The organism is Acetobacter tropicalis, assembly GCF_001580915.1.
In the GTDB taxonomy this organism is placed as follows: domain Bacteria; phylum Pseudomonadota; class Alphaproteobacteria; order Acetobacterales; family Acetobacteraceae; genus Acetobacter; species Acetobacter tropicalis.
Window position 1 is genome coordinate 1 of sequence record NZ_LHZQ01000208.1, and the last position, 56,178, is coordinate 56,178.

60 protein-coding genes (1 of these 60 only partly in view) are annotated in these 56,178 nt (G+C 58.5%); 48 read left to right on the forward strand and 12 right to left on the reverse strand.

What is annotated here, in order from left to right:
- From AD944_RS09255 to AD944_RS16765, 3 genes are all read right to left on the reverse strand, one after another.
- On the reverse strand, window positions 1-525 hold a 525-nt coding region (locus AD944_RS09255; RefSeq protein ID WP_248845816.1), incomplete at its 3' end, for a c-type cytochrome.
- The gene (locus AD944_RS09260; protein ID WP_045542712.1) at window positions 525-1,769 is read right to left on the reverse strand and encodes an FAD-dependent oxidoreductase; all 1,245 of its coding nucleotides are present in this window, start codon (window positions 1,767-1,769) and stop codon (window positions 525-527) included. The genes AD944_RS09260 and AD944_RS09255, both read right to left, overlap by 1 nt.
- A gap of 222 nt (window positions 1,770-1,991) precedes the next feature.
- Window positions 1,992-2,294 carry a hypothetical protein gene (locus AD944_RS16765; RefSeq protein ID WP_145912858.1) on the reverse strand — a complete coding sequence of 101 codons (303 nt, stop codon included), beginning with the start codon at window positions 2,292-2,294 and terminating at the stop codon, window positions 1,992-1,994.
- A gap of 492 nt (window positions 2,295-2,786) precedes the next feature.
- Between AD944_RS16765 and AD944_RS09270 the strand changes: the two genes are divergently transcribed.
- Together AD944_RS09270 and AD944_RS09275 are read left to right on the forward strand one after the other, a co-directional pair.
- Window positions 2,787-2,966 carry a hypothetical protein gene (locus AD944_RS09270; RefSeq protein ID WP_045542710.1) on the forward strand — a complete coding sequence of 60 codons (180 nt, stop codon included), beginning with the start codon at window positions 2,787-2,789 and terminating at the stop codon, window positions 2,964-2,966.
- A 122-nt stretch (window positions 2,967-3,088) separates the two neighbouring features.
- Window positions 3,089-3,814 (forward strand): LysE family translocator, encoded by a 726-nt coding sequence (locus AD944_RS09275; RefSeq protein WP_035378355.1) that lies wholly within the window; start codon window positions 3,089-3,091, stop codon window positions 3,812-3,814.
- Between the two features lie 39 nt (window positions 3,815-3,853).
- On the opposite strand, the gene AD944_RS09280 is transcribed toward AD944_RS09275, so the two are convergent.
- Window positions 3,854-5,593, reverse strand: a complete 1,740-nt coding sequence (locus AD944_RS09280) for a Hint domain-containing protein (RefSeq protein ID WP_045542734.1) — start codon at window positions 5,591-5,593, stop codon at window positions 3,854-3,856.
- Between the two features lie 392 nt (window positions 5,594-5,985).
- Here AD944_RS09280 and AD944_RS09285 point away from each other — a divergent pair, with 392 nt between their 5' ends.
- On the forward strand, window positions 5,986-8,694 hold the full coding sequence (locus AD944_RS09285; protein ID WP_045542709.1) for a M16 family metallopeptidase: 2,709 nt from the start codon (window positions 5,986-5,988) through the stop codon (window positions 8,692-8,694).
- On the opposite strand, the gene AD944_RS09290 is transcribed toward AD944_RS09285, so the two are convergent.
- Window positions 8,657-9,370, reverse strand: a complete 714-nt coding sequence (locus tag AD944_RS09290; RefSeq protein WP_045542708.1) for a LexA family transcriptional regulator — start codon at window positions 9,368-9,370, stop codon at window positions 8,657-8,659. The genes AD944_RS09285 and AD944_RS09290 overlap by 38 nt on opposite strands.
- Before the next feature lie 408 nt (window positions 9,371-9,778).
- On the opposite strand from AD944_RS09290, the gene AD944_RS16770 reads away from it, so the two are divergent.
- The 6 genes from AD944_RS16770 to AD944_RS09320 all read left to right on the forward strand — a co-directional run bounded on the left by AD944_RS16770 (window position 9,779) and on the right by AD944_RS09320 (window position 13,296).
- Entirely contained in the window at window positions 9,779-10,222 is a 444-nt protein-coding gene (locus AD944_RS16770) for a hypothetical protein (RefSeq protein WP_145912857.1), read from the forward strand.
- A complete protein-coding gene (locus tag AD944_RS09300; protein ID WP_045542707.1) occupies window positions 10,219-11,016 on the forward strand; it encodes a hypothetical protein in 798 nt (265 codons plus the stop codon). Before AD944_RS16770 ends, AD944_RS09300 begins: the two co-directional genes overlap by 4 nt.
- A 2-nt stretch (window positions 11,017-11,018) precedes the next feature.
- Window positions 11,019-11,699 carry a hypothetical protein gene (locus AD944_RS09305; RefSeq protein ID WP_179946487.1) on the forward strand — a complete coding sequence of 227 codons (681 nt, stop codon included), beginning with the start codon at window positions 11,019-11,021 and terminating at the stop codon, window positions 11,697-11,699.
- A 162-nt stretch (window positions 11,700-11,861) separates the two neighbouring features.
- Window positions 11,862-12,389, forward strand: a complete 528-nt coding sequence (locus AD944_RS09310) for a hypothetical protein (protein WP_236709244.1) — start codon at window positions 11,862-11,864, stop codon at window positions 12,387-12,389.
- Window positions 12,390-12,444: 55 nt separating this feature from the next.
- Window positions 12,445-12,924 (forward strand): lysozyme inhibitor LprI family protein, encoded by a 480-nt coding sequence (locus AD944_RS09315; RefSeq protein WP_045542706.1) that lies wholly within the window; start codon window positions 12,445-12,447, stop codon window positions 12,922-12,924.
- A 192-nt stretch (window positions 12,925-13,116) separates the two neighbouring features.
- Window positions 13,117-13,296 carry a hypothetical protein gene (locus tag AD944_RS09320; protein ID WP_045542705.1) on the forward strand — a complete coding sequence of 60 codons (180 nt, stop codon included), beginning with the start codon at window positions 13,117-13,119 and terminating at the stop codon, window positions 13,294-13,296.
- Here the strand turns inward: AD944_RS09320 and AD944_RS09325 are convergent.
- Window positions 13,293-14,684, reverse strand: a complete 1,392-nt coding sequence (locus AD944_RS09325; protein ID WP_045542704.1) for a PQQ-dependent sugar dehydrogenase — start codon at window positions 14,682-14,684, stop codon at window positions 13,293-13,295. The two genes, AD944_RS09320 and AD944_RS09325, sit on opposite strands and share 4 nt — an antisense overlap.
- 722 nt (window positions 14,685-15,406) lie before the next feature.
- Between AD944_RS09325 and AD944_RS09335 the strand changes: the two genes are divergently transcribed.
- The 7 genes from AD944_RS09335 (at window position 15,407) to AD944_RS09370 (ending at window position 20,191) form a co-directional block, all read left to right on the forward strand.
- Complete coding sequence (locus AD944_RS09335; protein ID WP_061474828.1) at window positions 15,407-15,814, forward strand: hypothetical protein; 408 nt, start codon at window positions 15,407-15,409, stop codon at window positions 15,812-15,814.
- A gap of 6 nt (window positions 15,815-15,820) precedes the next feature.
- Window positions 15,821-16,675 carry a hypothetical protein gene (locus tag AD944_RS17430; protein WP_236709243.1) on the forward strand — a complete coding sequence of 285 codons (855 nt, stop codon included), beginning with the start codon at window positions 15,821-15,823 and terminating at the stop codon, window positions 16,673-16,675.
- Window positions 16,623-18,143 carry a phage terminase large subunit gene (terL, locus tag AD944_RS09350; RefSeq protein ID WP_045542701.1) on the forward strand — a complete coding sequence of 507 codons (1,521 nt, stop codon included), beginning with the start codon at window positions 16,623-16,625 and terminating at the stop codon, window positions 18,141-18,143. Before AD944_RS17430 ends, terL begins: the two co-directional genes overlap by 53 nt.
- 112 nt (window positions 18,144-18,255) lie before the next feature.
- Window positions 18,256-18,873, forward strand: a complete 618-nt coding sequence (locus AD944_RS09355) for a hypothetical protein (RefSeq protein ID WP_145912855.1) — start codon at window positions 18,256-18,258, stop codon at window positions 18,871-18,873.
- Window positions 18,874-19,057: 184 nt separating this feature from the next.
- On the forward strand, window positions 19,058-19,264 hold the full coding sequence (locus AD944_RS09360; protein ID WP_035378370.1) for a cold-shock protein: 207 nt from the start codon (window positions 19,058-19,060) through the stop codon (window positions 19,262-19,264).
- 334 nt (window positions 19,265-19,598) lie between these two features.
- Window positions 19,599-19,991: a hypothetical protein gene (locus AD944_RS09365; protein WP_061474833.1), complete on the forward strand. Its 393-nt coding sequence runs from the start codon at window positions 19,599-19,601 to the stop codon at window positions 19,989-19,991.
- Entirely contained in the window at window positions 19,988-20,191 is a 204-nt protein-coding gene (locus AD944_RS09370; protein ID WP_035378372.1) for a helix-turn-helix transcriptional regulator, read from the forward strand. Before AD944_RS09365 ends, AD944_RS09370 begins: the two co-directional genes overlap by 4 nt.
- Window positions 20,192-20,300: 109 nt before the next feature.
- Here the strand turns inward: AD944_RS09370 and trhO are convergent, their stop codons facing one another.
- The gene (gene trhO, locus AD944_RS09375; RefSeq protein WP_045542727.1) at window positions 20,301-21,317 is read right to left on the reverse strand and encodes an oxygen-dependent tRNA uridine(34) hydroxylase TrhO; all 1,017 of its coding nucleotides are present in this window, start codon (window positions 21,315-21,317) and stop codon (window positions 20,301-20,303) included.
- A gap of 493 nt (window positions 21,318-21,810) precedes the next feature.
- Between trhO and AD944_RS09380 the strand changes: the two genes are divergently transcribed.
- Window positions 21,811-22,083, forward strand: a complete 273-nt coding sequence (locus tag AD944_RS09380; RefSeq protein ID WP_035378501.1) for a hypothetical protein — start codon at window positions 21,811-21,813, stop codon at window positions 22,081-22,083.
- Window positions 22,084-22,157: 74 nt separating this feature from the next.
- Here AD944_RS09380 and AD944_RS09385 read toward each other — a convergent pair whose 3' ends face one another.
- The 4 genes from AD944_RS09385 to AD944_RS09395 all read right to left on the reverse strand — a co-directional run bounded on the left by AD944_RS09385 (window position 22,158) and on the right by AD944_RS09395 (window position 25,583).
- Window positions 22,158-23,345 carry a glutathionylspermidine synthase family protein gene (locus AD944_RS09385; RefSeq protein ID WP_045542700.1) on the reverse strand — a complete coding sequence of 396 codons (1,188 nt, stop codon included), beginning with the start codon at window positions 23,343-23,345 and terminating at the stop codon, window positions 22,158-22,160.
- A 9-nt stretch (window positions 23,346-23,354) separates the two neighbouring features.
- Window positions 23,355-23,717 (reverse strand): hypothetical protein, encoded by a 363-nt coding sequence (locus AD944_RS16775; protein WP_097802383.1) that lies wholly within the window; start codon window positions 23,715-23,717, stop codon window positions 23,355-23,357.
- Between the two features lie 14 nt (window positions 23,718-23,731).
- Window positions 23,732-24,277 (reverse strand): Dabb family protein, encoded by a 546-nt coding sequence (locus AD944_RS09390; protein WP_045542698.1) that lies wholly within the window; start codon window positions 24,275-24,277, stop codon window positions 23,732-23,734.
- Between the two features lie 343 nt (window positions 24,278-24,620).
- Complete coding sequence (locus AD944_RS09395) at window positions 24,621-25,583, reverse strand: alpha/beta hydrolase (protein ID WP_236709242.1); 963 nt, start codon at window positions 25,581-25,583, stop codon at window positions 24,621-24,623.
- 348 nt (window positions 25,584-25,931) lie between these two features.
- Here AD944_RS09395 and AD944_RS09400 point away from each other — a divergent pair, with 348 nt between their 5' ends.
- From AD944_RS09400 to AD944_RS09480, 18 genes are all read left to right on the forward strand, one after another.
- A complete protein-coding gene (locus AD944_RS09400; protein WP_236709241.1) occupies window positions 25,932-27,539 on the forward strand; it encodes a DUF1073 domain-containing protein in 1,608 nt (535 codons plus the stop codon).
- A gap of 123 nt (window positions 27,540-27,662) precedes the next feature.
- The gene (locus AD944_RS17435) at window positions 27,663-29,135 is read left to right on the forward strand and encodes a DUF2213 domain-containing protein (protein WP_236709240.1); all 1,473 of its coding nucleotides are present in this window, start codon (window positions 27,663-27,665) and stop codon (window positions 29,133-29,135) included.
- Window positions 29,136-29,138: 3 nt separating this feature from the next.
- Window positions 29,139-29,642: a structural cement protein Gp24 gene (locus tag AD944_RS09410; RefSeq protein WP_045542696.1), complete on the forward strand. Its 504-nt coding sequence runs from the start codon at window positions 29,139-29,141 to the stop codon at window positions 29,640-29,642.
- A complete protein-coding gene (locus AD944_RS09415) occupies window positions 29,639-30,676 on the forward strand; it encodes a major capsid family protein (protein WP_052427206.1) in 1,038 nt (345 codons plus the stop codon). Before AD944_RS09410 ends, AD944_RS09415 begins: the two co-directional genes overlap by 4 nt.
- A 101-nt stretch (window positions 30,677-30,777) precedes the next feature.
- The gene (locus AD944_RS09420; RefSeq protein ID WP_006558943.1) at window positions 30,778-31,098 is read left to right on the forward strand and encodes a hypothetical protein; all 321 of its coding nucleotides are present in this window, start codon (window positions 30,778-30,780) and stop codon (window positions 31,096-31,098) included.
- Between the two features lie 28 nt (window positions 31,099-31,126).
- Complete coding sequence (locus tag AD944_RS09425; protein ID WP_145912854.1) at window positions 31,127-31,630, forward strand: DUF4054 domain-containing protein; 504 nt, start codon at window positions 31,127-31,129, stop codon at window positions 31,628-31,630.
- Window positions 31,631-31,896: 266 nt separating this feature from the next.
- Window positions 31,897-32,607, forward strand: coding sequence for a hypothetical protein (locus tag AD944_RS09430; RefSeq protein ID WP_045542695.1), 711 nt, complete (start codon window positions 31,897-31,899; stop codon window positions 32,605-32,607).
- On the forward strand, window positions 32,604-32,978 hold the full coding sequence (locus tag AD944_RS09435) for a hypothetical protein (RefSeq protein WP_045542694.1): 375 nt from the start codon (window positions 32,604-32,606) through the stop codon (window positions 32,976-32,978). Before AD944_RS09430 ends, AD944_RS09435 begins: the two co-directional genes overlap by 4 nt.
- On the forward strand, window positions 32,942-33,793 hold the full coding sequence (locus AD944_RS09440) for a phage neck terminator protein (protein ID WP_145912853.1): 852 nt from the start codon (window positions 32,942-32,944) through the stop codon (window positions 33,791-33,793). Before AD944_RS09435 ends, AD944_RS09440 begins: the two co-directional genes overlap by 37 nt.
- Window positions 33,790-34,947 carry a DUF3383 family protein gene (locus AD944_RS09445; protein ID WP_045542693.1) on the forward strand — a complete coding sequence of 386 codons (1,158 nt, stop codon included), beginning with the start codon at window positions 33,790-33,792 and terminating at the stop codon, window positions 34,945-34,947. The genes AD944_RS09440 and AD944_RS09445 overlap by 4 nt, the downstream gene beginning before the upstream one ends.
- Window positions 34,948-34,949: 2 nt before the next feature.
- Window positions 34,950-35,387, forward strand: coding sequence for a phage tail fiber protein (locus AD944_RS09450; RefSeq protein WP_045542692.1), 438 nt, complete (start codon window positions 34,950-34,952; stop codon window positions 35,385-35,387).
- Window positions 35,388-35,407: 20 nt separating this feature from the next.
- Complete coding sequence (locus tag AD944_RS09455) at window positions 35,408-35,866, forward strand: hypothetical protein (RefSeq protein ID WP_045542691.1); 459 nt, start codon at window positions 35,408-35,410, stop codon at window positions 35,864-35,866.
- Between the two features lie 14 nt (window positions 35,867-35,880).
- Window positions 35,881-36,018, forward strand: a complete 138-nt coding sequence (locus AD944_RS17070) for a hypothetical protein (RefSeq protein ID WP_169796361.1) — start codon at window positions 35,881-35,883, stop codon at window positions 36,016-36,018.
- A 1,420-nt stretch (window positions 36,019-37,438) separates the two neighbouring features.
- Window positions 37,439-37,633, forward strand: coding sequence for a hypothetical protein (locus AD944_RS16780; RefSeq protein WP_140329584.1), 195 nt, complete (start codon window positions 37,439-37,441; stop codon window positions 37,631-37,633).
- Window positions 37,634-37,666: 33 nt separating this feature from the next.
- Window positions 37,667-38,455, forward strand: a complete 789-nt coding sequence (locus tag AD944_RS09465) for a phage baseplate protein (RefSeq protein ID WP_045542689.1) — start codon at window positions 37,667-37,669, stop codon at window positions 38,453-38,455.
- Window positions 38,452-38,787: a phage baseplate plug family protein gene (locus tag AD944_RS09470; protein ID WP_045542688.1), complete on the forward strand. Its 336-nt coding sequence runs from the start codon at window positions 38,452-38,454 to the stop codon at window positions 38,785-38,787. Before AD944_RS09465 ends, AD944_RS09470 begins: the two co-directional genes overlap by 4 nt.
- A gap of 40 nt (window positions 38,788-38,827) precedes the next feature.
- Complete coding sequence (locus tag AD944_RS09475) at window positions 38,828-39,784, forward strand: baseplate hub protein (RefSeq protein ID WP_248845817.1); 957 nt, start codon at window positions 38,828-38,830, stop codon at window positions 39,782-39,784.
- A complete protein-coding gene (locus tag AD944_RS09480; protein ID WP_045542687.1) occupies window positions 39,781-40,437 on the forward strand; it encodes a Gp138 family membrane-puncturing spike protein in 657 nt (218 codons plus the stop codon). The genes AD944_RS09475 and AD944_RS09480 overlap by 4 nt, the downstream gene beginning before the upstream one ends.
- A gap of 123 nt (window positions 40,438-40,560) precedes the next feature.
- Here AD944_RS09480 and AD944_RS09485 read toward each other — a convergent pair whose 3' ends face one another.
- Window positions 40,561-42,678 (reverse strand): catalase, encoded by a 2,118-nt coding sequence (locus AD944_RS09485; RefSeq protein WP_045542686.1) that lies wholly within the window; start codon window positions 42,676-42,678, stop codon window positions 40,561-40,563.
- Between the two features lie 272 nt (window positions 42,679-42,950).
- On the opposite strand from AD944_RS09485, the gene AD944_RS09490 reads away from it, so the two are divergent.
- From AD944_RS09490 to AD944_RS09550, 13 genes are all read left to right on the forward strand, one after another.
- Window positions 42,951-43,304 (forward strand): hypothetical protein, encoded by a 354-nt coding sequence (locus tag AD944_RS09490; RefSeq protein WP_035378414.1) that lies wholly within the window; start codon window positions 42,951-42,953, stop codon window positions 43,302-43,304.
- A gap of 88 nt (window positions 43,305-43,392) precedes the next feature.
- The gene (locus AD944_RS09495) at window positions 43,393-44,550 is read left to right on the forward strand and encodes a baseplate J/gp47 family protein (protein WP_373317148.1); all 1,158 of its coding nucleotides are present in this window, start codon (window positions 43,393-43,395) and stop codon (window positions 44,548-44,550) included.
- Complete coding sequence (locus tag AD944_RS09500) at window positions 44,550-45,125, forward strand: DUF2612 domain-containing protein (protein ID WP_045542684.1); 576 nt, start codon at window positions 44,550-44,552, stop codon at window positions 45,123-45,125. The genes AD944_RS09495 and AD944_RS09500 overlap by 1 nt, the downstream gene beginning before the upstream one ends.
- On the forward strand, window positions 45,122-46,282 hold the full coding sequence (locus AD944_RS09505) for a hypothetical protein (protein ID WP_052427203.1): 1,161 nt from the start codon (window positions 45,122-45,124) through the stop codon (window positions 46,280-46,282). Before AD944_RS09500 ends, AD944_RS09505 begins: the two co-directional genes overlap by 4 nt.
- 2 nt (window positions 46,283-46,284) lie before the next feature.
- Window positions 46,285-46,908 (forward strand): hypothetical protein, encoded by a 624-nt coding sequence (locus tag AD944_RS09510; RefSeq protein WP_052427202.1) that lies wholly within the window; start codon window positions 46,285-46,287, stop codon window positions 46,906-46,908.
- On the forward strand, window positions 46,905-47,432 hold the full coding sequence (locus AD944_RS09515; RefSeq protein ID WP_035378416.1) for a phage fiber-tail adaptor protein: 528 nt from the start codon (window positions 46,905-46,907) through the stop codon (window positions 47,430-47,432). The genes AD944_RS09510 and AD944_RS09515 overlap by 4 nt, the downstream gene beginning before the upstream one ends.
- A 14-nt stretch (window positions 47,433-47,446) precedes the next feature.
- The gene (locus AD944_RS09520; RefSeq protein WP_045542683.1) at window positions 47,447-48,007 is read left to right on the forward strand and encodes a hypothetical protein; all 561 of its coding nucleotides are present in this window, start codon (window positions 47,447-47,449) and stop codon (window positions 48,005-48,007) included.
- Between the two features lie 2 nt (window positions 48,008-48,009).
- A complete protein-coding gene (locus AD944_RS09525; RefSeq protein WP_211263334.1) occupies window positions 48,010-50,595 on the forward strand; it encodes a hypothetical protein in 2,586 nt (861 codons plus the stop codon).
- A 162-nt stretch (window positions 50,596-50,757) separates the two neighbouring features.
- Entirely contained in the window at window positions 50,758-51,171 is a 414-nt protein-coding gene (locus tag AD944_RS09530) for a hypothetical protein (protein WP_145912851.1), read from the forward strand.
- Between the two features lie 207 nt (window positions 51,172-51,378).
- The gene (locus AD944_RS09535; RefSeq protein WP_035378422.1) at window positions 51,379-51,810 is read left to right on the forward strand and encodes a hypothetical protein; all 432 of its coding nucleotides are present in this window, start codon (window positions 51,379-51,381) and stop codon (window positions 51,808-51,810) included.
- Window positions 51,811-51,912: 102 nt separating this feature from the next.
- Window positions 51,913-53,169, forward strand: coding sequence for a cation:proton antiporter (locus AD944_RS09540; protein WP_045542679.1), 1,257 nt, complete (start codon window positions 51,913-51,915; stop codon window positions 53,167-53,169).
- Window positions 53,169-55,889 carry a TonB-dependent receptor gene (locus tag AD944_RS09545; protein ID WP_045542678.1) on the forward strand — a complete coding sequence of 907 codons (2,721 nt, stop codon included), beginning with the start codon at window positions 53,169-53,171 and terminating at the stop codon, window positions 55,887-55,889. The genes AD944_RS09540 and AD944_RS09545 overlap by 1 nt, the downstream gene beginning before the upstream one ends.
- 2 nt (window positions 55,890-55,891) lie before the next feature.
- Window positions 55,892-56,178 carry the 5' portion of a phosphotransferase enzyme family protein gene (locus AD944_RS09550; RefSeq protein ID WP_052427201.1) on the forward strand. The gene runs 1,369 nt beyond the window's last position, so 287 of the gene's 1,656 nt are visible here — the first part of the coding sequence; its start codon is at window positions 55,892-55,894; the stop codon falls past the right edge of the window.

Sequence of the window (56,178 nt, forward strand, 5' to 3'; positions counted from 1 at the left end):
TGGCGCGGTGCCAGGCGTGGTTTCCGGGGCCAGAGGCGGCTGCTTCTGCACATCCACCATGGGGAAGCGCACCTTGCCCAGTGCCGCTGCGGTGGTGGGCAGGGCCGTCTTGCCCGCAGCAACACCGTTTTCACGGAGCAGGAACGCCAGAATATCCGCGTTGTCCTCAGCCGAGAGCGCACCGGGGGAGGACAGGGGCATCGCGCCGGACATATAGGTGAACAGGTCACTCAGTGGCCCGTCAGACCAGTTGGCCACAAACCGGCCTTTCAGTGGCGGCGCATCAAACGCACCACCCAGCGCCGGGCCATGGCAGACCGCGCAGGCTTCCTTGTAGGTTTCCGCCCCCCGGTTCGCCTGTTCGGCGGTATAGCTGGCGGCAGGCAGCCCTGCGGATGTGCCGGATTTTACCCGCGCACCATGCGGGGCCGCCTGTGCCGAGCCCACGGTCATGCTTCCGGCCACCAGTGCCGCAAGGCCCATGGCCCCCAGCAGGGCGGGACGCATTTTTTTCATCATGCGCATCAGACGTGCTCCTTACCCATGCGCGCGAACAGATCCTCAAATATCCCGATCGCCTTTTCCGCCTCAGAGCGGTCAGCATGTTCAAAACTGTTGCCTACGCCCACCATTTCTCCAAGCGTATGGCTGAAATCCAGCGCCTGCACCATTACCCCATCGGTTTTGGAAAGCAGGGCCGCTCCTTTATACTCCACGCCATACAGGGCATCAGCCTGCGGCGGTAGCCAGGTGGTCTGCCCCCGCACGGGAATAAGGGTCTTGTCCTGCCACCAGTCATGCGCCGCATAGCCGGGGCAGTTGATAATCACGTCCTCTGGTAGGCTCTTCAGGTCTCCGGGGTTATGGAACTCACGGATCACAATCTTTCCGCCAGCCTGATAGAATTCAGACAACAGCAGATGCCCGTATGCCCCAAAGTTGAACATCATCATGTTCGCCCGCCGCGCATGCGCTACGGGAAAAGGGTTGTCCCTCGGGTCAATCTCCTCAGGGTTTGGAATAATATCGCGGATCAGATCGCCATAATCCGCAAATTCGGAGGTGTGCTGCGGCTTGCCCGTGGTGCTGTAATCCCCGGCACCGGGCTGCGGCGGCGGGAAATGCTTCTGGTCAAATGGAATGTCCGAGAGGATGTAATTATCCCGGAAATCAATCGGGTTGCCGGGCAGACCCAGATAATCCCGATAGGTTTTCCAGCTATAACGGGCCATCTGCTCCCACAGGGCCGGAAAAGCGTCCCCTGCCGGTTTGGTCAGCGCCACGCGGGAATCCGGCGTCCAGCTTCCGTTCGCCCGTACGGAGCGCGTGTGCGGCAACAGATCCTTGGTATAGATGGTCACATCCATCCCGGCGCGCTGGGCTGTCAGGGCGGAGGTCAGGCCAATTACCCCGCAGCCAATCACGGCAATTTTCTTGTCCAGCGTGGCGGCAGCCTTGCCAACAGCAATATCAGCCGACCCCCAGGACAGAGACCACCCACTGCCGCCATGGCCGTAATTGTGGATGACTGTCTTATCGCCAATCTTTTCCACATCCAGCCGTGGCCCCATGGGGCGGAAGGGGCGCAGGCAGACCTTGATATCCGCAATCTGGTCCGCATGCACCCGCATGGGTGTCAGGTGCGGTACGGAACCCGGTGGGGCGGTGCGGTGCAGGGCCTGAGCCGCCGCCGGAATGGAGGTCCAGGCAGAGCGCGCCGCCAGTGCGCCAAGGGCCAGTGAGCCCGCAAACAGATCTCTTCGTTTCAAGATAGGGGGTCTTTACATCCGAAAGGTTGCACAAACCGGAAGCCGTTCCGGCCACACTGTTCCGCTCAGAATTCCCTTATCCCGAGCACAACGCAAGAGCGAAAAAGCAGGATTATTCCAGAATTGTTCATCAAGAAAAAAATTGCGGAAAAACAACGAATTTCCGAAGCGCCAAGCACGCGCCCGTGATAGGCTCCTTCTTCCGTTCAGCCCCGGTTCAGTCTACCGTGCCGCGCAAAGCGCCTCGGCATGGTCTTGCACGGTCGTAACATCGTCACGGTCAATTTCTTCTGCCAGCGCATCCAGCAGGGTGCAACTCTCCAGCGCCGCCAGCGGCAGGGTCCTGAAGGTCAACCGTTGCAGAATAGGGGTGATCCCGGTAGAGGTCCTGCGTAAAAGCCCACTTATGGCCGCAAGATCCCGGCAATCCTGATCCGCCTGATCCTGTATGAAGGCTGCTGTGCCCGGCAGAGGCTTGTGGCGTAAATCATCCCGTAAGGGGGCTATTTTGCTTGGCGGCATCATCCGTCTCACGTTCAGGAAAAAAGGGGGAAGGGCGTTGTTCTGTAAAGCTGACCACCCTTGCGCACACGTTTCTTCTTCTGCCGCAAGAGGGAGAAAACCGTGCCAATCGTCTGCCAGACGCAGATCATAGGCTATGCTGTCTTCGGTATAAGCAGCCAGACACTCCTTATTCTCCAGGCGATAAAAGCCGTTCTGGCAGAGCCTGTATGCCTTATGACATCCGAGCAATTCAACGAATAGAAAAGTTTTTTGTTCTGAAGTTAATGCTCATCATAAATTGGAGTTATAAATACATATAAAATAATGATTAAAAAATTTCGTTTATTCTATTGATTTACTTAGGCGCTCCCTTATACAGGCCGCTCAAACACTCCAAGAAAGGCCCTCAAGATACCCCCAGGCTGTTGGCAGACGCCGCAACCAAACGGGCCTGCACGCAGGGAAAGCGTTGCCGCCGTAGGGCATATTGTAAAACCTGAAGGGAGAACAGAAATGACCCGAACACACAAAAAAACGCTCTGTCTCGCCCTGCTTATACTTGCCGTGGCTCCTCTCCTGTCGGGTTGCGAGTGCGGAGATATGACCGGCCCGGACGGAAAGCTCTCTCTGAACAGCAGTGTCTCCAATATTACGCCCGATGAAGGCACTATTCCTGACCGCGCCCTGTTCTAAAAAGAGCCTACTCTCAGAAAAAGGGGGCCATCCTCTCTCCCATATGTCGCATGGAAATGGCATTTTTCCAGACTGTGCGATACGATGCGCTTTCAATATGCAAAAACAGGAAAGAGCAGCGCATGTCCTGGCATGTATGGTGGGTGTTTAGCGGTATCGTTTTCTTTCTCTGTGCCGTTCCGGGGCCTAACATGCTGCATGTGCTCAACCGTAGCGCACAGGTCGGGATCAAGCGGTGCACCATGACCATGGCCGGCTGCCTGAGCGCGCTGGTGGTGGTGCTTGGCCTTTCCGCCGCCGGGCTGGGGGCCGCGCTGACAGCCGCCCCCCATCTGTTTGGTGTGCTGCGTGTGGCAGGCGCTTTGTATCTTGTTTATCTGGGCATCAAGGCATGGCGTGGGGCAGGGGCCGTGCCGCAAGATGCACCAGCAACCATGCAGGAGGGGAGCGGCGTATCAGAAAATACCGGCGTCTCTCTGGTGCCTGCCGAGCAGGGCTCTCATGGCGGTGCAGAAACACTTTCCGCCGCCATGGCCAACCCCCATCTCTCCATGCGTGTTCTGTGGCGTGATGGATTTTTTGTGGGGCTTAGCAATCCAAAACTGTTGCTGTTTGCAACAGCTTTTTTCCCACAGTTCATTTCCCCGCATGAGGCACGCGCACCACAGTTTCTGGTGCTGATCCTCACTTTTCTGGCATTGGAACTGTTCTGGTACAGTCTCTACGCCTTTGGCGGAACCAGCCTCTCCCGCATGCTGCAACGGCCGGATCTGCGCAAACTGTTTGATCGCATAACCGGCGTTGTCTTCATGGGTTTCGGTGGTGTCCTGCTGCGCGGTCGGCTGTAGCGCTCTTTTAATGCCCACCGTGTCAGTGGGCATTAAAGCTCAGGCGCAGTGCGCGGTCAGCTTCTGGCCAGCGGCTTCCACCAGATAAGGGCCTCCCGCAACAATTTCCAGCATCAGCAGGGTTGGCCCGTTCTGTGCAAGGCTGTCTTCTGGCAAACCCGTCAGCGGCAGATGGGCATGGCCATTGGTCCAGCGCATGGGAGCTTCTTCCTGACCATACCAGCCCGGTAGTTCAGCCATTGTCAGATGCTCCCGCACAGTATGCTGCCCACGCGCATTCAGCAGCGTGACCTCAGCAATCAGCACGCCCAGCAGGCGGCGATCATCCACAAACGGGCCAATCGCATCCGCCGGACGGCTGGCGCGGGAAATCACCTGAACATGGCGCGTGCCTGCGGGCAGCAGGAACACCGGACGGCCGTTCTGTTCACGCAGAGACCGCACCACAGCCCCCGTATTGGTCAGCAGGTGCAGGTTTGCATCCTGCGTAACAGCCTTCGTGCCATGTGTGGTACCGCCCGCCCGCGCGGCAAGAGCGTGGAAGAGCGGTTCCACCATCGCGCGTGAAACCGCCAGCGGTGCCGCAGCATCCTTCGCCCAGTCCAGCGCACGGCTGCCAAGGCGCGCCACCGTTCCATCCTGCTGAAAGCTGGGCCGGTTTCCAGTGTCCAGATAGCTTTCCGTCAGCATCCCATCAGCCATGATAACGGAGTGCTGCTCTGTCTCAACATGGTAATAATCGTAAGACAGAACACTCCGCTCATAAAAAATCGAGCTTCCGTTTACTATCATCCGCACAGGCACAAACCGGCCTTCAAAAAACAGACAGTGGTCGGGTGTCACCAGCATGTCCTTGTAAGGCACTCCGTCCGCAATGGCGTTCTGCTGTACTCGCACCGGATACCCGGCTTCATCATCTGGCAGATGCGTCTGCACGGTGGCGCGCTTACGCCCGGCCCACACAACGGGGCGCACTACGGCGTCACCGTTTACGTAAGCCACTACGTCATCGCCCACACGGATCTCTTCAACCGCAACATCGCCCGCCGGTGTGCGGATCATGCTGCCAGCCAGAAAGCATGCCACCATGGTGTTCGTGCCATCGTGCGGGAATGTGAAGTCACTCGGGGTCAGCTTGCCCGCCAGCGTGACGGACTTGGAGAACACAACAATCTTGTTTCCCCAACCTGGAATGGTTCCAATCAGGGAATACGTTCCATCTCCGTTGGGCGTCAGGCTCAGATTCGTGGTGGTAGAGCCAGTTCCGGCAATAACAATCCTGTCATACGTGCTCAGGTTCTGAATGGAGGGAATCTGATCAGCCGTTGCTCCATTAAAATCTATAGTCAACGTGTTGCCATGAACCGTGCCAGAAGCATCCGCGCTCTGCTTGAAAACAACCGTAGGGGCAATGACTTTACCATTGGAGCTTTTCAGGGACGCTCCGTTCTCCAAGGTAATGGAACCAGCCCCGGTGGCCCCCCCGCTAAAGTTGGTGGAAACACCATTGAGTGTCAGCTTACTACCCGAAGCCACAGAGGCATTGCTAAAAGTCAGGCTGCTTCCGTTGGCTGCGCTGTTGAGTGTGGCATTGCCGTGAACAGTGAGTGTGCCTGACGTAGAAAAAGATGCAGGTAGCCCAACCACAGCATCATTATTCAACGTAATGTCTTCATATGTTGTGGGTTCAGTTGCCTGATACCCCTTTAGATCCGTCCAGTTTGCACTATTTGACCAGTTTTTATTGATCGTAGTGCTTGTGCCAACCCAAATCGCCATAGACGTGAATTCTTTCCTAACAAAAGTCGCTTTCTGCATCATTATCAAATAAACGTGACAAACAGGAGTAATTTGGTCCTTAAATATATTTAATTTTTCCAAACCTAAAAAAGCCTCACTTCGAGGGAACCTTTAAAAGAAAAGCAAAAGCAAAAGTGCGTCTTCCCACGCGCACTCTTCTGGAAGCGCGCGGGCAGCTAAGGCTAGTCACCACAAGATGGCGCGGCCTAAAATCAGAAACAGGCCGCACGAAAAGGCCGGTTTTACCCCCATCGCATTGGCCACGATCACAAATGTGTTTTCAGGCTACGGGCAGCAACAAAACCATAACAGAATTCAGATACTCTTCCGTTGGTGGCCGATGTTAGGTGGGCCGGGCAAGGGGGGTAGTCATGCGCTGGATCAAACACTTTCAGATAGGGGTGTTATGGGCTGCAATTGGCTGGGCCGGGCCCGCCTTGGCGGCAGACGGGGTGGTGCAGACCACCCTTCCCAACGGGTTGCGGGTTGTTATCGTGCGAGATGCACTCGCGCCTATGGTGGCCACGCGGCTGATCTATCTGACAGGTTCCAGTGCCGCTTCAGCCGATTTTCCCGGTACGGCGCATGCGCTGGAGCATATGATGTTCCGTGGCACGCCCACGCTCAGCAGTGATCAACTCACACGTCTCTGTCAGGCCACGGGCAATAACGCCAACGCCTCCACTTCCTATGAGCAGACACAATACGAGTTTAATATCGCGCCTGTTGATCTGGGCGTTATCCTGCATCTGGAAGCGGATCGGATGCGCGCGCTCTCGTTTGACCCGGCCCAATGGGCGCGGGAACGCGGGGCCATTGAACAGGAAGTGTCCAGAGACCGCTCCCTGTCCCAGTTTCGCGCACGGGAGCAGTTTCAAAACGCAGTTTATGATGGCACGCCGTTTGCATGGTCTCCTCTGGGCACGCGCCAGTCTTTTGACGCCACAACCACGGACCGCCTGCGCCAGTTCTATCAGACCTGGTACGCTCCCAATAACGCCATCCTGTTTGTTGTCGGAGATGTGCAACCTACGGCAGCCCTCAAACAGGTGTGGGAAGCTTTTGGCGCCGTACCATCCCGTCCTGTTCCAGTCCGCACACCAACAGACACAGACCACGCTCTTCCCACTGCCCGCACCCTGACCGCGCCAACGGATTCCGCAATCGGGCGTATTACCATCGGCTGGCGTGCTCCGGGGTTGCGCCGGTCAGATGCTGCCGCCTTGATCGTTATGGCAGATGCTATTGCCAACAGTCGCAGCAAGCTGGGCATTCTGGGGCTGGACGGTAAAAGTCTGGGCACGGCGTTTCTCTATCAGGGCTATCCCTCCCGCGGCTCCATCACAGCGTCCATTTCTTTTCCCCGTGGCGCTGACCCAACTCCCTATCAGGCTGAACTCCGGGCCGTTCTGGCCGATTATCGTGCTCACGGTATTCCGGCTGATCTGGTGGACGCCGCCAAACGGGCCCGCATCAAGGCAGCCGAGTTTGAACGAAACAGCATTGCGGGGTTAACCCGTGTCTGGACCGCCGCCGTAGCAGATTGGGGTGTCAGCAGCCCGGATGTGCTGACAAAAGCCTACGCGGCCGTCACGCCGGAGCAGGTCAATGCCCTCGCTGCCCGCTATCTGGACCCGGACCACGCCATCACGCAGGTGTGGCTACCGCAGGGCACTATCCCACCCGTGCAGGATAAAGGGGACTCTGGCGGAGAATCCTTTGCCCGCACGCCCACAGGTCCGGTGCCTCTGCCCGATTGGGCCCAATCCGTTCTGGACATGCCGCCCGTGCCCCACTGGCCGCTGCCGCGCTTTATCTCTACTCTGCCCAACGGTATTCGGCTGATTGTGCGGCCCTTCCATCAGTCCCATACCGTGCTGCTCTTCGGGCAGGTCCGCATCAATCCGGCGCTGCAAGCCCCTGTTGGGAAAGAGGGTATTGCAGCCCTCACGGCACAATTGCTGCTGTATGGCACGGCCCAGCATGACCGGCTGAGTATCGCCAAAACAGTGGGGGATCTCGGGAGTTCGGTCTCGCTTGGTTCTGCCTTCGGGCTCAGCGCGCACACGCAGGATTTCATCCCCACGCTTGCAGTGCTGGCCGATACCGAACTGCATCCGGCCTTCCCGGAGAAAGACCTCATCACACGGCGGGAAAAGCTGGCCGTTGCGCAGCAGGGCGTCCAGCAAACACCAGCCTATGCCATGCGGCGCGCCGTAATGGAACGCGTCTTGCCAAAGGATGATCCCGCACAGCGCGAGCCAACACCTCAGACATTTCGTAGCTTGAGCCGAAGCGATGTCTTGGCGTTTTTCCAAAAAGCCTATCGCCCGGACATGACTGTCATTGAAGTCATTGGCGATATCGAACCCGATGCCGCAAAAGCGGCTGTCATGGCCGCGTTTGGAAACTGGCATGCCACAGGCCCCAAACCGGAGGTTCTCCTGCCTCCCGTCCCGGATGCCCCCGTCACCACCTTCCAGATGGATGGCGAGGGCCGAACACAGGATCAGGTGCAACTGTTTGAGTCATCGGGTCTCAGGCTTGGCCAGCCGGAAACCGCACAGTTTGATCTGGGCAACCTGATCCTGAGCCGTGGTTTTTCCTCACGCCTCCACCAGGCCCTGCGGGCCAGAACCGGCTATGTTTATACGGTGGGGAGTGCTGCATCAGTGGATCAGACACGTGGGTCATTCAGCGTCACATTCGGGGCTGATCCCGCCAAAGTCCCGCTGGCGGAAACGCTGATACGCGCCACACTTCAGGACATGCGGACCCATCCCGTCAGCACGGCGGAACTGGACCGGGTCAAGGCCGGTTATCTGCGCACGCAGCCCTTCAGCACGTCATCGCTCAGCGGCATTGCCAGACGCGATCTTTTTCTGCTGAGCCATGATCTGCCCCTCAACCAGCCCAATCAGGACGCCGCAACCATAGCGGCAACAACCCCGGAGCAGATACGCACCGTATTTGCGCAGGAGGTGAAACCAGATGGCCTGTCCACATTTGTGTATGGCCCCAAACCGCCCACACCAGCCGCCTTTACAGCCGGCGGGCAAACCACACCACGCGGCCAATAATCTGCACCAGATCAGCCGGAACTTCATAAGGAGAAAAACGCGGATTTTCAGATTTGATGCGGATCATGGGCTCGCTGGCCTCATGCGCGCGCTCAACCCATTTACACACCACGCCATCGCCATCAAACAGTACAAAAATGCCCGGCTCAATAATGGAGACCTTGCGGGTATCCACCAACACCATGTCTCCATTCTTGAGCATGGGCTCCATGGACTGGCCTTCAACTTCTATCACCCGCAAATCCGCCGGGTGGGCGCGCAGGGTGCCGCGCACAAACTCTTCCTCAAAAAACTTGGGGCGCCCCAGAAGCTGGTCTTCCACATATCCGCCGCCACCCATGCCTGCCCGCAGAGAGATAAACGGCACGGCCACATAACCGGGCGGGTTCAGTTCCACACACACGCTTGGCATATCCGCAGGGGGGGAATAACGGGCGGGCTTATCCTGCTCCCCCATCATCCGTGCATGGGCAGGAAACAGTAAATCCCGCGCTGTGCAGCCTAGCATGGCCGCAATCCGTTCCAGCTTCTCGCCGCCCGGATTGCGGGATTTTCCCTTCAGAATATCGCGCACGTAGGTATCGCCCACGCCCGCATTGCGGGCCAGGGCCTTCTGGGTCAGGCCCAGCAGCGCCATGCGCCGTTCAAGTTCTTCAGCAACAGGGGAGCGTGTCATAGGGGGAGGTATCCCATAAGAACGAAGCAAGATCAAAAGGGATATATCACACCATTTCTGCTTGACCAAGTGTGACTGGTCACACTAGCGTTGCCCTTAAGCCTCCCACCTCAAGACCGGGGGCTCCTGACCAGCTTTCATAACGGAAAAGCCTCCATGTCTGTTCTTCAGTCTGTGCGTGCAAAACACACCTCTTTCTCTCATATTTCAGCCCTTTCCCCTCATTCTTCCGAGGTCTCCTCTCGGTCTTCTGTCATCCCCGGCAGAAATCGTTCTTTCACGCGCATGCCGTCTTCACAGCAGTCACAGCTAGGCTCTTTCCCTGCGGAAGATAGGATAAATCACACCGCTCCTGTTGTGATGCCTATCAGGTGTGATAAATCCCTCTCCGAGTCGTCTCATCCCCCCATGGAGCCAGACGCTGCCTGTCAGGCCGCAGCCCGTCCGGGCACCAGTGCGGCCCTGCTCGGGCAGATGGTGGCATTGCGCCGCGCCGGTCGCTCCCTGCGGCAGATCGGTCGCCACACTGGCCGGTGCATGGAAGGGGTAAGACAGGCCCTGATGCGGTACGAAAACGCCCGCGTCTGCCCCACACCCTCTGAAACGGATGAGGGCGAGTGGAACGATCCCCTGCGTGATGCAGGACCGCTTCCTCCCGGTCATCCCATCGCCATGCGCGGCCTGTGGCGCGGGCTGGAACGCTGGCAGACAATGCCGGCCGAGCCGACGCATCTCCCCCTCAGCCCGCTTGAAGACCCTCTGGCCCCATCACATGGCCCCGCACACGCGGCCCGCACTCACCCTGATCACACGGTGTTCCTGTCCTTCGTTCCTGCAAAGGGGGCCGTATGAGCAAGCGTCGTTGGTCCAAGTTCTGGTGGCAGGATTATGAGCGCGACCCGGCACTGCGTCTGTGCTCTCTGGCTGCACAGGGCCTCTGGATGCGCCTGCTGTGCCTGATGCATGAGGGCGAACCTTACGGCCATCTTTGCGTCAATCATCGCCCTCTGCATCCGCGGCATCTCGCCCTTATGCTGGGCGTGGCGGAACGGCAGATCACGCGCCTGATGGCTGAACTGAAAGAGGCTGGCGTATTCAGCACCACTGCGGAAGGGTGCGTATACAGCCGCCGCCTGCTGCGGGATAAAGCCGCGTCAGATCAAGGAGCGGCTTGGGGGCGCACAGGTGGCAACCCCAGCCTGAAGACCGCACGTTCCACGCCACCCTCTGCTCCGTTTTCCGTGCAGGACATGGGGGCAGGGGAGGGGTTAAGCCCACCCCATAAACACCAAGAAGCAGAGTCAGAAGCAGAGTGTACCCTCACTGCGTTCGGGCCGAACGATGATGTCCGTTTGCATCTGTTTAAACATGGTCTGGTTTTTTTGCAGAAGGCAACAGGCCGGCCAGAGCGCTCAACCCGCGCCCTGATGGGGAAATGGCTGAAAATGCTGCATGATGATGCCGCCTGCCTGCTGGCGGTTCTGGGCGAATGTGCGGCCTTCAAACCAGCCGAACCCGTCTCATGGGTGGAAGCCAAAGTGCGGGCCCGCGTGGCGGAACGTGCCCAGCCGGTTGGGCACACATCGTCCACCCATGCCCAGCGCCTTGCCGCATGGCAGAACGTGCCTGATCTGGAAGGAGTGTAATCATGCAATCTCCCCACACAGCCTCATCGGAAACTAAGGCCGCCCGCCATGTGTGTGCAGAAGCCCTAAGAAGCCCGTCTTCCGTCCTCAAGAAGCAGGACACCCGGAAAAAAGAAGAGAAAACCGCAGCATTTTCTCAAACGCCACAACCGCTCACCGTTCCGGTTCTCGCGCGCTATAGACCCGCTGAACCCGCCATACGTGCCGTGTTTGCTGCGCATGCCGCAGGGGTGCCACTTACCATGCGGGATGTGCCGCAAAGCATGATGGATGCCGTGCGCCTGCACTGGGCGCAGGTGCAGCACGCCCTTCAGCCCGTTACAGAACTGCATGTGGCAGCATGGCTGAAAAAACTCAGCCAACTTGTCACCAATCCACCGGGGGCAGAGACCGCCGCCAGTCAGTGCCGCGCCATTTTTGAGGTATGTGGTGATATCCCGTCTGGTGCATGGGGGCGGGAGGCGCGTCTGGCATGGGCACGGCAGCCACCCCGCAACGGCTATCCTACCGGGGCCCGCTGGCCCAGCCCCAATGAATTACGCACCCTGTTACTTCCATTTTCAGAAACCATAAGGCGAGATGCGGAAGGATGCCGCGCATTGCTCCGTCTGCGTCCCGTTGGGGAGGCTACCAGTCCTTTCGCAGTCCGCCCTCAGCCCGCACAGGCCTTTCCCTCTCCTTAATGCAGGAGGAAGCTCCTTCAGCCAGCACGCCTTACCCGTCCAACAGAGAACATCTCTCGCCAGAGAGAATAAAAAACGACACAAAAAGAAAAGGAGTTTTCCATGGCAATCAGAAAATCCGGCACCTGCAGACCGTCTTCACACTCCCCATGCCCCCCTCTCATGGCCGAGATCACACCCACGCCGGAACGGCTGGCACGCTCGGAGTTTGTGGGCACACATCCCATGCGTGTGCGCCGCACCGTACAGGCGCTTTTAAACGCCGGAGACATCACCCAATCCGCCGCAGATGCCGCTGAACGCTGGTATCAGGATTATGTGTTCGGCTATTGTGACTACAAGGAGTTTTCACAGGATCACCGCACAAGCACTCTGACAAAGCATGATGCTGTGTCCTGGCAGATGGTGCGCGGCAAAGCCGTGGCGCGTATCACCAGCGTGCGGGAAGCCCTGGGCCTGTGCGCCCACCAACGCCTGCGTATGATGCTGGTGGATGAACTTTCTTTCCGCGCCATGGGGGCAGCACTCTTCCCGCAGCTTTCCGCCAGTTCCGCCCAACGCAAGATTGCCGCCCAGTGCGCCCTGCTGCTGGAACAACTGGAAGCCTTCGAAGAAAACGCCCGCAAGGCCGCCAAACAAGCCCGCATGGCGCGCAAGGCAGCCGCGTCCGCCACTTTGCCCTCGCCATAGCACAGCGCAAGCGCTAGTCTGGCCCAAGGCTTTTCATGTCGTGAAAGGGGTCCATATGTCCCGCTTCGCAGTGCTTTCTGCTCTGGCGTTCCTATGCGCAACACAGGCGCATGCAGCCGCAAATTCATGCCTGGGTACCAACACGGTTGAGATGAGCCAGTGTGAGGGCGATGCACTGGCGCAGGACGAAGCAACGCATCAGAAATATGCCAAGGCCGCGCTTGCATTTCTTCAGAAACAGATCACCGATACAAAAGATGATGACACAGTAAAGGTTTTAAAAGAGAGCCAGAAAGCCTTCCAGCACTCAGAAACCGCATGGAAGGCTTATCGGGATGCTGAATGCAGGGCCGTATTTACAAACTGGCAGCAGGGTACAATCCGGGTCATGATGCAACTGGGGTGTGATAGACGCCTGACCCGCCAGCGCACTTACACCATATGGCAGAACTGGCTGACGTTTCAGGATAGTACCCCACCCGTGTTGCCCCGCCCAGAGACCGACCTCCCGGACGATAACTCCCATAACAGATAAGGCTGCGGAAACGTCAGTCCGGTCTGGCGGGCGGATCTTCTTATGGAGGCATACGTTGGGTTTTTCTCTCCACGCCACCAGATCCCAGAAGGGAGGCTTCAAAACTACGATTTCACCCTTAAAAAATGCCTGAGTCCACCTCAAGTAAGGGTCTAGCCAACGCGCCTCTTTTTTCACTCACGGAGAATCCTCATGCCCTGGAATGCTGAAGACGCTATACGCCATACTCACAAGGCCACAACGGAAACACTCCAGTCTCTCTGGGCCAAAGTGGCAAACGAATGTCTGGACCGCACGGGAGATGAAGGCCGTGCCGTGCGGGAGGCCAATGCCGTTGTCGCCCGCACAGCTGCCCATCATCCCCAGACTTAAGGCTGCATCTGGGGCTGGGTTTCGGGGCTGGTTGTCTGCCCCGGCTGCGCCTGTTCCGGCACCCCGGCTACCCGCCATATGGCGTTGCCTACATCATCGGCCACCAGCAGCGCCCCGGCGTGGTCCAGCGCCAACCCCACCGGTCGGCCATGGGCCTGCTTTTTATTGGGGGCCAGAAAACCCGTCAGCACATCCACCGGCTGCCCGCTGGGTAATCCACCTTGAAAAGGCACAAACACAACCTTGTAGCCACTTTTCGGTCTGCGGTTCCAGGAGCCATGCTGGGCAATAAACAGCCCATTACGCCAGATTTCTGGCAAACTGCTGCTCTGTCCAAACACAATCCCCAAAGATGCCGTATGCGCCCCCACGGCATAATCCGGCACAACGGCTTTGCTGACCAGATCATGGTTCTGTGGCTGCACGCGTTCATCCACATGGCCGCCATAATAACTATAGGGCCAGCCGTAAAAAGCACCTTCTTTTACAGCAGTGATGTAATCCGGCACCAGATCGCTGCCAATTTCATCCCGTTCATTCACAGCCGTCCATAGTGCGCCGCTGTGCGGCTCCCATGCCAGCCCGTTGGGGTTACGCAAGCCGGTGGCGTAAGGGGCCATCTCGCCCGTGGCCAACGTCACACGGTTAATGCGGGCACGGCCTTCTTCCGCCTGCAGGCCATTTTCTCCCACATTGCTGTTTGAGCCTACCGTTACATACAGATACTGCCCATCCGGGCTGGCCAGAATATTCTTGGTCCAGTGGTGGTTATACCCAGCGGGCAGATCCACCACCTTGGTGCCCGGCGCGGTAATGGATTTCTCCCCTTCCTGATACGGAAAACGCCAGATGGCATTGGCATTTGCCACATAAAAACTGTCTCCCACCAGCGCCATGCCAAAGGGAGAATACAGTTTGTCCAAAAACACGCTGCGCTCATTCGCCACACCATCTCCATCTGTGTCCCGCAGTAGCATGATCCGGTTGGGGCTTGGCGTATCCGCGCCTGCCATGCCCTGTATCAGCTTGGCAATACGCATCTTCAGGTTGGGGGCATCCGTGCCGGGGCCGTTGGTTTCCGCCACCAGAACATCCCCATTTGGCAAAGTATACAGCCAGCGCGGGTGGTTCAACCCTCTGGCAAACGCCTTTACGGCAAGCCCCGGCGTGGGGTGCGGGGCTTCATCGTCCTTCCATCCAATGGGGCGGGCAATGTTTACGGTAGGGATAAAGGTGGCGTTGGGCTGGGGCAGTTTGGGGCGGGTTCCTTCACCCGCACCTACAGGCAACTGCGCGCGTTCCGGCCGGATCACCAGCGCATATGTGGCTGTTCCCACAGCTAGAACAATAAGTCCCGCCGCCAGAAGATACCGGCTTGTTCGATTCATGATGGTTGCGTCCTTTGCAGGGTGCCGTACCAAGCCGCATCAAGACCTTCCGGGTAAAACGGGGTCCGAGCACCTGTAAGCCTCATGGGGCACTGAAAGAAAAAGAATGAAGCGTAAACGGTGTTTCTCTCATTGCGTTCCACACAGCTCTTGTAAAAAGCACCCACGCCAGGCCACGTCTGCGTCTTCAAGGGGAAAGACAAAATGCAGCGTGGCCTGGAGCTGTTACACCGGCGCGCCCAGCAGAAGGAGGGAAGAGCAAACGCGCCAGTGTAAAGCCGGGAAGTGACTGCCGGGCAAGGGGCTAAACCCGGCATGCCTGTGGGAGAGACAGGCAGGGAGTGGGCTTCAGATCCTGTGGTTGGTCCACAGTGTTATATCAAACACCCTCTTGTGCGGGGCTTGAGGTCATTATGTTTATTTATATAAAAAACGCATATCACTTATCTGTGTAATAACAAAGAAACGCACCGTCTCCCCCGCACAAACCGAAACAAACTTTACCCTAACTGTTAGAAAAAACACAAAAACCTGTTTTCTTATCACACGTCTGTCAATTGCCCGTCCTACGGAAATCGCCTCCTTGCGGGGTAGAGTCTCTCCGGCCCAAATCTGTTTGCCAGCGCGCGTGGTCAGTCTTAGAAACCACTCATCCTCACAAAAAAGCCGCCCGGAGCCCTCCCGCTCCCCTTGCCCCGCTCTCTGTTTTTTCAGGAGTTTGCATGCCTGTGTCTGCATCCCCTGCGGCCCTTGCGTGTGGAGACGTTGTGCGAACCTCCCACACACGCTGGGTTATCATGCATCATCAGGGCACACACCTGTTGCTCTGTCCTCTCCAGCCCGCGGGGGCTCCCCGTCACCGCGCGGATGTCCCCCTTCCGTGGCAGGATGGCCTGCACCTCGGTTGCATGGGGGATTATGTCGTGCAATGCCGCCCGGTGCGCCGCCTCGCAGGGCAGGGGATGCAGAAAATAGGCACTCTCAGCCATTCCTGCTTCCGCCACGCCCGCGCCGCTCTGGCAACGGAACTGCTCCAGCGCCGTACGGAAACACCGCATAAAGCGCCTTACGCTCTGGCAGCCTCGCATGTCCGGCTGCCCCGGCATCCGCTCCATATCGTATTTTCCTGACTGTTCATGGCCTTATCACGGAAAAACCCGGAACCCTCCGTTTTGCAGGAAGACCCCCCAGCCCATCCGGCAACCCTTTCACCACAGCCGCCCGCCATGCAGACAAGGGAAGACACATCTCTTCTCCCCAACGGCGCACCAGCCACACAGCTTCCCACCAAAAAGCCAGCCCCTCGCAAACGGCGAACAACCCGTTCCACCACCTCGGCCCACTCTGGTGCAGCCACGCCCGCTTTCACAACGACAGGCGCGCCACACCCCCCCGTTGCCGGTCCTGATCTCTCCTTATCTCTTCAACCTGCATCTTCCGGGCCCAGTTCCCTTGTTCCGCCCAGCAAGGGCTCGTCTCCACGCTTGCCTCTGCAGCCCGATACCCCCACCATTCCCTCAGCCTCAGCCTCAGCCTCAGCCTCAGCCTCAGCCTCAGCCTCAGCCTCAGCCTCAGCCCGCGTCTCCGCGCCACTCTCCACTCGCCCCACAAAAAACGCTTCCCGCCAGCCGTCCTCACGTTCCCAGGCATCGGAACCAGCGCCGCCCACTCCACAATCACCCGCGCAGACCGTCGCTCCACCACCACAACCGCCACTCGCTGAACCATCCGCTCCCTTCGCGTCTTCGCCTGCGGTTCTTCCATCGGCTGCACCGCCCGTCACGCCGCTGGAAATTTTCACCCGTGTCATGCAGGGGGACGAGACCATAACGGACCGACAGTTCGATGCCGCAAAGGTGGCAGCCCCTTACCTGCACCCCAAACTTTCTGGCCTGTCCATGAACGCGGTTGTGCGCAAAGGTCTTGAAGATTTCACGGATGATGAACTCAGTGCCCTTGCACAGGCAGGTCAGTCAGAACGCACAGGCTGAACTGAAAAACCGTAGTCACGCACGCCAGAATCTGCTTGATTTCACCCGCTACACCATGCCGGACTACCAGTCCGGAGCCCACCACCACCTGCTCTGTCAGAAACTGGATGCCGTGGAATGTGGGGCTATCACACGGCTGATGGTGTTCATGCCCCCACGGCATGGAAAATCCGAGCTTGTCAGCAGGCGTTTTCCGGCATGGTATCTGGGGCGTCACCCCCATAAACAGGTCATATCCGCGTCCTATGGGGCCACATTGGCGCAGGATTTCGGGCGTGATGTGCGTAACCTTGTGGTCTCCCGCCGCTTCCACGCTCTGTTCCCTTCTGTCACGCTGGCGGCAGATAGCGCCGCGCGTGATGTCTGGCATACCAACGCGGGCGGGGTTTATGCCGCAATGGGCATTGGCGGCGGCCTGACAGGCAAGGGCGCGCACCTCGCCATTGTGGATGATCCCATAAAAGACCGGCAGGAAGCGGAAAGCCCAACCCGCCGCGCCGCCGTGTGGGACTGGTATCGCGCCGTGCTGCGCACCCGCCTTATGCCCGGCGGTGCCATCGTGCTGGTCATGACCCGCTGGTCCCCGGATGATCTCGCAGGCCGCCTGCTGGATGACATGCAGAATAACACGGGCGAGGCATGGGATGTTCTTTCTCTTCCTGCCCTCGCTGGCCCGCAGGATGCCTTGGGTCGTCCCATTGGCGCACCTTTGTGGCCGCAGGCCTTCCCGGCAGAAGACCTCGCCCACATCCGTCTGGCCATTGGCGCGCGGGAGTGGAGCGCGCTCTATCAGCAAAACCCCACGCCAGCAGAAGGCGCTTTGTTCAAAACAGCTTTCATTTCCGTGGTGGATGCCATTCCAATAGGGTCTTTCCCCACTCAACCTGACCCCACTCATCCAACCCGCCCTTTCACGACTGATCGCGCGCCGGCCCCCATGTCTGGCAAAGCCACCGTCCGCCGGTGGGATCTGGCCGCCACGCGCGCCAGCACGCGCCCGAATGCGGACTGGACGGTGGGCGTCAAAATGATGCGGCTGTCAGATGGCCGCTTCTGCGTGGCGGATGTCGCCCGCCTGCGCGGAGACCCCGCACAGGTTGAAGCCGCCATCCTCGCCACCGCCGCGCAGGACGGCCCGCAAACCGAGATCATTCTGCCCCAGGACCCCGGACAGGTAGGCGTGGCGCAGGCCCGTTACCTCACCGGCAGACTGGCGGGCTACCGTGTCCGCACCGTGCGCGAAAGTGGAGATAAAGCTACCCGCGCCGGTCCTCTGGCCGCACAGGTCAACGCCGGAAATGTCATCGCCCTGCGCGCACCATGGACCCCAGCCTTTCTGGAAGAACTCGCAGCATTCCCCGCTGCCGCACATGATGATCAGGTGGATGCCGCCGCCGGAGCCTTCACGGCGCTCACGGAAACCACACCACTCCCCAGCTTCAACCGCACTTTTCTGGCACGAATTTGAGAAAGAAAATAGGAAACCTCTTTGTCACAAAATTGGAAATCAAGAACTCTTGTTTCCTCTTCCATGGCTGTGGCATTTAGAGAAACGGAATCAAAGCCAAGAGGGCGCGTGCGTGATTGTGGTTGTGGAAGGAATGAGTGCCGCAGGAAAAACCACATGGTGCTGTCAGGCTGCGGGTGATACCCTCTTGCCAGAAACCTTCCCGGCGGACCGGCACAACCAGCCGCTGGAGGGGCCAGAGGTCGCTGCATATTGGGTAGAGTGGAACACCCAGCGTTGGCGTAACGCTCTTGCTCTTGAAGCCTCCAAAGGCATGGCAGTTTGCGATACAGATCCGTTGAAGCTCCATTATAGTTGGGGCCTGTGGCAGCTTGGTGAAAAACAGGAGGCAGACTGGCAGTTCTCTTTGCAGGAAACCCGGCGCGCCATAGCGCAACGCCAGCTTGGCTTTGCTGATATGGTCCTTGTCAAACCCATTGATGCCTCTACCGCACGGCATCAAATGGAAACGGATATCACCCGCACACGCTCCCGGTTCGACCTCCATTTCCGCCTGCAACGGTTTCTTATCGAGTGGTATAGCGCCCTTGAGGCAGTCTTTCCCACGCGCGTAAAATGGGGGCTCCCCGAGGATTTCAAAATCCCGCTTGTTGCTGTGAACCCAGGCCGGTATGATCTCAAAGCGTTCGATGCCTTTATCGCTTCGCTGCCCAAACCGCTGTCGTCCTGAAAAATAGACCAGCCCGGCTTTGGTAAGTTTTCCCTTGCATTCGTCCCTACATCGGCGCATCAAGGCGTCAGCGGGTGCTTTTATCCGAGTTATTGACGCATGTTGCGTTTCTTTTTCTCCTTAAAAGTTATGATTTCGTGTGTGTTTTGTGCACGACCGCTATTGTTTGAGAAGGAGCCTTGTTATGGCAACAGGCACCGTAAAATGGTTTAACCCCACAAAGGGTTTCGGTTTCATTCAGCCCGACAGCGGGGGAGCAGATGCGTTCGTTCACATCTCTGAACTTGAGCGCGCTGGCATGCACACCCTGACGGAAGGTCAGCAGGTTTCTTACGAGCTTGAAGCTGGCCGTAACGGCAAAACATCAGCCGTGAGCATCAAAGCGGTATAATGCTGCTTTAACTCACATGCGTGATGTAGAGAAAGCCGCCCTCTGGGGCGGCTTTTTTTATGCCCTCTCGCCAATCGCATCATCACGGAATGTTTTTTGTGCAGGGTGTCACGTCTCTCCTCAGCCTTATGCTCCGCCCCCAGTTTTTAAATCCTCCTGTTTTTCCACAAAATCCTGAGCCAGTTCTGCATCTGCTGGCGTTCAAAAAGAGCTTGAACAGACCCTATCCGGTGTGTGTGGCACTATTCTGTCCCGAATCGTGTAAAGAAAGCTTTACATTTCTATCTTGATGCAAGATGGTGTGTAAAGTGTTCTTTACATGAAAGGAAAAGTCATGCTGACCGATATGAAGGCCAAAAAGCGCTATTTGGCTGAATTCAGTCTCTGTTTGGGGATGTATGCCCTCACGGTTTTTCTGGTTATGAGCCTTTTTGATTATGGAGCGGTGGGGGCGTCTTGGCAGCCAGTTATGGCGCTTTTGCCTATGGTGCCCGGGGCAGGATTCTGTTGGGTCATCCTGCGGCAGTTTGGGCGCATGGATGAACTGCAACGCAGAATTCAGTTTGAAGCACTTGCTTTTGCCTTTGCAGGCACTGCCTTGCTGACGTTCTCTTACGGTTTTCTAGAAACAGTAGGGTTTGCCAAGATTTCCATGTTCTCGGTCTGGGGGATTATGGCGGTGCTATGGTGTGTCGGTATGATTGTCGCCAAGCGGCGCTACGGATGAAAAACATCATCCGATCGCTCCGTACGGAACGCGGCCTGTCACAGGAAGCATTGGGCACGCAGCTTGGTGTTTCCCGGCAGACCATCAACGCCATAGAGGCAGGCCGCTATGACCCAAGCCTGCCGCTTGCCTTCCGGTTCGCCCGCTTTTTCGGCAAGCCAATAGAAGACCTTTTTGAATATGACGGAGAAGAGGCCTAGGCGCTGAGTATCATGCCTCACGCTTTCGTCCGCAGGCCGAAGATATCTTGATCTGTTGCCTTTTTTCAGTCCCAGTCCTTCATCTTTCGGTAGGGCAGGCTGCTGGGCGTTACTCCTGCAAGCGGGCCAGCGCCATGTCCCGCAGCATGTTCTGGCGTTCAATTTCCGCGTCCCGTTCGCGGCGTTTGCGCTCACGGATTGCGTCCATTTCCGCACCCAGATGCGCTTCGCCACGCTCGGCAGCCAGTTTGGCCTGCCGTTCCCGCTCGGCATAACGGGCGCGCTGCTTTTCATCCCGCTCATCGTAACAATGCGGGCAGCTTACCCCATGCTCATACTTGGGGGAGGCCATTTCTTCCGCAGTCAGTGGCGACCGGCAGGCATGGCACTGTTCCAGAGAACCCGGCTCCAGCCCGTGTTTGACCGTCACACGCTGGTCAAACACAAAACATTCACCACGCCACAGGCTCTTTTCTTCCGGCACAGTTTCCAGATATTTCAGAATACCGCCCTGAAGGTGATACACCTCATCCAGCCCTTCAGCCTTCACAAAGGCCGTGGCTTTCTCACACCGGATTCCCCCGGTGCAGAACATGGCAATGCGCGGTGTGCGGCCCTTGGCCAGCAGTTCCTCGCGGTGGGTGCGGAACCAGTCCGGAAATTCGCGGAAGGTCTTTGTCTTGGGGTCAATCGCCCCAACAAACGTGCCGGTCGCCACTTCATAGTCATTGCGCGTGTCAATCAGAATGGTGTCCGGGTCTTCCAGCAGGGCATTCCAGTCTTCCGGCTGCACGTAATGGCCTACGTCAGACCGAGGGTCCAGCCCCGGCACCCCCATGGTCACGATCTCTTTCTTCAGCCGCACCTTCATGCGCAAAAACGGCATGGCAGGCGCACGGGAGAATTTGACCTCAATCTCCGCACAGCCCGGCATGGCGCGCACATGGGCAAGCACTGCGGCAATACCCTCATCCGTACCAGCAATGGTGCCGTTTATGCCTTCATGCGCCAGCAGCAACGTGCCCTTTACGCCGTTGGCCACGCACACATCCTGCAAGGGCTCGCGTAATGCAGGCAGATCCTCAAAGGGGGTGAAGCGATACAGCGCCGCTACACAGAAGGGCAGGTCCTGCTCACCAGCGTGATCACCCTGCGTCCCGTGCGCCGTTCCGTTCCGCGCGTTACCATCCGGCGTCACGTCAGATACCGCAGCCGCCACGCCAGTGCTGCTGGCAGGCGTCCGCGCAGCAGGGCCAGCCGCCGGTGTGGTCGCGGTTCCACAGGCAGGGTCGGCATGGGGGGCGTTCTTGGGGTCAGTCACGGCAACAACTATCCACTGGTAGGATTGCAGGCCACTCCGGGCGCGGCACATGCCGGCCCCTGCTGCAATCAGGGTCACGTCAGGCCATCAAAAGGCATCCCAGACTTACTCCTCCGCCCATGGGCAGGACAAGAGGCAACAGCCGCCCAAACGCCACAAAAAGCCAGCCCGCGCCCTGTTTGCACCCCCGCCTGCAACGCCGCGTGCCGGCCTGCGTTGTCACCATCTTGTCATGAAGCTCTTTTCTTTTTCGCGGCATGCTTCATATGGAGAAGAGCAGTGTCAGAAAGGACCGACCATGCAAGATACCGATGAAGTTGTCGTAGGCTACCTGATCCAGCGCGAAGACAATGATGGGGAAATCACCTTCTGGGACCCCACCAATGAATGGCTGGAAGACCCCAACGAAGCCAAACTGTACGAAAAACAGGAAGAAGCTGAAGCCGACGCAAAGTCCCTTCAGGACGGCGACACCACCGGCACTGTCACCGTCGAACTCGTGTTCGAAGCAGGCGATGATGATGACTGGGATGATGAAGAAGACGAAGAAGAAGAAAACAAGAAGGCCTGAACCGGCTCTCCTTTTTCTCGCCACGTCAGCCTCTCAGGCGTGGCGCACGGGGGGTAACCCCCGTGTCCGGTTTGTCACCGGCCCAGCAGCCGGGAGACAAAACTGCTCCGCCTGATGGTATGGGGCACAATGGGCGATGTATGGCGGATAATCCTGTCAGCACTCTCCCGCATGGTAATGCCCGCAAAACTATGCCCAATCACCCACGCCCCAACCGAGGCCGTAACGCCCTGAATGCTGTGGTCCGCAAACGCCTGATAGACTTTGGGGTACGCCCCGTAAGTGCCGCCTTCCGCACACAAAATCCGATCCGCTTTTAGCAGCCGTACGTTCTCGCCCCCACGGGCATGGATCGGCTTTTCCACATACCAGCTTCCGGGCCGATGCGCCGTTACGGCCGCAGGGTCAAACCCCGCTGGCAACAGGTTGGGGTGCTCCGGGTAACGCTGCCACAACACAGGCAACAACGCCTTGTTGGAGAGCAGGGCCGTCCAGGGCGGGTTCAGAAAAACGCACCCACACTGCGCCAGATGCCGCGCGCCGGGATCACGAAACATCAGCTCCCACGGATACATTCGTAACATGCTCCGCACCACGCGGCCCTTGTGCAGCAGATGGCCACGGGTGCTGATCTCAAGATCCCGCAACTCGCACTGCACGGCCTCCAATCCGGCCTGCTGCGCCCAGTCCCGGTAATAACGGGCATGCACCGCATCTTCCGTATTGTCAGGGTAGGGCACAATATGCAGCGTCTGGCTCACGCGCGCTTCGGCCCGCAACTGGAGCAGCCGCGCCACAATGCGCCCGGCATCAAGCGGCATCTGCTCCGCCTGTGGCGCAACCTCCGCCCGCCACAGGCTCTGCATGCGGGTGCTTTCCGGCACTGTGGCCGGGGTGTCTGCATTATATTCAATCAGCTTGGGCTGACCATCGCACCAGGCAAAATCAAACCGCCCCAACAGAAACGGCTCATCCCGCCGCCAGGAGGCCCGCACAACATCCTGCACCAGCGGCGGAATATGAAACACATCCAGCCCGCCCGGTGTGCTGATCGCGTCGTCCACCACACGCAGGCATAATGTGTGCAGGTCTTCCGTTACCCGGCGCAAAGTCTGCACCGCCTGGGGGCTGAAGTCGTAACGCACATCTTCCCGCCAGGCAGGGCTACCGTCTTCATTGCGAAAATACGTATAGCCAATCTGCCGTGCGCGGGCCTGCCAGTCCGGTCGCGGGGCGGAGGGAAGGCGGCGCAGAGTACCCATCAGGTCAGGTTACTCTCCGCCTCCCGCATGGCCCGCGGCCCCTTCGCCAAATCCCGCATGGCCAGCAGACTCCTCGCCAGCACCGCCACCACGTCGGCCTTCTCCCTCATCACCCTCGTCGGCCCCATCATGTCCATAACGGCGGGAAGAAACAAACACCCCATGGCCACCGCCTCCATGCTGTTCAGTGTCGTCACAATCCTCAGGCCGTCGGGCTGGGTCCGCCTGGGCGCAGGCTGCCGCATGCTGCCGTTGCGCGGCCTCTCTGCTGCGCTGAAAATTCCCAAACCCGATCACCCCGATTGAACCCACCAGCGCACCCAGCACCACCGTCCAGCCCAGCACACGTCTTGAAAGAGGGTCTTTCTCCACCTTATTTCTCTCCGTTACGGCGTTACCGTGAAGTCAAACACAACCGCCTTGGCCAGATAAGGGGCCGCAAACGCCTTGAAGGCATCATGGGCGGGGTCATAATGGCCGTGACCCTGCACAATAGGGCGGCCTACATAATAATTCCTGTTCCCTTCTGATCGGAACGTAACCAGATACCCATAATCCAGCCCCAGATCTGCATTTTCCCCACTGGTTTGCGGCCCAGCTTCCAGTGCCTGAATGACAGCGCTGCCATCAGGGCGGCGGGAAGCCTGAGCCAGCGCCAGAAAACGGCGCGTCACCTCCTGCCGCTGTGCCTGCGTGGTCTCTGGTCTGAACTGAAACATCACCATATGCCGCACCACACCGGGCCGAAAATCCGGTGCGGTAAAGCGGTCTTCTCCCACCTGCTGCACAAGAGCCTGCACAGCCTGCGCGGCTTTATCCAGCGAGGGCACGGCAGCAGCGCGCGCCATATGCGGGGCCACTACGGGCACACCTGTTATCAGAGCCCCAACCATCAGGGAAGAAAGTGCAAACATGCGAGAACAGCGCATCATCAAAACAGAAAAACCTTACGTGTTGCAGAGAAACCGGAGCACAGCTTAAAGGCTGTTTCAAAACGCGCCTAGCGCAATCGGGTCTTCCTTTTTAGGCACGGTTTTAAAAATCAGCAGGTCAGAGCAGGCGGGGCGGCTTACACCTGAAAGCCTTATCTGTCCGCTCCAATATCCCCGCTTCATGGTGGCCAAGCCCTCTTTATCAGCCACAGAACACCCACGCCTTTTTCACCGCCAGATTTTTTTGGAAGCAGCGTCTCAGGCGTATCCCTTGCCACCGTCCGACCCTTGCTGAGAAAGATGCCCTGACCCTGTCTTCCACCGGCATACGCCATCCCACGCATTACGGTGTTTTTTTGATAAAGCCCGCAATCGAGTCCACCACGCCGGGGGCCAATGGCAGGTTGGGGTCTGCATAGGTCGCAAGATTTTCTCGCGGAATATCGGAAGAAACCGTTTTCAGCACATGGTTTGTGTCCGGCAGCAAAACCAGCTTGGCTGCCGGGTCTGCCGCCTTGAGCTTCTGCGCATCCTCCACACCCACCTGCAAATCACGCTCGCCCTGCATAATCATCACCGGCAGCTTGATTTTTGCAATCAGGTCCGTCGGATCATATGAAAACGCGCTTATCCAGAACCCTTGTATGCTTGGCCGGAACATTGCGCGCAGGCGCGGGGGCTCTGCGCTCACATCCACCTGCTGCCCGCTGGCCAGAGCATCAACAATCCGGTTAACCTGAGAAGACAAAGGCGTTTTAGCCATCTGGGCTTTTAACAGGTCATTGGCACGCCTGCCGCTGGTTGCCACCAGCACAACACCGCAAATCTGTGCCGGGTTGTCCGCTGTCGTGGCCAGCGCAATCAGCCCGCCTTCACTGTGGCCCATCAGCCAGACACAATGCGCGCCCGTCTGTTTCTGAATACTTGTCATCCAGTTGCGGGTGTCCTGAACGTAGTTGTCAACGGTCACACTGTCTCCGTTGGCAACGGCGGCCAGGCTCGCAAACAATCCCCGCTTGTCCACACGCATGCTGGAGATCCCCTGCGCTGCCAACCCTTCCGCCAACAGCTTATAGGGGGCCGCTTTTACCCCCAGCGGATTATTGCCATCGCGGTCTGTCGGGCCGGAACCGGGCAGTATCAACATCACGGGGGCATTGTTCCCCGCGTGGGTCAGGGTGCCTTTCAGCAGCCCAAGCGGGCCGGGGGCGGAAATATCCTCATCTGTCGCCGCGTGGGCCAAGCCGGATGCCCCCATCAACGCCCCAGCCATCAGGGCACCCACCACACGCGTTCTCAGCTTCACGCCATCTCTCCCAATCGTCACGCCGCCAGTGCTGGAGTATCACCCGGTTTTTCACAAAAACGAAACCAAAAAATACGTGGTCTCATATCTGTCACACATCAGCCTGTGCCTGATGAGCAGACAATAACATTCAAAAAACACCCACACTTGGCTTAACGAGCGGACCATTGCTGCCTCCACAGGGCACGCAGCACTGTCTCCCGCAGCATTTTTCCGCACACGCAAAATTGCTGCATGGCGCTGCATTTCTTCCTGCCAAGCCCCGGGGAGAAAACCGCTCAGCCGGCTCTCCGCCTCCGCCTTGTTATCCACTTTCCGTCCATGCCATTCCATCACGCAAGAGGGCACATGCCGCCATTTTTTCCAGCCTGTCCTGCCAGCCCGCAGCAGCCTGACCCAGAAAAAAGCCTGCCGGAAGCACAGTCGGAAAACAGGCCGCCTCAAACAACAGGACCATTCAAAAGCTTTTTCAAACGGCTTTCACACGCCTTGCCGCACACACGCACGTTTCAGCCAGACCGACGGGAACCCACGCTCACGCCCCCTCTTGGCCAGCACCTACGCAAACCTGCTGCAAATGGTGTTCTGCCAAACGGCATGACAGATGCCTTGCGTTCTTCTAACGCACCATCTCCTCCGCACGCGCAGTTCCGTCCTTATCAGCCCCCCAAAGGTGTGCGCGGCGATAACCGCACCCATCTGGCGTTTGATAGCGCCGCCAGCAGCCAGCCCGCCACACTGGCCTGGCTGCGCAATGCCGCAGGGGAGGGAACGGTTTTTCCCGGTTATCCGCATCTGGCTGAACTGGCCCAGCGGGCGGAATACCGGCACATGGTGGAAGTGATCGCCACGGAGGCCACGCGCGAATGGATTGTGTTCCGCACGCGGGGCGCAACCACCAAACAGGCCCGCATTGCCGAAATCGAGGCTGAATTCACCCGCCTGAACGTGCGTGATGTGCTGCGCCGCATGGCGGAGTATGATGGCTATTACGGCATGGGGCTGTTGTATGTTGATACCGGCCTCAGCCAGACAACCGGCGGGCGTGAAGCCCCGTTGCTTCTCAAGCCGGAAACCGTGCGCAAGGGCACCCTGCGCGCCCTTGTGCCCATAGACCCCGTATGGACCACGCCAGACAGTTACGGCACGACAGATCCCCTCAGCCCGGATTTCTACCAGCCGACCCACTGGTGGGTGCAGGGCAGCCTGATCCACAGCACACGCCTTCTGCGCTTTGTCTCGCGTGATGTGCCGGACATTCTTAAACCGGCTTATAATTTCGGGGGTTTGTCCCTCAGCCAGATGGCCCAGCCCTATGTCAATAACTGGCTGCGCACCCGTCAGTCCGTGTCTGATCTGCTCAACGCCTTTTCCATCGTCGCGCTCTCAACGGATATGGCCGCCTACGCGCAAGACCCGGAGGGCCTGCTCAGCCGAGTGGAAGCCTTCAACCGCTTCCGGTCCAACCGCGGCACGTTCGTTCTGGATAAGGAGCGTGAAAAACTGGACCTTCTGGCAGCACCGCTCTCCGGGCTGGACCGCTTGCAGGCCCAGGCGCAGGAACAGATGTGCAGCGTTGCGCAGGAACCGCTGGTCAAGTTCACGGGCATTACCCCCAGCGGGCTCAACGCCTCGGCAGAAGGTGAAATCCGCGTTTTCTATGACCGTATCCACGCCTTTCAGGAAAACGTCTTCCGCACCCCGCTCACCACCATCCTGCACCTGATCATGCTCAACCTGTGGGGCGAGATTGACCCGGATATCACCTTCAGCTTTGCCTCCCTGTGGCAGATGGATGAGGCCACACAGGCTAACGTGCAGAAAACCCGCACGGAAATTGATGCCCAGAACATCCGTGCCGGCATCGTCACCCCTCAGGAAGCCCGCAGCCGTACAGCCCATGATCTGCACAGCCCCTACGATGGCATCCCCGCAAACAGAACGCCCAATTTCTGAACGTTCCGACGATACTTTTTTGTCACGCTTACCCTTTTTGCAAAATGCAGCTTCAGAAGCAGGTTCTGCCATATCGGCATGGCAGTTCCTTCCGGTTTCCCGCTCCTTCCTCCGGTACCTTGCATGACCCTTCAGTCCCATGTCCCATCTCTATCCGCGTCAACGCCAACTCCTCTTGCTTCCCCACAGTTAGCGCGGCCATTCACATCAATTACCACCAGTCCTGCTGCCTCCACTCAGCCGCAAACCGCAGAAGCCCCGGGGCCGCCGTACGGCACAGTCGAGTTTGCGCTGGACCGGTCCGTGCGGCGCATAGATGCAGATGGCCACCTGCATATTGCGGCCTGCATCCTTTCTGCGGCCACAGTCTGCCCCTATTACGGGCACGAAATTCCGAACGCCGCAGCCCTCGGCCTTGATCCGAATGCGCTATATCAGGTGTATCGGGACCCAACAGCCCTACAGGCCGCGGCGGCGAGCATGGCGGGCAAACCCATCCTCATGCGGCACCAGCCGGTTTCTGCGCAGGCCCACCCCAGCATGCTGACAGTCGGCGCGGTGGGCAGTGATGTCCACTTCACCCCGCCCAATCTGATCGGCAGCCTGACCATCTGGCAAAGCACTGCCATTGCCGCCATTCAGAGCGGCCAGCAGAAAGCCGTCTCCGCCGGATACCGCTACCGCGCTGTCGCGCAAACGGGCACGCATGACGGCACACCCTACACCCTTGTCATGGCGGATATCGTCTTCAATCACCTCGCCCTTGTCACGGAACCTCGTGTCAAAACCGCCATCATTGGTGATGCGTCTCCCGCCGCTCCGTCACGCGCAAACAGCAAATGGCCCCACACCGGCGCACGGGTCTCCGGTCCGTCGTCCATGGCTGGTGCGCGTGCTCCGGCCATCCAGCCATCCTCGGCCTCTGTTCCCTCGTTCATCGCCGCATCAGGCGGCACGGCCCCGTCCAGTTCGTCGCAGCCCTGCCTGCAACAGGGGGCCCTCACATCCAACAGCACAAGGCAGGCCATGCCCACACACGCACACGCCACCTCTCACGCCCATCCGGCCACATCTTCCTCCGTGCAGACAGACGCCTCAGCCATTCCGGCGGCTGCACACACGCCCACGGCCACACCGTCTGAAGCCACCGCCGGAACCGTATCTTCCCTGCCAGCAGCAGCACCATTGGCAGGTTCAGGAGGTACCCAACCGCACTCTACCACCATACCGTCCTGCACGGCGGCTCAGCCCGCCCTCAGCATGGATGCCGCCATCGCGCAGGCCGTTCAGCAGGCCGAGGCCGGGGCCATGCGTCGCATGGAAGCCCTGCACACGGCCCGCGCCGCAGTGCACCCGTTTGTGGGGGATGTCACCATGGACAGTGCCGCCGCTGTCTATGGTTTTGCCCTGCGTGAAAACGGGGTGGACACCACCGCTCTGCCAGAAGCCGCGCTTCAGCCGCTGTTCCAGCAGTTCGCCCGCCTGCATGCGCAAACGCAGGCAGCAGGGCAGGGCGCTGCACTGGGAATGGATTCCTCAAAAACCGTTTCCTTCCGTGAAGAATTCGGTCTCAACCGTATTACGGTGAAAGCATAACTCATGGCGTTTCAGATACAGATCACCATCCAGCCCGCGCCTGCCGTGCCGGGAGATTTCGCCTCTCTCAACCCCACCGCAACCTTCCCGGCAGGCGAGGGCGCTCTGGTGGCCGCCAGCGGCGGTTGTGCAGTAGGCGCGTTCGGGTGGGTGCAGAGTGATGGCCGCAGCGTGGCCAACACCCCGCCCAACGGCACCACCACTGCGCCAGATGGTTTTGTGCATCGTGACCTTACGGGCCAGGTCACCAGTTTTTCTGATGAAGCCAGCCTGATCATTCCAGAAGGCTTTCCCGTAACCCTGTTCACGGCGGGGGATTTCTGGGCCACCAGCACCACCGCAGCCACACCGGGGCAGGCAGTGTTCGCCTCCACCACCAACGGCAGCATCGCCACCGGCACGGCGGGCAGCACAATGCCAGATGCCCTGCAAACGTCTTTTGTCACCGCCTCCGCCTGTAGCGCGGGTGAACTTGTCAAACTCTCCACATGGAGCCACGCAGTATGAGCCTCTTCCCTTCAGAACTGGCGGAACTCAACCGCCTTGGCTTCATTATGCCGCAGGCCCGCGGCATGATCGCCAATGCGCTGCTGGCAACGGATGCCATGGCGCTGGATGCCCAGCCAGCCCTGTCCACCAGCGCCAATGCCGGTATTCCGGCTTTCATGAGCGCATGGGTTGATCCGGCCCTCATCAAGGTGGCCTTCGCCCCCATGCGTGCGGCAGAACTGCTGGGCGAGGTCCGCAAGGGCGATTGGGTTACCCGCACCGCCATTTTCCCCATGCTTGAAACCACTGGTGAAATCAGCAGTTATGGGGACTGGAACGCAAACGGGCAGGTCAGCCTCAACCCTTCCTACCCTGAACGTCAGTCCTACCATTATCAGGTCTTCCTCTCCTGGGGGGAAATGGAACTGGCGCTGGCAGGGCAGGCGCGCCTGCAATGGGTGGCCAGCCTGCGTGAAGCCGCAGCCCTCAAGCTCAATAAGTTCCAGAACCAGACTTACTTTTTCGGTGTCAGTGGCCTGCGCCTGTATGGCTACCTGAATGATCCACGCCTGCCTGCCGCCATTACGCCCGCCATCAAGGCCGCAGGCGGCACAACGTGGGATACCGCCACGCCGGAAGAACGGCAGGATGATGTGATCGCCCTCATCAACCAGCTCCGTAAACAGACCGCTGGGCTGGTGGATACGGAAACTCCCATGGTGCTGGGCCTCTCCCCCACGCGCATGGGCCTGCTCACCCGCCGTAACAGCTTTGGTCTTTCTGCGGCTTCCCTGCTGAAAGATACCTACCCCAATCTGCGTTTTGTGCAGGCTGTCGAGTATGGAGATGCAACCGGCAGCACCGTGCAGACCATGCAGATCATGGCCGAACATGTGGACGCCCAGAAAACGGCGGAAACCGCCTTTACGGAAAAACTGCGCGCCCACGCGGTGGTGACAGATGCCTCCGCCTGGAAGCAGAAACTCTCGCAGGGCACATGGGGCGCCATCATCTACATGCCCGCTGGCATTGCCACCATGACAGGCCTGTAAACCACAGGCCCGCAAGGGGATGTTTCACACAGAGCTTTCACAATCCCTCTGAAAAAAACATCTCCTTCCCTAAAACTTTCCCGAACAGACGGATCTTCCCTATGGCATCACCCGCAACCGTTACCATCGGCTGCAAACTGCCCAATGGCCTTGTTCTGGCATTGGGTGAAACCCGCCACACACTGGCTGGCACACGCGCCTCCGCCGTGGTGGGCGGCTATGGCCTTACCCCTGTCCCGGCAGATTTCTGGGCAGCGTGGTCCCGCCAGTATGCAGCGTTTCCGCCCTTGCAGCAGGGGTTGATTTTTGCACAGCCTACGGTGGACAAAGCCGCCGCGCAGGCGCGCGAACACGCCGCCCTTCGCACTGGTCTGGAGCCCATCAACCCGCAAACTCCGGCCCCCGGCATCATCCCTGCCTGAATAAACCTGCCAGAACGGATACGTCATAATGCCCAGTGCCCCTTTTTGCCTCACCCTCTGGCAGCAGAGATACCCGACCCTGTTCGCCAGCGTGGGGGCGGAAGGCGCACGGGCCTGTTTCAGCCTCGCCAGCCTGTTCCTCCCCAATGATGATACGTCCCCCGTGCGCAATCTCATCCAGCGGGCGGAATTGCTCGGGCTGATTACCGCCCATCTGGCCCAGTTGGGGCTTGGCTCAAGTGCCGCTCCCACACTGGCTTGTCCTGCCAGTACCCTTTCACAGGCCAACGGAACTCCTGCCGCAGGATGGTCGCAAACCACTGCATCCGGTGCTCCGCAAATAGTGGAAACACCGCAAAGCCAGCCCACACTCGTGGGCCGCATCACGTCCGCGCGCATGGGCAGTATCGAGGTTCAGGCCGATGCAGGCCCGGTATCAGGCTCTCAGGGATGGTGGATGCAAACGCCTTATGGTGCCGCCTATTGGGCAGCCACCGCCTTCCTCCGCACAGCCCGCTATGTGCCGGGATAATATAAATTCCCGCTATTACATTTTACAGAAACAGGTTTTGTAAAATGGTCAAAGATAGAACGCTATAGTCCTTTTGCACTGCAGAGCCCTTTGGTATCTGGATCAGATACCTGCTCATCAGGGTGCAAAACCTGTTTTTCACCCATCAAAATTGCGCTCCCTTTTGCGTAGTGGCCTCTCAACCACCGCTCCCAAAACCATTGTGGGTGCTCCGGCAGCGTTTTTTGTCCGCTATCCCTTAGGTTTTTCACAGACAGGACACCTGCATGATCCTTACGCTGCAAGGCGGAACACAGGCGCGTACCCTCCTGCGCATGCTGGCCGCCGGATCGTCCCTGCCCGGTGCTAACACGGCTCCCGCCGCGCAGGGGAACCAGCCCTCACACGCAACAACAGGTTCCTCGGCTTCAACCGGCACACAGTATGCGGAAATGTCTGGTTCACACCGCCAGAATCCCAACCTGTCAAACACGTCATTCCAAAGCACAGCACGCAACCCATCATCCGGTGCAGCGTCCACGTCCTGCACCGCATCAGTAAAAGCAGGGTTTCTACGGGGCAGATCTTACCCGAATGGCACGCCGGTCGCTGCCATTGCTGCCGTCCAAGAATTTGGGGCTGTCATCCGCAAGGCAACATCCCGGAGCGGTGCTGTATCCATCGTTATTCCGCCCCGGCCATTCATGCGGGCGGCCATGGCGCAGGATGCTTCAAAATGGAAAGAAATCTTCCGTCAGGCTCTTGCTGAAAGCCTTGCAGCGAGCCACCAACCAGAGGCTACATGCCGTATCCTGCACACGCCCACCACTGCCTTGCAGCGCACCGGCCACGCCATGCAGGCCAGCATCACCCACGCCATTCAGGCTGTCCATACGCCACCCAACAGCCCGGCTACCATCCACCATAAAGGGTCTGATAAACCGCTTGAGGACACAAAAACACTTCTAAACAGCGTCTCTTTTCAGGTGCAGTCATGAATGGCCTGTTCGGCATCGCGGCAGCGGCCACCATGGCTCTGCTGCCATCAATCCTAGCCACCTTGCGGGTGCAGGATGGCACCATCACGCTGCCAGATGGTTCCACGCAGCCGCGCTATACGGATGTGCTTGTCACCATCAAGGTACAGGCCGCCACCAGCGCGGATCTCACACAAACGGCGGGGCTCAACCAGAGTTCTGAAAACCGCCTGGTCTATCTGCCCGGTCTTATCAAAGGGCTGGACCGTACCCATCAGTTTGGGGGAGACAGCCTGTTTTTTGAAGGCGCGGAATGGCTGGTCACAAGCCAGCCCGAAACATGGGGAGGCGGCCAATGGTCCAAACTTCTCGTCATCCGGCAACTATCATGACCATCCAGCCCGTTACGGCCAGCATCACCACGGCGCTAAGGGAGTTCCTCCGTGCCGCTCTGCCACCAGGTCTGCCGGTGCAACTGGCACAGCAGAACCGCACCGTCGCCCCCGCAGGCCCGTTCGTTCTGCTTACTCTTCTCACACGCCAGCCACTCGCCACTGTCGCCCAGACAGAAACAGAAACCATAACGATCCTGAGCGTGCCAGAGGAGGTGAGGGTGCAGGTCAGCATCTTCGGGCCCGGCGCGGGGGATAACGCCCAGAGTATCGCTACCCTGTTCCGCACGGACTGGGCATGCCGTTATTTTGAAAACCTGTTTCAAAATAATAAGGAAGAACAGTCCTTAGATGCAGAATCGTCCCTCGGCACAGTAGCGGAGTGGCTAGAAAAATACGCTCCCGCCGCACCAGAACCTCCCGCTGCCGCTCAGTCTCTTCCTCTCCCGGCTAAAGCCCCGAAACCGGGCAGTGAACGCCCTCTTACACCCTTATCACCCACGCCCCCTCCCAGCGCGGAGGCGTTTCCTCAAAACGCTCCATGCCAGAATACACGCCCTTGCAACGCCTTTCCGGCATCGGTCCCGGCACAACCGGCCGCTCCATGCTACGCACCGGCCCGCATTGTCCCACTTTATGCCGGGCCGCCACGGCAGATGCCTTTTGTAAATGGTGAACGCCAGTTTGAAGAACATTGGCTTCTGGAGCTGCATTGTCAGGTGCGCACCACTCTTACGCTTCCCACCACCACGGCCAGCGCCGCCAGCCTTGCGCTGATATGCGCAGATACCCTCACGGATGAGCCCTCTGCATGACCCTACCCATCAGTTCCCTTGTTTCCGTCACGCCGGGCGTGATCTCTCCCGGTGGCACCGTCAGTCTGCTGACCGGCATGCTGTTCTCCACACATGCCGCGCTGTCCTCCGGCGTTTCAGTGTTCACCTCGGCGGCGGATGTTGCAACGTTATGTGGCGCTTCCAGCCCGGAAGCCGCCATCGCCAGCGTGTATTTTTCAGCCTATACCAACGCGCAGGATACGCCTGAAAAACTCTATATTTTTCAAATTCCTGCCACTCCGACGGATGCAGAATACGGCACTTACCTCAGCACTGCTGCTGCTACGGTGAGTGATTGGGCACCCTTCCTGTGTGCACAGGAACCCTCAGCCGCTGCAAAAACACAAATCGCCACCTGGATGGCCGCCAACCCCAACCGATACTGGGGTGTTGTGCCAGATGCAGATGCTACGATCCTCAGCCCCAACGCCACCGACAGTTTCGGTTCAACCGTCAAGGCGCAGTCCACGCCCGGCATAACCAGCCTGTGCAATACGGATGGCACGGGCCTTCTGGCCGGGGCGCTGTGTCTGGGCTGGGCGGCCAGCCTCAACCCGCAACGCACGGGCGGCCGCACCACGCTGATGTTCCGCAACAATGGCGGCGTGACCCCGGCCAATCTCACGCCATCTCAGGCAGAGGCCCTGCTGGCTAACGGCTACAGCTTTTACGGCAGCTATAAAAGCACGGATAGCACATTCAGTTTTCTCAATAACGGGGCGGTCTCCGGTCCGTTCGGCTGGGCAGACAGTTACATCAACCAGATCTGGATGAACGCCAGCTTCCAGTCAGACCTGCTGACCCTTTTCTCCAGCGTTGGCCAAATCCCCTATACCGCACAAGGGGATTCCCTGATCGCCACTGCCGTGCAGGGCACTATTGATACCGCTCTGGCGTTCGGGGCCATCCAGCCCAATGTCACCCTTTCCGCGGCGGAGGCACAGGCCGTCAACGCACAAGCGGGCCGCACCATTGATAGCGTACTCTCCACCCGTGGCTGGTATCTGCTGCCCGGTGCGTCCACCGCTTCCGCCAGCACCCGCGCCAGCCGCGGCGCCGTGCAGGGGCGCTTTTTCTACACGGATGGAGAGTCCGTGCAGTCCATCACTCTGGCATCGGTAGAGGTTCAGTAATCATGGCCGATTATGATATTACAGCCGCCAACTCGGTTTTTACCATCACGGTGCCGGGTCTGTATAACGCGCCCATAACATTGCAGAACTACGCCGCAGACCGCGCTTTTGAAACAGAAGCGCGTGAACTGGCCGAAACCGTAATGAGCATTGATGGCTACCTCAATGCAGGCTGGGTGCCCAACCCCGTAACGCAGACCATTGCGCTGGCCGCCAGTAGTGAAAGTGCTTTGGTATTTGAAGCCATTGTCATGGCGCAGGACTCCCGCCGGGGTCTGTACCGCATGGGGGCTGAAATCCAGATCCCGGCCATTGGCCGCAAATATACCATGGTGCGTGGCCTGCTGCGGTCTATTGTCAGCATTCCCGGCGCAGGCCGCGTGCTGGAAGCCCGGAATTTTGAAATCACGTGGGAGCGTGTTCTGCCCGCCGCCATTTAAGCGGCAGAAAGGAAGAGCCCATGAAAACCATTGATTACACACATAGCAAACCCGGTGCCGATCACGGCAAACGCTTCTGCCTGACCCGTATGGATGCCTTTGCGGCAGATCAGTGGGCGCGGCACGCTCTTCAGGCTGCCATACGCGGCGGCGCACGCATCGGGGCTGATCTGGCAGAGGCCGGTGTGGCCGGACTAGCCAGTCTGGGGATAGAGATTTTCGGGTTCATGGAAGAAACCGATCTTGATAAAGCCCTCAACCGCCTGATGCAGTGCGTCACCATCCGCCCCGATCCCGCCAACCCGGATCTGACCCGCGCCGTTATTGCCGCCGATTTTGAAGAACCGGAAACACTGGGCATGGTGCGTTCTGAAGTGTTCCGTCTACATGTGGGTTTTTTACTGGCCGCCGCACACCAGCTTTTCCCCGTTGTGGCGGCCCTGTTGGGCGAGGCAGCACACCCCCCGTCCAGTGTGTAAATATTTCTCCCGCATTGTCGGTTGTCCTCTCATCCGGTCTGGCCAGCCTGAAAGACCTGAAAACGGTTTATGATAGCGAGGACCTTTACACATTGCTTGAAGTCGTCTCCGTCACCAAATGGAACACAGCACAAGCCCGCTCAGCCCCCTAACGGCACGTAGTCTCTTTGTCTTCCGGGCTGATGGCGGCTTTGAAATATCCCGCAAGGAACAGTCCCAATGTCTGAAACCGTTCTGGATGAACTGGTCATCCGCCTTGGGTTGGATACCTCTCCCCTCCAGAAAGATGCCCAGCAGGCCCTTACTGTTCTGGATACTCTGGCCCAAAAGACGCAAACGGCCACTACTCAAAGCAGAAAAGCAAGTCATCAGGCGGCTTCTTCTTTACGCCATATGCGTAAGGAGGCCATCGGCCTTCTGGGTGTGCTCGCCGGTGGTCGCGGGCTTTCAAACCTTCTGAAACAGCTTTCGCAGACCAACCAGAAAGCAAATGCACCAACCTCTTTGCGGCAGGGCGGAAATGCAAAACGGCCCCATTCTTCCAGTTTTTCTACGGGTTTGAACCGTTTTTCAGAGGCACCTCAGGCGCTGCGCGGTCCACTTCCATCTCACATGGCAGAACCCAAAGCGTCCCCATTACTCCCACGCCAACAACAGCATACGCCACCACCAGTCTTTATACCCCAGCCTCGTTCGTCTTCACCGTGGCCAGCATCTCTGGCGGGGCAGTCTGTCACACGCCCCCAGCGTCTGCTGCGGCATCCTTCCCGTGCGGTATCGTCTTCTTCTACGGACGGCACAACGCCACACAGATCTGTTTCTCCCCGTTATTTCCTCCACACCACAACACATCTTACGCAAAATATTTTCCATTCTGCGTTGCAAAAGAGAGATATTTCGCAAAAATCAGACATCAGGGACACTGCGAGCGCTTCCTCCCAGGGGGCAGATGCTTCTTATCGTAGAGGGGAGTCTTCTATTTCTCCTGACACCTCTTTTACTTCGGGTGCAAGGGCTCCCCTTTTTCCCTCGCATCCACTACAGCACCTAGCCACACGGAACACGCTAGTCACATTTCCATCCAGCAGAGATACCCGAAGCAGAAGTAAAGCTCTCAATTCCACTCAGTCCTATCTTGCCTTGGCGGAACACTCCCCCATTTTGGGGACGCAGAAACCTGCATTACAGAGAAAGTTCTTTTATTTTCAAAGTAGGTTTTCAGCACCAAATACTCCAAGACTTCACGTTACGCCTATTGCCTCCAATCCTCCGCCACCACGTTCCACCTCACCCTCTCGTGGCGATCATTACCCCGCACTGAAAACCCATGTTTCTGCGTCCCGGCCTCTGCACGCCCTCTCTTTTATGCAAGAGCAGAGAAGATCCTTTCCTACTAAACAACATTTTTCATCTTCAGTTTTCACTTCTTCCCGTGCCCCCGCTGCGTCAACGGCTCGCAGAACATTTTCGCCTCCATTTCCGTCTGCGCCGCAAGTACGCAACAGCGGGAAAGATCCTGTTTTCTTCTCGGATACCCTAAAAGCCCTACAGCCGTTTCTGCCTAATTCTCCCATGCTGCGTGCGGCCAGTGTTCCGGCCGCTCCTGTTTACGGGGCACAAGCCCCAGTGCAGAACACCACACATATTGGGCCTGTCACCATTAGCGTGCCATCAGGAAACCCGCAGGACATTGCTCATGTGCTGCGTGGCCTTGGCGGAGGCGATAGCCATACTCTTAGCAGTCTCGCCACGCATGGGGCTGTATAATATCTTTCCTGTTGCATGAAAGGATCTTCGTATATGCCCATGGTGCCGGTTACACTGCCCTCTGTCTGGACTGTGCCCGTAGCAGCAGGCGTGCCGGTCCTGCTCGGGCAATCTGTTACGCATGGGGTGCAGGCGGCTGCATCCGTCAGTATCGCCACGGTGCTGGATGATTTCCTTATCAGTCAGGTGGCTGGCCAATGGGGTATTTTCAACAGTGCTGGGCAAAGTGTGCTCTCTGCGGCACGGGTGCTCTCCGTATCTGGCGAGAGCGAACAGCATATTGCCACAGCCCCCTTGGAAGACGGAAGTTTTCTTTCCTACAGCAAGGTCGCCAGCCCTCGCACACACCGCGTACTCATGGTGTGTGATGGCTCAGAAACCGGGCTGGATGCTCAATCCCTTTCGGCACTTCTGCCAAAACCGGTTTCAACACTGGCTGGGGGAGGAGGGCTTTATGTGCGCAAGGCGTTCTTCGCAACGCTCGCCGCGCTGGAGGCGGATCTGTCACTTTATTCCGTTATCACGCCAGAGCGGAAATACAAGAATGTAAACATTACCGGCTACCGCTGGCTAAGGGATGCGCGGCACGGCATTACCATGCCTGTGGTGGAAATAACGCTTCAGGAAGTACGCCTGTCTGCTACAGAAAATTTTATCACAACGCAGCGGCCCCAAGGGCAGCAGATGGTATGCGGTGGCGTTGTCCCGGCACAATCATCTTCCACAATGTCCTTCACCCGCAGCCTGTATGATAGCACACAAACAGCAGGCACACCCCACAATACCACAAGCTGGAACAGCCTTGCCGGGTCTCCCTTATGAGCAGCGCCTTTTTCACAACCAGCAGTACGACAGATCTGGTGATGATCCCCCTCGCCACCACGGCAGCTCAGATGCTTAAGGTCACCCTGTCCGGGCAAAGCGTTCAGATTGCTTTGCGCCAACGTTCCACAGGACTATACGCAGATTTCTGGCTGGAAAATAACCGTTTGCTATCTGGCATCTTATGTCAGGACCGCACATGGCTGGCGCGGGATGAAGCCACGGGCTTACCGGGTGATTTTACGTTTACCGATACGCAGGGCACGCAAAATCCCACCTATGAGGAGTTGGGGAGCCGCTATCTTCTCTTTTATCGCGTCGGCTGGTTGTAGCCGCCATATCCGACCGCGCCGCGCGTGATGCAAAGCCTGTGTGCGTCCTGCTTCTTCAAATACCATTGGCATATCCATGGCTCAATCCGGCTTTTTTACATCTCGTTCCTTGCGCATCACCTTCCGTCTGCTGGCTAATGCGTTTGGCCCAGATGGTGCGGATACCGTTATCCTCACAGGGCTTCGCGTTGCGGTCGATATCACACAAGCGCAGTTTCCTACAGGCGAAATTGCAACCTTGAGAATAAATGGTCTCTCGCCAGACCTGATGAACCGTCTGAGCCTCGCGGCACCCAACCCAACATTACAAAGTGCAAGCGAAGTTCTGGTTGAAACGGAGGAAGGGACATCCCCCGCTGTTCTGGTTTTTCAGGGTGGGGTCACACTGGCCTATGCAGATTATACAGGCGCTCCAGATGTCGCCTTTATGGTGCAGGCGTTTTCAACAGCACTTCCCAATGCCATGGCCGCGACACCTACCGGCTTTCGGGGGACTGTTCCAGCCACGACGGTACTGGCGACCGTTGCGCGAAAAGCGGGGCTGACATTCGTCTCACATGGTCTCAATTCTACCCTGCACAACCCGTATCTGGATGGCAGCCCCGGCCAGCAACTTGCTCAATGTGTGGAAATGCTTCCCATGCGGGTCAGCCTTGGGCGCGCTCAACTGGCAGTCTGGCCTGTCCACGGGGCGGCCAGCAACAGCGGAACAGGGCTGGCTGTTTCTGTATCAGCCCAAACGGGCCTGATTGGTTATCCCTCATGGTCTGCGGGCGGGATGGCCGCACGCATGCTGTTCACGCCACAAATAGGGTTTAACAGTGTGATCGCTCTCAAAAGCCGTTATCAACCTGCAGGATGGGGCGCGCAGTCTGGTCCTGTCGCCACCGGTTTCTGGGTCGTTACGCAGGTTCGCCATAGTCTGCAAAGTGAAACCCCCAACGGGGTATGGTTTACGGATGTTGTGGCACAGGCGCTTCAGGAGCCCAGCGCATGAGCACCTCTTTTGCAAACACGTATCCCGTTTTTAATAGAGCCGATGCCGCCGCATCAGATTTCAATGCCTTGAACAGAGTCATCGCCCGCCTTTTATCCACACGGCGTACGGTTGTTGTGGTGCAGGTTAAAGCGGTTTCGGGCACGGGCCTCAATCCGGTCGGCTTTGTGGATGTGCAACCCATGGTGCACCAGCAAAATGCCGCAGGGGCAGTTACCCCGCATGGCGTGCTGTATCAGGTGCCCTATTTTCGGCTACAGGGAGGCAGCCGTGCGGTAATTGTTGATCCTGTCGTGGGAGACATCGGGCTGGCGCATGTGGCAGACCGCGATATCTTCAATGTCAAAACGGCCCGCACTCCGGCTGCTCCCGGTTCTTTCCGTCAGCATAACATGGCGGATGCGCTCTATCTGGGTGGTTTTCTAAATGGCACGCCCCAGACTTATCTTTGGCTCCATGATAAAGGCGTAACTCTTAAAACGGCTGGTACAGTCGATATAACGGCACAAAGCCTGACGTTGACAGGGGATGCCACCATCAATGGTGCGCTACACGTTTCCAAGGATGCTACTGCTTCCGGTATTTCGCTTACGCAGCATACGCACCCAGGGGTGCAACCGGGCAATGGAGAAACGGGCACCCCACAAGGCTAAAAGCCGGGCCAGGCTGGAGGGCCTTACCCGGCTTGGCAGTACAGTCCGGCATCACGCCAGACTGTTATTATTTATTACCTTGTCTTTTGCACTGCGGCCTCAGGCAGTGCGTGACTCATACGGTCAGACAGCGTGCACTTTGGCTTCACGCGCCCAGAAGCGCAGGGCACGGCAGATTTTGACAAACTCAGGCACTGATGAAGGTTTTCCCAGCGTCACCACACCTTCATCCAAAGCATCTTCCGTCAGCCCAGCCTTTTTCAGCAGCGGCGCAGCTTCAGGCACATGCGCAATGAATTTTGCATGCGCATAGGCATCCGTCACAAAATCCTTGGCGTCTGCGTCGTTCGCAAGCTGTTTGGCTCCGTCTTCAGAAAGCAGAAGAACAACCGCATCATACAACACAGATGGGCCACCCGGCACCCGCTGCCCTGCCGGAACATGCCGACCGCTTGATGTCTTGATCCCGCCAATGTGCGGTGCCACCAGTTCCAGATCAACGCCTTCAGCCTTGGCTGTTTTTTCCAACGCTTCCAGAATGGCGTCGTCCGCACCGTTGGTAATCAGCACACCAATTTTGCGGCCTTCAAAGGTTTTTGGGCCATTTTTCAGAATGCTCAGGGTAGGGGACTCTGGCAGGTCAATCACCTTGCTGGCAGGGGGTGCGGCTTCTGGCAGTTTTTCCAGCCCCAACCCGTCAGCCACGGCCTGCGCCAGTCCCGTGTCAATATTCAACAGGTGAGAAACCACCCGGGCACGAATGGCCGGTGTTTCCACCTTGCTGAGTTCAAAGGTAATGGCCTGCTGAATATGCGTCTGCTCTACCTCGGTCTGGCTTTTGTAGAACTGCCGCGCCTGACTGTAATGGTCCGCAAACTTTTCTGACCGCACACGCTCTTTCCGGCCCTCTACGTCCTGCGGATAGGACGTAAAGCCTTTCTGCGGGTTTTCACGCGGGCCACCGGCTTCTCCACCCCAGGAGTTGGGCTCATAATTGACCCGCCCTTTAGGGTTATGCATCGCGCCGTGCCCATCCTGCTGGAAATGATGGAACGGGCATTTGGGCGCATTGATGGGAATATGCGTAAAGTTCGGCCCACCCAGCCGCTTCAACTGCGTATCCAGATAGGAGAAATTGCGGCCCTGAAGCAGCGGATCATTGGTAAAATCAATCCCCGGCACCACGTTCTGGGTGCAGAAGGCCACTTGTTCGGTTTCCGCAAAGAAATTATCCACCATGCGGTCCAGCACCAGTCGGCCAACAGGCTGCACGGGCACCAGTTCTTCCGGAATCAGCTTTGTGGCGTCGAGAATGTCAAAATCGAACGTGTCAGCAAATTCATCGTCAAAAAGCTGCACACCCAGTTCCCATTCCGGGTAGTTGCCTGCCTGAATGGCGTTCCACAAATCACGACGGTGAAAATCAGGGTCAGCACCGTTTATTTTGACGGCCTCATTCCACACAACAGACTGCAGCCCCTGTTTGGGCTTCCAGTGGAACTTGGCAAAGGTGGATTTGCCATCTGCGGTGACAAAACGGAACGTGTGAACGGCAAAGCCTTCCATAAAGCGGAAGGACCGCGGAATTCCCCGGTCAGACATCACCCACATGATCATGTTCATGCTCTCGGGGGTGAGGGAAATGAAGTCCCAGAAATTATCATGCGCGGATTGTGCCTGCGGAAAAGCGCGGTCCGGCTCTTCCTTCACGGCATGCACCATGTCCGGAAATTTGATGGCATCCTGAATGAAGAATACGGGAATGTTGTTGCCAACAAGATCCCAGTTGCCTTCCTTGGTGTACAGCTTGACCGCAAAACCACGCGCATCACGCGCAAGGTCAAAAGAACCCTTGCTGCCCGCCACGGTGGAAAATCGCACAAACGCGGGCACACGTTCGCCCACACGCTGCAGCACATCCGCCCGTGTAATGTCAGACAGGGAATGGGTCAGTTCAAAAAAACCATGCGCGCCATAGCCACGGGCATGCACAACCCGTTCCGGAATACGCTCATGGTCAAAATGGAAAATCTTTTCTCTGAAATGAAAATCTTCCAGAAGGCTTGGGCCGCGTGCGCCTGCTTTCAGTGTGTTCTGATCATCCGCTACAGGCACGCCCTGCTGGGTGGTCAGGGTCGGCACGTCACCGTGGGCAGTCTGGTGTGTTTCGCCACCTGCGCCGCGCTGTACCTTTTCTTCGCCCGATGTTACGGGTTTGCGGTCTGTATCTGTGCTGCTCATATGTCTGCGCCTTCCCTATAAAATCCCGAAATGTGCGGCACCCCATGCACAACCCTGCCAGACAGGATGTGGCCATTGATCCACCTGTCTCGCGCTGGGGTGCCTGGGCGTGGTGTGCTGAAACTTTTCCGTCAGCCGTGCCTGATTTCGGTCTTTAACGCCTTCATGCTGTTCAGGGTTTCCTTGCCTCGAACAAGGTCAGCCATGAGCGTGGCGCAATGCGGTGATTGTCCTTCCCCTTATATCCCGTCAGAAAATAAAGAGTTTATGTCATGCAAACAATGTTGCTTGACTGCGCAACGTGGGATCTGGCGGTTGATGCCGCCGGAAACATAGCCGTAGCCTCCGCTCCTTACGCCGTGGCCCAGAACGTGGCCTGTGCGGTGCGCGTGTTTCTGGGCGAGTGCTGGTACAACACCAGCCTCGGTCTGCCTTACCTGAGCAATATTCTGGGCCGCACCCAGTCCGCCGCCCTGTTCCGGGCCGATGTGGAGCAGACAGCCCTCAGGGTGCAGGGCGTGACTCACGCCACTTGTGTCCTGACCGGCATCAGCCCCCAGCGCCGTCTTTCCGGTGTCATCCAGCTTACTCTTGCAGATGGAAGTCAGACCAGTGTCAGCCTCTAACACCATACCCGGCGCCAGCATAAATCAAACGGCTGGCAGCGGCACAACATCTGTCCCGGCTCCGGTATTGGATGCCACCGGCTTTATCATGCCTGAGGAGCCCGACATGCTGGCAGGCGTTCTGGCGGATATCAACGCAGCCTTTGGCAATACGCTCAATACGGATCTTTCCACTCCCCAGGGGCAACTGGCCATGTCGCTTACCGCCATTCTGGGCGATGCTTATGACCAGTTTCTGGCGCTGGCCAATGGGGTAGACCCCGCCCGTGCCTCTGGCCGGATGCAGGATGCCATTGGCCGCCTTTATTTCATGTCCCGTCTGCCTGCCACGGCTACGGTTGTCACCTGCCTTTGCACTGGCGTTGCTGGCACGCTCATTCCCCAAGGCGCGTTGGTGCAGGACGCCACTGGCAACAGCTATGCGGCAGATGCCGCCATTACGCTGGACGCCACCGGCACAGGCAGCGGTACCTTTTCCTGCACGCAGGCAGGAGAGATCATCTGCCCAGCCCAGAGTATTGCCATCAGTCAGTCTCTGGCCGGGTGGGCAACCGTCACCAACCCCGTGGCGGGAGTGACGGGGCGCGCCGTGGAAAGCCGTACCGCGTTTGAAGAACGGCGCAGAATTTCCGTTGCGGCCAACGCCATTGGCCCGCTGGATGCCATCTCTGCCGCCGTTCAGGCTGTGCCCGGCGTGAGTGATGCCTTTGTAACGGATAACAGTACCAGCACCGCCATAACTGTTGGAGGTGTCACACTCGCACCCTACAGTCTGTATGTATGTGTCAGTGGGGGCGCAGATCAGGCCATTGCACAGGCTATTTTGCGAAAAAAGCCGCCCGGCTGCGCCTATACAGGCAGTACCACGGTGACAGTAACGGACCCTAATACGGCCTACAGCACAGCGCCCAGCTACAGTGTCAGCTTTCAGCGGGCCACGCCAACACCGCTTTTTGTAAAAGTGACAATGGTGGCGTCTTCCATGGTGCCCTCCACTGCCACAACGGCTGTGCAGTCCGCCATACAGGCCGCATTTGCGGGGAATGATGGAGGCAGCCGCGCACGGATTGGCGCCACACTGTATGCTAGCCGTTTTTACGCGGGGATTGCCGCACTCGGCACATGGGCGCAGATTGCGGATATTACACTGGGCACTCCTGCTACGCCTACGGGCGTAAGTGCGACCTTCGGTGTCAGTCAGGTCCCTACGCTTGATCAGGCAAATATCAGTGTGGTGTTTGCCTGATGCAGAATGTGCAGCAAACCGTTCTCTCCCAATATGCATGTGCCCCCAGCCTGAATGCGCTGATTGCCGCATGGAATCAGGCGTTTGACCCCGCCACACTGATTGAAACATGGTACCAGAAGATATGGAATCTGGAGACCGCACAAGGGTATGGGCTGGATGTATGGGGCCGCATTGTGGGCGTGCAGCGTATTCTGAGCATAACATCCGATACTTTCATCGGGTTTGAAGAAGCGGAAGAGTTGACGGAAGAAGGGTTTAACACCGCGCCGTGGTATTCCGGCACCGTCTCGACTGGCAATTATCGCCTGTCTGATGATGGCTTTCGCCAGTTGATCTGCGCCAAGGCCATGGCCAACATTACAGATGGCTCCATTACCAGTCTGAACGCCATTCTCATGACCCTGTTCGCCGGGCAGGGCGATGCCTGGGTCTCTGATAATGGCGGCATGAGCATGACCTATACGTTCGGGTTTGTGCCCTCTGCCGTGCAGATTTCCATAATCCAGAATTCCGGTGTCCTGCCGCGCCCCGCAGGCGTGCGCGTGACCTATGCCATCAAAGGGCAGAAATGAAACAGTCTGATTTTCCTGAACGATTTGCAAAACCCATTGCAGATTTTGCCAGTGCGGGTAATCTGGCCGCCATTCCGGCCACGCAGGCCGCAGCGGGAGATGGCACGGCATCCATCTCTCTTGGTTTCCCGCCAGAAACGTTTATCGGCCGGTCTGCCGGGGGTGTGCCGCCGCGTGGGCAGGACATGAACGGTTTTCTACACCGCCTGTCCGCCGTGTTGCAGGCCTATCAGGCCGGCATGATCGGGCAGTATGATGCCACGTTCGCATCCCACATTGGCGGTTATCCCGCAGGGGCGGTTGTGGCGGGGGCCTCACCCGGCACGTTCTGGGTTTCCATGGCTGAAAACAACATGACCACGCCCGCTGCAAACGGGGCTGCGTGGCAAAACCTGTTTGCACAGTATCTCCCTCTTGCCGGTGGAAAATTGCAGGGCTCCCTTGCCATAGGCAACACCTATTCCTTTGATGCCACGGGCGGATACAGCGTGCTGTATCGCCTCTCCTCCGTGGGGTCTGATGGTGTGCTGGATGTTTATTCCAATGTGGGAGGCACCCGTATCAATGTGGCGCGTATCAGTGCGGATGGTTCCATTTCCATATTTGGCGGTGGTCATTTTTCAGAAAATGGGCAACGGGTGGCCACGCAAAGCTGGGCGAACGGCCAGTTTGCCACACCGGCCTGGGCCAATGCCCAATTTGCTACACCATCATGGGTCAGTTCCCAGTTCGCCCAGTCTTCGTGGGTCAGTTCACAATTCGCAACATCTGCGTGGGTAAACGCCCAGTTTGCAACAAGTGCCTGGGTCTCGGCACAGTTTGCAACATCCTCATGGGTGAACAGCACGTTTGAGCGTGCAGGCGTGTGTCTGACAACGTCAAACTACATCAATGATTTTTATACAAATGATGATCGAGTTATTAACCTGCCATATGGCAACATGATGCAGTGTTTCAATGTGCAGAATGTTTCCTCCGGGCGTATCACCTTTCCGGTGGCGTTCTCCGGCGCGCCACAATCCATTCAGGTGCAGGCGGTTACTGGCGGGGTTATCTCGCACTATCATTGCGTGTGGGAACCGGACGCCGCAGGCTTCACCCTTAATCTGTATGGCTCCTACAATGCCATTTACGTTCAGGCAAAAGGAAAGAAATGAGCATGACAGAGAATGTTCTTTCCAGTGTGCCTTTTTCCACACTAGCGCAGACACAGGTGCAGGCAGCCTATCCCGCCCGTTATTACGCCGGGTATGATACCGCCGCCACCCAACCCACCCCCGTTACCGCGTGGTATGATACTTGGAGCATGAGCAGCGTGGATGGTTTGCCGCCTGCCAGTCAGCTTCTAGCCGTTAGCTCCGCAGACTGGGCCAATACCACCGGCTTTCGTCTACCGGCCGGAAAAGCCGTGCAGAATGGCGCGATTGTGGATTACACGGCTCCACCCCTACCTCTTGCCACACAGGCTGCACGCGTCTTGCAACAGGCCGCCAGCACAAGCTGGGCCACTTACGGTATGTATGGGGAAACGCCCCCGGTTGTGTGGCAGAGCTATCTTGCCAGCCTGCGTGCTTTGGCAAACGGCACAGACACAACCAGCACGCAGCTTCCCACTCCACCGGACATCAGCGCTGCGGCATTCTCTGCGACCACGCATAAGGCTTCGTTTGTTCAGGAAACAGCTCCTGAACACAAAAGCGTCTCAAACGGTCCGGACATGCCTGATGTGTCTGCCATGCGTCCGTCACGCGCAGCGTCTATCGTCGCCGGGCAGGGAGCATGATTGCTCCATTACCTTCCAGCGGCTGGCACCCTGCACCGGGCCGCACCATACCTGTGGTTGTACCCGCTAGCCTCCGCCTGCGCGGGCTGCTAGGGCAGGCGGTTACAGTGTCATGGTCGCCAAAATCCAGTGCAGATACGTTGGATTTTACCCTGGATACCTCGGAATGGCTGCACGGGACAGGTGATTACCTTGCCAGTGTTGCGGCCAGCGTAACCACTGCCGCGGGGCAGAAGACGGATATGCGCGTGCTGTGGGCCACGCTGGTCAATGGTATGGCGTGTTTGTTTCTAAGTGGCGGTATTCCCGGCACGGTGCAGACCGTTCTGGTGAGCATCACCACGCAGCAGGGGCGCAGCCTCAGCCAGCCGGTTGCCATCGCCATTTTGTCCACCAGCCCTGCAACACCGCCTGCTACAGCACCCAGCCTGCCAGATGGCACACCCGTACCCCCCAATGCCCTTGCGCTTTCCCAGTCGGTTATTCTGACCACGGAAAGCGGAAAACCCTATCTTCTAGCCTGAAGGACACAAAACCCATGTCCGGGTCTTCCACCACGGCAGCCACCTTGAGTGGCACGCCGCTTTCCGCGTTGCCTGTGCAGGCCCAGCCTGCGGCAACTGATCTTGTTTTTGGTATTTTCAACGGGCAGGGGCAGTTTGTGCCCCAGGGCAAGATCTGGTCCGGCGCGGTTGATAAAACTGGTGATACACTCTCCGGTTTGCTGGCCTGTCCTCTTGCCCCATCTGCCCCTGCGCACCTGGCCAACAAAGCCTATGTAGATGCCATGAGCGGGCAGGTGCAGGGGGCAGTCTCCACCCTTGTGACACAGGCGCAGGATGCCGCAACACAGGCCGGGCAGGCGGCCTTTGGCGCGGCGGGGGCGGCTGCCACCATTGTGGATGCACAAAAAGGCACCCCCAACGGGCTTGCGGCACTTTCCGCATCCGGCAACCTGCTTCTGGGTGGGCTGGAGTGTCTGGGGGTGCGGAATGGCCATGTGCTGATGGCGCTTGAACTCCCCACGTCAGACCCCGGAGTGGCAGGCGCGTGGTGGAATAATGGCGGCTATATCTGCATCTCTCAGGGAAACACATGAGCATGGCACCTGTTCTTAAAACCCGTATCCTGCTTAGTGCGTGTTCCGGGCTGCTGCTGGTTTGGTCTGTGCATACATTTGCAGCCCCGCGCCCCAATCATCTGCTTCCACAATACCAACAGAGCCACCAAGCCGCGCCAGAAATACCTCATGCGTCGGCTTCATCCTTGCGCGCCTCTTCTACTTCCGCGTTTGCTGGCAGCACCACTTTTCCCGCCCACGTTCCTTCAGAACGCTCCGGCAAAGAGGCGCTAGCACGAGGCGCGGTAAAATCTGGACGCGCGAAAGAAAGCTTGCGAACTCTTGGTGTTTCCGCACCGCTCGCCGCCACAGCCGCCACAGCCGCCACAGCCGCCACAGCCGCCACAGCCGCCACAGCCGCCACAGCCGCCACAGCCGCCACAGCCGCCACGCCGGAAACATATGCGCCCACGCGCCCACCGGGTGGCATAGATCCTGCAACTGCTGTGCCCTTGTTGTGGCAAAACGCCACCATCGGCCAGATAGGCGCCATGGCGGATGGCAGCGTGCAGCAGTCTGACAAGAACCAGCCCAACGGTGTTGCGGGGCTGGATGCCGCGGGGCGTTTCACGGCCCCAGTTGCGGGCGATGTCACGGCCGCCACAGCAGGCAGCGCGCTGAGTGGTGCCCTCAAGCGCCCGCTGTCCGCGCGTTTTGCCGAACAGCCAAGTGCTGGGGATTTCGGCATTACGCTGGATGGCACCAGTGATGACAGCACAGCCTTGCAGGCCGCCAAGGCAGCGGTGCCAGCGGGCAGCATGGTGCGTATTCCCGCAGGGGTTCTTCACCTCGCCACGCCCCTGCAAAGCGAGACACCAACCCTGTGGCAGATCAACGGCACCACGCTGGCAGATGGTGCCCCCATTACCAGCCTCGGCACGGATGTGATTGAAAGCACGCTTGAAGGCGGCAAGTATTTTGCACGCGGAGAAAGCCGTGCAGATATGGCCCCTGTGCTCCGTAAGGATCTGGATGTCACCCACACGGGCGGCACCACCGGATTTGTGATGAATCTGGAAAAAGGGAACTGCACCATTCCGGCAGAAGGAGCCGCCCTGAATGATTATGTGTGGTGCCATTCTACCGTTTTGAACAGTTCCGCCTTCGGGGGCGGGCAGCATGTGGCGCAGGCCAGTCTGGCCCAGCGCCCGGCAGATGCGCTGGCCGATGGCAAGGGCTCACGCTCGCAGATCTGGGCGGGGTATGATGAAGCGCGTGATGAGACCGGGCAGGCGTCCTCTGTCGCCGGAAGCATGGTGGGGCGGGAGGTCGATGTTTACGCCAATGGGGATGATCCCGTAGGCTGGCGTATTGGTCTGCAATTACAGATAGCCGGAACCAGTGCAGATGGCACACCCGGCAAGGTGGGCAAAGGCATTGCCATTGGCAATAATGACGCCACCAGCACATATGGTACGTTGATTGACGCCGCAGGCCGGTTTGATACCGCAGGGATTGATCTCTCCCGCAGCACGCCCGTCAATAACGCGCCGGTGCTGAACATAGGGGCCAACCGCAACCTTGCGTTCAGTGATGATCACAAACCGCATTTTCAGTTTGATTCCGCCGCTTATACCCTGCGCTACTGGTATGATACCGCCAACCTGCTGGCCATTGGCATGCAGGGGGATGTCACAACCAGTATCAGCAACGCTGGCAGCGGCGTGGCATGGACGCTGAACGGGCAGGCCCAGCTTGGCCTGAATTTGAGCGGCCTGAACGCACCGGAGGCCCTGCGTCTGGCAGCAGGCCAAACCCTCTCCTGGGAGCCAACGGCTGTTGTACACAGCGGTTTTGCTAACGGGAAACTGACGGAACAGGTCGCTGCCGGTGTGGCCCGTACGCTGGATACAAGTGGGAACGAGACCCTGCCGGGCAGCCTGCAAAACAGCCAGACCATTGTCAGCCTCACCCAGCCCACGGCACCGGCCTACGTGGCCAAAGGCACCGCCGCCATCGGGCTGGACACCACGGGCCTGACAACGCCGGAAGCCCTGCGCGTGGCGGATGGTCAGGCTATTTCATGGGAGCATACGGCATCCGTGCAAACCCGTTACGCCAGCGGCCAGTTGCAGGATAGCCAGAACGGCACCCCCCTGCGCACGCTTGATGCCAGCGGCAATGAAACCGTAACCGGCAGCACGCGCAACAGCGGTATGACCACCAGCCTGAACAATAGCGCAGCCAGCGCCATTACGCTTACCGGCAGCGCGGGCATTGGTGTCAATCTTACAGGGCTTTCCACCTCCAATGCGCTCCGGCTTGGGGATGGTCAGAGCGTTGCGTGGGAGCCCACGGCGGTCATGACCACCGGCTACACTGCCACGGGGCTGACTGACGCCAAAGGCAGCACGCCCTTGCGCCAGCTCGACAGTAACGGGAACGAGACCCTGGCAGGCACCATCACCCCCAATGCCGGGGTGCACCTACCCACATTCTCCCGCGCCACCATCAAGGCGCAGCCTAACCCGGCCCCCGGCGTAATGGTGTTTGACGCAGAGGATGACGCTCCGGCCATTTATACGTCTGCGGGGTGGATGCTGGTGGGTCTGAGCGCCCTACCGTAAGGCCCGGTACGGCGGGATTTTTCATATGACTGTTTTGTGTAGTGCCACAGGCTGAGGAGGGAGCGGGGGAAGGGAACCTTGCGGAGGGGTTCTGCATTCATGTATGGTAAGCATACCTCATAACCGTGTTTTGCAGAGCTGTAGAGCACCATGAAAGCTGGAATGACCCGCACCCCCCTTCTGATAAGTCTTGCACTGGCGACCGGGCTTTCGCTCGGTCAGGCCCATGCCGCCGCCAAAACGGTCTATTTCCCTCATAACGCGGAAAGCAAGCATATGGCGGGCACTCTGGAAGGCCCGCAGATGGCTGAATACCACCTTGCCCTGCATCAGGGGCAGGAACTGTCCGTTCTGTGCCATTCCCGCAAACGGAGCGTGTCGTTTTTCGTCAAGGACCCAGCGGGCCATCTGCTTTACACCACGGCGGATGGTGGGCTGCGGAACCACCCTTTGCATGACCACTGGCATGGCCGTGTGCCGGAAAATGGCAATTATACCGTAGGCGTTTTTCTGCATCATGGTACGGAGCGAAAAGGCCAGAACGCTTTTTACAAGCTCAACCTGAGCGCTCATTAAAGGCTGCCTGAGCGCACATTTCCTCTCTGTATGGTTCCTATACACGCCCTTCTTCCGCCAAACGGCGGGGAAGGGCGTTTGTGCTCGCCCATGCCCTGCGGCCATGCCGTGCGTGAGGCGGACTTCTGCCGCTGCCTGTGATACATCGCCCGCAGGTGGCTCCCGTCTTCAGGAGGGGCCGCTGGTATGACAGGAGCGGGGGAGCGAATGGAGAAGTCCTTCAAGGCCATGCTGGACAGGGCGAATGAAAGTGTAGCTGTCAAAATGACCATGCTGTTTGGCAGCATCTGGTGCGTTTATGTGTTTTTCCTGTTCTCTCTTGTGCCGGTTCTTGTTCCGGCATGGCAGAATACTCTGCTTTATATCAGCAACTGTATTCAGCTTGTGGCGTTACCAGCGTTAATGGTGGGCAATGCCGTGCTCAGCCGTGGGGCGGACCGTCGTGCTGCGGAGGATCATCAGGCGCTGCTTGAAATCCTTTCAGATGTTCGGGAAGAACTGGCAGACCTGCGGGCCAAAACGGCAGGGCTTGCGCAAAGTACCTCTGCTGCCCTTGCCCGCCCGCAGTTGGAGAATCTCTCCATTTCTGACCAGACGTTTCTGGATGTGAATGACAAGGGTGAAGAAACACCCGGCTAGGCACTCGCCTGCAGGCAAATAGAGGGTAGAGAGAACCATGCACCATCAGGCGGCCCCGGCAGTGGCGCTTTATCCTCTGCTCCGTGGTGAAAGGGCCGTAGCATGACCTCCCTTGGCCTGTTTGCCGTTGTCATTACCCTCTCCACGGTTTTTGGCATTATCAATCATCGGCTGTTGCGGCTGCCCCTTACGGTGGGGGTTCTGGTTATCTCCCTGCTGGTATCAGGCGTTCTGGTGCTGGCAGATATCTTCATGCCGTGGCGCGGCGCGCATATGGCCCACCAGCTTCTGGCCCAGATTGATATGCCAACCAGCCTGATGCAGGGCGCATTGGCCTTCCTGCTGTTTGCCGGGGCGCTGGGGGTGGATATGCACTACCTCCTGCTGCGTAAGTTCTCGGTTATTGCGCTGGCCATTCTGGGCACGTTTCTGGCGGTTATTCTGTTTGCATCCGGCATATGGGGCGTGTTCCGGCTGGTGGGGCTTTCAGTCTCTCCCGCATGGTGCGTGGTGCTGGGGGCCGTTCTTGCGCCAACAGATCCGGTTTCCGTGGTGGGCATGTTGCGCAGGCTGGGCCTGCCGGGGCCGGTTCAGGCCCTATTTGCAGGGGAAAGCCTGCTGAATGACGGCGTGGGCGTGGTGATTTTCACCGTGGCGCTAGGTGTTGCGCATGAAGATCATCCCCCGTCCATCGTGCATCTGGCGGAAGCCTTTGCGCTGGAGGCCGGAGGGGGCGTTGTGCTGGGCCTTGCCTCCGGGTGGCTGGCTGTGCGGGCCTTACGGCTGGTGAAAGATGCCCATCTTGAACTGCTTATCTCTCTGGCCCTGTGCAGCAGTGCATACAGTCTGGCAGGTGCATGGGGGCTTTCCGGCCCCATAGCGGTGGTGATGGCGGGTTTTATGCTTGCGGCACCACGCACGCAGGCCATGATCTCCGCGCAGGGCCGCAAGGATATGCGGCTGTTCTGGTCGCTGGTGGACGAGATCCTGAACATTATGCTGTTTGTGCTGATAGGGTTTCAGGTGCTCAATGTTGCCTTCAACGTGCCGTTGCTGATGGCCATGGCGCTGGCGGTGCCGCTCTCCATTCTGGCACGTGGGCTGAGTGTGCTGCTGGCCATGCTGCCCGTTTATGTCAGCCGGCAGGACCGCATGGGCGTTCTGGCCGTGTTGACATGGGGCGGCCTGCGCGGGGGTATTTCTGTCTCGCTGGCGCTCAGCCTGCCAGAAGGCCCCATGCGCGACATCTTGATGGGAGTCTGTTATGCGGTGGTCGTGTTTACCATTCTTGTGCAAGGGCTAAGCATCGGCCCCGTGGTGCGCAAATTCCATTCTTCTGAACAGGAAAGCTCTGCCTGATGCTCATGCGGCCTACCGCCCGCTTCCGTCTGCTTACGTCTGCGGTTCTCTCCAGCGTCGCGCTTGCGGGTGACATATCGGGTCTTCCCGGCATGGCGCTGGCGGCGGCACAGCCAGCGGCATCCGGTGCCGCATCTGCCGCCACACAGGGTTCGGCTGGGTCCGCATCTGCTGAGGCCGCATCCGGGGCCGCTGCACCCACACGGTCTTATGGGGGATCTTCCGTCACGTCCACGGCTTCATCCTCTGGGGCGGTTTCATCAGCGGCGTCTTCTTCCAGCGGGCACGGAACGGGTCCGGCAGCGGCAGCAAGCGCGCAGGGTGATCAGGCTGCTTCACCAGCCGGGGCGGCAAGCGCCGGGCAGGCAGCGGTTACGCCCGCACACAGGCAAGGGTATGCGGCACGGAACGGGAGCACACGTCAGTCAGCACGTTCGGCTCAGGCACGGCAAGCACCTCCCGGTTCGGCTCAGGCGGAGGGCGTGGAACATGTGGAGGTTACGGCAGATCCCGTGGCCCTGCATGCTGGCGGCGGGATGATCCGCCCGCAGACAGTGCCGCAATCCGTCAGTGTGATTGGTTCGGATTACATTGCCCGGCAGGCGCCTTCCGCCACGGCGTATGATCTGGTGTCCGTTCTGCCGGGGGCCAACGTGTCCTCATCTGATCCGCTGGGTTTTTCTCCCCAGACCAATATCTCGGTGCGTGGGCTGAACGGGGATGCCATTGGGTACGTGCTGGAAGGCATGCCGCTGAATGATATTGCCTATTATACCGGCTACCCCAGCCAGTTTGCCGATAGCGAGAATTATGAAAGCGTGGCGCTGGCGCAGGGATCAGCAGATATTGAAAGCCCCGTTCTGAATGCCGCTGGCGGGCTGATGAACCTGCGGTTCCGCACCCCGGCGGAAAAAGCCGGGGGGATGGTGAATGTCTCCTACGGGTCTTATGACACCAACCGCGAATTCATTCGGCTGGATAGCGGCGAGATTGGCAAGACGGGCCTGCGCGGGTTTGTGTCCTATTCCCACGGTGCTGCGGATAATTGGCGCGGCCCCGGACGAGATGAACGCCAGCATGTGGATTTCAAGCTGCTCAAAACATGGGGCAGGCAGAACAGCGTGGCGCTGCTGGGCTCATGGAATCAGGCCATAGACAGCTATTACCCGCAGGCCACCAAGGAAAGCTGGGCGGAGGATGGCATTCACGGCGCAAACAACCTTGCCCGGCATTATAATCTGCAAAATGACGCACAGGGCACGGATTACTGGCGGCTTTATCGCCAGCCTGAACGCACGCTGTATCTGGCGGCCCCGGTTGAACTGCATATGGCCCATGGGCTGACATGGCGCACAACCCCATATGCACAGGGCGCTTATGGCAACGCACCGGGGGGCACAACCATCCCCACATCCGGGTTGTGGAACGGCAACCAACTTCTGCCAGACAGCTTCACGCTGCCCAGCACGCAGGATGGCATGGCCACCGTGCGGGCGGATTATACACAGCGCAGCTATCGCTCCGGCTTTACCACGGCTCTGGAATGGCGGCATGGCGCGAACACGCTGACCGCAGGCTACTGGTATGATTATTCCGATGATGCCGAGTATCAGAGCTTCACACCTGTCAGTGAAAACGGCAATGCCCGTGACATATGGGGCGGCAGCCACGGCACGTCCCTCACACTGGCGGATGGCAGCCTGTTCCGGGCGGTGAACAACCATACCATTTCTCAGACCAACGCCCTGTTTGTGAGCGACAGCCTCTCCCTGCTGCATGATAAACTCCTGCTCTCCGCCGGGTTCAAGGAGGTCATGCTTACGCGCAACGGCACCAACGCCATGCCGGGGGCCGCCTATCACGCCAACACCAACACGGCGGTGCCGCTGCCGCGTCTGGCCGTGCGGTATCAGATCACGCCGCACCATCAGGTGTTTTTCAATACCACAACCAATTTCCGCACCCCGGCGGAAACAGCGCTCTACAGCGCGTATGATCCTCAGTCTGGCGCGTTGAGCATGCAGGGTGCCACCAACGTCAAAAACGAATATTCCATTTCTGAAGAACTGGGCTACCGTTATGCGGATGATCTGCTGGTGGGTAGCCTCACGCTGTTCAACTACAATTTTACAAACCGCCAGATTGAAACACTGGGGGTTATCAATGGCTCCTATGTGTCCTCCACCCTCAATGCGGGCGGCCAGACCTCGCGCGGTGTGGATGTAGAACTGGGCCTGCGCCCATGGCACCATTTCAGCCCCTACGTGTCTGGTGAATATCTGCACGCCACCATTGATAATGATCTCATGTCTGGCGGTGATCTGTTACCCACACGCGGCAAACGGGCCGTGCGCAGCCCCACGCTTCAGGCTGCTGCTGGGCTGACCTATGATGATGGCCATGCCTTTGGCGTGTTCACGGTCAAATATACCGGACACCAATATGCTACCTTCATGAATGATGAACGCATGCCCGATTACGTAACGGCCAACATGGCCGTGGGGTATCGGTTCAATGATGCCTCATTCCTGCACCGGCCCGAACTGCGCATGAATTTTATCAATATCACCAACCAGCATTATCTCTCCGGCGTGGCGGACCCCACATCAAACGCCAAGGACACAACAGGCCGTTATGGCACCACCATAGCGGGTGAAAGCCCTGATTATTACATTGGCGGAGGATTTGCCGCCCTGTTCACGGCATCAACCGGGTTCTAGGCGTGGCGGAGAAACCACACGCACCCGGAACAGGCCGCATCAACACCGGCCCAACCGGAGCGGAACAGACAAACGCTGATAGCCTGAGGGAAAACGGGGAGGGACAGGCCAAGCCTTCAGTCGCGCCGCAGAAAGCAACGCCTGAGCACGGCTCCTCACATCCTGCCCGCGTGCAGAATGCCAGTGCAGACAAACCCAGTGCGGGAGAGAGAGACCGGAAGGCCGCTGCCGAGGATCATGCCCAGCCCGGCCAGTTTGGTGTGCATGGCGTGCAAACTAAACGGGACTG

Bases quoted from the DNA above. Each gene is read 5' to 3' on its own strand.
- AD944_RS16765 (WP_145912858.1), bottom strand. From the start codon at position 2,294: ATGATGCCGCCAAGCAAAATAGCCCCCTTACGGGATGATTTACGCCAC.
- AD944_RS09270 (WP_045542710.1), top strand. From the start codon at position 2,787: ATGACCCGAACACACAAAAAAACGCTCTGTCTCGCCCTGCTTATACTT.
- AD944_RS09275 (WP_035378355.1), top strand. From the start codon at position 3,089: ATGTCCTGGCATGTATGGTGGGTGTTTAGCGGTATCGTTTTCTTTCTC.
- AD944_RS09280 (WP_045542734.1), bottom strand. From the start codon at position 5,593: ATGGCGATTTGGGTTGGCACAAGCACTACGATCAATAAAAACTGGTCA.
- AD944_RS09285 (WP_045542709.1), top strand. From the start codon at position 5,986: ATGCGCTGGATCAAACACTTTCAGATAGGGGTGTTATGGGCTGCAATT.
- AD944_RS09290 (WP_045542708.1), bottom strand. From the start codon at position 9,370: ATGACACGCTCCCCTGTTGCTGAAGAACTTGAACGGCGCATGGCGCTG.
- AD944_RS16770 (WP_145912857.1), top strand. From the start codon at position 9,779: ATGGAGCCAGACGCTGCCTGTCAGGCCGCAGCCCGTCCGGGCACCAGT.
- AD944_RS09300 (WP_045542707.1), top strand. From the start codon at position 10,219: ATGAGCAAGCGTCGTTGGTCCAAGTTCTGGTGGCAGGATTATGAGCGC.
- AD944_RS09305 (WP_179946487.1), top strand. From the start codon at position 11,019: ATGCAATCTCCCCACACAGCCTCATCGGAAACTAAGGCCGCCCGCCAT.
- AD944_RS09310 (WP_236709244.1), top strand. From the start codon at position 11,862: ATGGCCGAGATCACACCCACGCCGGAACGGCTGGCACGCTCGGAGTTT.
- AD944_RS09315 (WP_045542706.1), top strand. From the start codon at position 12,445: ATGTCCCGCTTCGCAGTGCTTTCTGCTCTGGCGTTCCTATGCGCAACA.
- AD944_RS09320 (WP_045542705.1), top strand. From the start codon at position 13,117: ATGCCCTGGAATGCTGAAGACGCTATACGCCATACTCACAAGGCCACA.
- AD944_RS09325 (WP_045542704.1), bottom strand. From the start codon at position 14,684: ATGAATCGAACAAGCCGGTATCTTCTGGCGGCGGGACTTATTGTTCTA.
- AD944_RS09335 (WP_061474828.1), top strand. From the start codon at position 15,407: ATGCCTGTGTCTGCATCCCCTGCGGCCCTTGCGTGTGGAGACGTTGTG.
- AD944_RS17430 (WP_236709243.1), top strand. From the start codon at position 15,821: ATGGCCTTATCACGGAAAAACCCGGAACCCTCCGTTTTGCAGGAAGAC.
- terL (WP_045542701.1), top strand. From the start codon at position 16,623: ATGATGAACTCAGTGCCCTTGCACAGGCAGGTCAGTCAGAACGCACAG.
- AD944_RS09360 (WP_035378370.1), top strand. From the start codon at position 19,058: ATGGCAACAGGCACCGTAAAATGGTTTAACCCCACAAAGGGTTTCGGT.
- AD944_RS09365 (WP_061474833.1), top strand. From the start codon at position 19,599: ATGCTGACCGATATGAAGGCCAAAAAGCGCTATTTGGCTGAATTCAGT.
- AD944_RS09370 (WP_035378372.1), top strand. From the start codon at position 19,988: ATGAAAAACATCATCCGATCGCTCCGTACGGAACGCGGCCTGTCACAG.
- AD944_RS09380 (WP_035378501.1), top strand. From the start codon at position 21,811: ATGCAAGATACCGATGAAGTTGTCGTAGGCTACCTGATCCAGCGCGAA.
- AD944_RS09385 (WP_045542700.1), bottom strand. From the start codon at position 23,345: ATGGGTACTCTGCGCCGCCTTCCCTCCGCCCCGCGACCGGACTGGCAG.
- AD944_RS09390 (WP_045542698.1), bottom strand. From the start codon at position 24,277: ATGATGCGCTGTTCTCGCATGTTTGCACTTTCTTCCCTGATGGTTGGG.
- AD944_RS09400 (WP_236709241.1), top strand. From the start codon at position 25,932: ATGCCGCCATTTTTTCCAGCCTGTCCTGCCAGCCCGCAGCAGCCTGAC.
- AD944_RS17435 (WP_236709240.1), top strand. From the start codon at position 27,663: ATGACCCTTCAGTCCCATGTCCCATCTCTATCCGCGTCAACGCCAACT.
- AD944_RS09410 (WP_045542696.1), top strand. From the start codon at position 29,139: ATGGCGTTTCAGATACAGATCACCATCCAGCCCGCGCCTGCCGTGCCG.
- AD944_RS09415 (WP_052427206.1), top strand. From the start codon at position 29,639: ATGAGCCTCTTCCCTTCAGAACTGGCGGAACTCAACCGCCTTGGCTTC.
- AD944_RS09420 (WP_006558943.1), top strand. From the start codon at position 30,778: ATGGCATCACCCGCAACCGTTACCATCGGCTGCAAACTGCCCAATGGC.
- AD944_RS09425 (WP_145912854.1), top strand. From the start codon at position 31,127: ATGCCCAGTGCCCCTTTTTGCCTCACCCTCTGGCAGCAGAGATACCCG.
- AD944_RS09430 (WP_045542695.1), top strand. From the start codon at position 31,897: ATGATCCTTACGCTGCAAGGCGGAACACAGGCGCGTACCCTCCTGCGC.
- AD944_RS09435 (WP_045542694.1), top strand. From the start codon at position 32,604: ATGAATGGCCTGTTCGGCATCGCGGCAGCGGCCACCATGGCTCTGCTG.
- AD944_RS09440 (WP_145912853.1), top strand. From the start codon at position 32,942: ATGGTCCAAACTTCTCGTCATCCGGCAACTATCATGACCATCCAGCCC.
- AD944_RS09445 (WP_045542693.1), top strand. From the start codon at position 33,790: ATGACCCTACCCATCAGTTCCCTTGTTTCCGTCACGCCGGGCGTGATC.
- AD944_RS09450 (WP_045542692.1), top strand. From the start codon at position 34,950: ATGGCCGATTATGATATTACAGCCGCCAACTCGGTTTTTACCATCACG.
- AD944_RS09455 (WP_045542691.1), top strand. From the start codon at position 35,408: ATGAAAACCATTGATTACACACATAGCAAACCCGGTGCCGATCACGGC.
- AD944_RS16780 (WP_140329584.1), top strand. From the start codon at position 37,439: ATGCTGCGTGCGGCCAGTGTTCCGGCCGCTCCTGTTTACGGGGCACAA.
- AD944_RS09465 (WP_045542689.1), top strand. From the start codon at position 37,667: ATGCCCATGGTGCCGGTTACACTGCCCTCTGTCTGGACTGTGCCCGTA.
- AD944_RS09470 (WP_045542688.1), top strand. From the start codon at position 38,452: ATGAGCAGCGCCTTTTTCACAACCAGCAGTACGACAGATCTGGTGATG.
- AD944_RS09480 (WP_045542687.1), top strand. From the start codon at position 39,781: ATGAGCACCTCTTTTGCAAACACGTATCCCGTTTTTAATAGAGCCGAT.
- AD944_RS09485 (WP_045542686.1), bottom strand. From the start codon at position 42,678: ATGAGCAGCACAGATACAGACCGCAAACCCGTAACATCGGGCGAAGAA.
- AD944_RS09490 (WP_035378414.1), top strand. From the start codon at position 42,951: ATGCAAACAATGTTGCTTGACTGCGCAACGTGGGATCTGGCGGTTGAT.
- AD944_RS09495 (WP_373317148.1), top strand. From the start codon at position 43,393: ATGCCTGAGGAGCCCGACATGCTGGCAGGCGTTCTGGCGGATATCAAC.
- AD944_RS09500 (WP_045542684.1), top strand. From the start codon at position 44,550: ATGCAGAATGTGCAGCAAACCGTTCTCTCCCAATATGCATGTGCCCCC.
- AD944_RS09505 (WP_052427203.1), top strand. From the start codon at position 45,122: ATGAAACAGTCTGATTTTCCTGAACGATTTGCAAAACCCATTGCAGAT.
- AD944_RS09510 (WP_052427202.1), top strand. From the start codon at position 46,285: ATGACAGAGAATGTTCTTTCCAGTGTGCCTTTTTCCACACTAGCGCAG.
- AD944_RS09515 (WP_035378416.1), top strand. From the start codon at position 46,905: ATGATTGCTCCATTACCTTCCAGCGGCTGGCACCCTGCACCGGGCCGC.
- AD944_RS09520 (WP_045542683.1), top strand. From the start codon at position 47,447: ATGTCCGGGTCTTCCACCACGGCAGCCACCTTGAGTGGCACGCCGCTT.
- AD944_RS09525 (WP_211263334.1), top strand. From the start codon at position 48,010: ATGGCACCTGTTCTTAAAACCCGTATCCTGCTTAGTGCGTGTTCCGGG.
- AD944_RS09530 (WP_145912851.1), top strand. From the start codon at position 50,758: ATGACCCGCACCCCCCTTCTGATAAGTCTTGCACTGGCGACCGGGCTT.
- AD944_RS09535 (WP_035378422.1), top strand. From the start codon at position 51,379: ATGGAGAAGTCCTTCAAGGCCATGCTGGACAGGGCGAATGAAAGTGTA.
- AD944_RS09540 (WP_045542679.1), top strand. From the start codon at position 51,913: ATGACCTCCCTTGGCCTGTTTGCCGTTGTCATTACCCTCTCCACGGTT.
- AD944_RS09545 (WP_045542678.1), top strand. From the start codon at position 53,169: ATGCTCATGCGGCCTACCGCCCGCTTCCGTCTGCTTACGTCTGCGGTT.